Genomic DNA, 57,671 nt, shown 5'->3' with positions numbered 1-57,671 from the left:
TTTTGCAATTGTTCATAAATTGCATCAACCGACAAAGTGCTCATATCAGGATGCGTATACGAATGATTTCCCACTTCCTGATTTGCATCTGCAATCATTTTTGCAAAACGTAAATTTTCTTTTACCCATCTTCCTTCTAGAAAAAAAGTTGCTGTAACCTGATGTTTTTGCAGTACTTCTAACATCCGAGAAAGATATTCGTTCCCCCAGGCAACATTAATAGTAAGCGCAACCATTTTTTTACTTGGATTCCCTCTATAAATAGGAGCGGGAGATAAATCTTCTAAATGCACTTGAGGCGATACCTCTCGATATACCAACTGTTTCTCATCAAAACTACCCTTCCTCTTCATGTTATCATAGGAAGCTCTTATATCTACTGCTTTTCCATTGTAACCTGGCGTTGCTTTCCATACTTTATCAATGCATGCATTTTGTGCTGGAATCGTATATACTTTCGCTTTTTCTTCAATCTCTTCGTACAAATGGTCTTTTGCATATGATATATGCGAATAATGCTGAGCTGAGAACAATAATATAACTATAAGTAAAATGATGCGAGTTTTCATAAAAGTACCCTCCAGTAAAATGAAACTTCTATCATTAGGCGTGACTTACATCTACCACTGCTGTTTAGTCCAATCTTACTTCTTCTCTTTCCCTAAATGTTAAAACTGGATTTACAGCTCGTTAAAGCAGAATAATAAAAATCTCCTTTTCTTATCATTGTTAATTTAAACGTTCTCGTTAAAACTATACTCTGTTATATACAAAAAAACCTCGAGATATATCCCAAGGTTTTATACATAATAAAAAAGCCAAGGAGTTCCTTGGCTTTTAGCTTATTCTTGTTCTTGTTCTTGTTCTTGTTTTGCTGCTTCTTTTTCTTGCTCTTCTTTAAGCAGTACTTTTCTAGACAAGTTTACACGACCTTGTTTGTCAATCTCGATAACTTTTACTGAAATCTCATCACCGATTTTCACAACATCTTCTACTTTGCCTACACGCTCAAGTGCTAGTTCAGAGATATGAACAAGACCGTCTTTCCCACTGAATAATTCAACGAAAGCACCGAATTTTTCAATTCGTTTTACTTTTCCTAAGTAAATTTCACCCACTTGTACTTCACGAACGATATCTTCGATAATTTTCTTCGCTTTTTCATTCATTTCTTGATCAATAGATGAAATAAAGACTGTACCATCTTGTTCAATATCAATTTTCACGCCTGTTTCTTCAATAATCTTGTTAATTTGCTTTCCGCTTGGTCCAATAACGTCACGGATTTTATCTGGATTGATTGTCATTGTAACAATCTTAGGAGCATATTGAGATAACTCTGTACGAGGCTCAGCAATAACAGATAACATATGATCTAGAATGTGCATGCGTCCAACTTTCGCTTGTTGCAATGCTTCTTCTAAAATTTCACGAGATAAACCCTCAATTTTAATATCCATTTGAAGTGCTGTTACACCTTTAGCTGTACCTGCTACTTTAAAGTCCATATCACCTAAGTGATCTTCCATACCTTGGATATCTGTTAAAATTGTGTAGTGTTCACCAGACTTCACAAGTCCCATTGCAATACCAGCAACTGGTGCTTTCAGTGGAACACCTGCATCCATCATCGCTAATGTACTTCCGCAAATACTTGCTTGTGAAGTAGAACCATTTGATTCTAATACTTCTGATACGAGACGAACTGTATATGGGAAGTCTTTTTCGGATGGAATAACTGGCTCAAGAGCACGCTCACCTAATGCACCATGACCGATTTCACGACGACCTGGACCACGCATTGGTCTTGTTTCTCCGACACTAAAGGACGGGAAGTTATAATGATGCATAAAGCGTTTTGATTCTTCTACACCAAGACCATCTAAAATTTGTACATCGCCTAATGCACCTAACGTACAAATACTTAGTGCTTGCGTTTGTCCACGTGTAAATAAACCAGAACCATGCGTACGAGATAAAATTCCTACCTCTGATGCTAAAGGACGAATTTCATCAGCTTTACGACCATCCGGACGTACTTTTTCAACTGTAATAAGACGACGTACTTCTTCTTTTACAATTTTATATAAAATCTCACTTACTTGTCCTAATGTTTCTGCATCAGCTTCATTCGCTTCATAATGCTCAATTACACGTTTTTTCACTTCATTAATTGCATCTTCACGTGCATGTTTCTCATGAACTTGGATAGCAGCAAGCATATCTTTTTCTGCCATTTCACGTACATCTTGGTTGATTGTAGCGTCAACTTCATACAGTTTAACTTCTGTTTTCTCTTTACCAACTGCTTGTACAATCTCTTCTTGGAAAGCGATTAAGCGTTTAATCTCATCATGACCGAACATAATTGCTTCTAACATTGTTTCTTCAGGTACTTGATCTGCACCTGCTTCTACCATGTTAATAGCATCTTTTGTTCCAGCAACAACAAGGTGAATATCACTTTTCTCTTGTTGTTCAACTGTTGGATTAATAATAAACTCTCCATCAATACGACCAACTGTCGCACCAGCGATTGGACCTTCAAACGGAACATCTGAAATCGATAACGCTAATGAAGAACCAAGCATAGCTGCCATTTCTGAAGAGCAATCTTGATCCACACTCATAACGATGCTGACAACTTGTACTTCATTACGGAAGCCATCAGCAAAAAGAGGACGAATTGGACGATCGATTAAACGGCTCGCTAAGATTGCTTTTTCACTTGGACGACCTTCACGTTTAATAAAACCGCCTGGAATTTTCCCTACTGCATATAAACGCTCTTCATAGTTTACTGTTAATGGGAAAAAATCTACATTTTTTGCCTCTTTTGATGCAGTTGCTGTAGATAGAACCGCTGTGTCGCCATATCTTACTAATACTGCTCCATTTGCTTGCTTTGCAAGCTGACCTGTTTCAATTGTTAGCTGACGACCAGCCAAATCTATCGAGAAGACTTGCTTTTCGTGACTCATTTAAGTACCCCTCTCAATTTAAAGTATTCAGTTCTTCTATGTAAATGAATAATATATCACAATATTCTTCCTCTAGTATTACCGAAAATTCAGTAAGCTATCAAGAGTCGAAGATATATTTTTACCTAACAAAAAAGCGGGAATATTCCCGCTTTTTCGACTATCGACGTAATCCAAGCTTTGTGATTAGTTCACGGTAGCGAGTAATGTCATTGTTACGAAGGTAAGTAAGTAAGTTACGACGTTTACCAACCATCTTTAAAAGACCGCGACGTGAATGATGATCTTTCTTGTGAGTACGTAAGTGCTCATTTAGAGTGTTAATTTGCTCCGTTAGGACAGCAACTTGAACTTCTGGAGAACCAGTATCAGTCTCATGAGTTCTAAATTGTGCAATGATTTCGTTTTTACGCTCTTGTGTTAAAGCCATCCTATTTCACCTCCTAAGTAATAAATCCCCAGTTACCTAGCAAACGTCGGTGAGTCGTAATGCCAAGCAATGGTTATTGTAAAGTACATAAGATAGAATACTACTTTTCATTAGAAAAAGCAAGTATATTATTTGCACGGCTAAAATAATCTTCTGCTATTCTTTTATCTTTTGCAATTTGTGCAACTAACTCATCAATACCATTGAACTTTTTTTCTTCGCGAATTCGCATATACCACTCTACAACAACAGACTCATCATATATATCACGCTGAAATTCAAAAAGATGCACTTCAATAGAAAGCTGCTTTTCATTTTCCTTAAAAGTCGGTTTATATCCGATATTACATACACCTTCATGCCACTCATCATTTACTTTCATTCGAACAGCGTATACACCAACAGGTGGCAAAAGATATGCATCATTTAAAGCGACATTTGCTGTCGGAAAACCAATTTGGCGTCCTCGCTTATCTCCATGAACAACTATCCCTTCAACAGTATACAGTCTGCCTAAAATAGATGGAATTTGTTCCATTTCTCCGCTACGAATATGTTTTCGCAATAATGTGGAACTTACTTTTTCTTCTTGAAATTCTACTTTTTCAATCACGGTTTGTGTAAACTCCCCTCTTGCATGAAATGGCAAAGTTTCCATCGTCCCTTTTCCTAAACGTCCGTATGAATAATCAAAACCAGCTACAACATGCCTTGCATTCAGCCCAATGATATAATCATCTACAAATTGTTGTGGCAATAGATTTGCAAATGCTTCGTCAAATTTCACAACATATAAAATATCAATTCCTAAACTTGCAATCACTTTTTCTTTGCTTCGTAAAGGCGTAATATACTCCACATGCGCTTCCTTTTTCCCTAATACAACAGACGGATGCGGATGAAAAGTCATAACAGCACTTTTAAACCCTCGTTCTTCCGCCACCTTTTTTGCAGTGCGAATGACACGTTGATGACCTAAGTGAATACCATCAAAATACCCTAATGCCATCACAGTAGGCTCTATTTCCACTTTGTTTAATGCATGAGGATGAGTTAAATGAATGAGTTTCACGCTTGAATTCACCTTTTTCTATAATAATCCTTCTAATTATTCATTATAGCTGTAATTCTTGATTATTCACAAGTACTTTCATTGGTTTCAACATACCTGGAAGTTTTGGATGATGTTCATAAATCGCTAAGCAGCGTTCATTTTCATCAAAGACCGTAATAAATGGCGCTATCAATTGCTCTTTATTCGGTAAGAACATGCCATTCTTCACTTTTTCTGCTTGTTCTTCATCGACAACCACTTTCGGAAACTTATGTAAAGCTTCATCAATGGAAATGAAGATAGACTCTACTGTTCCATTTTGCACGTTTTGCTCAATTTCTTCAAATGATATGCAATCTTCTAAGTTAAACTCTCCTGATGCTGTTCGTACAAGATCTGACATATGCGCTGGAAATCCAAGCTTTTCCCCAATCATCACAGCTAATGTTCTCACGTATGTCCCTTTGCTACAAGTCACTCGAAAACGGAAGGAAACTGTTGCACCCTCAAACACCTCACGGTCATCAAGTAAAGTAAAGTCATGAATTGTAATTGTACGAACTGGACGCTCTACTTCTATTCCCGCCCTTGCATATTCATATAATTTCTTTCCATTCACTTTTACAGCTGAGTACATCGGTGGTACTTGTTCAAGTGTTCCCGTTAACTCTGCTAATACAGATTCTACTTCTTTACGTGTAATAATACGACTTACGTCCTGTTTTTCAACAATTTCACCTGAAGCATCTTCTGTAGTTGTCGAAAAGCCTAGCGTGACTTCACCTTCATATGTTTTTGTTTCACTCGTTAAAAACTGTGCAATTTTTGTAGCACGTCCTACACAAATCGGTAATACACCTGTCACATCCGGGTCTAAAGTTCCTGTATGCCCTATGCGTTTCTCTCTTAATATTTTTCTTAACTTAAATACGCAATCATGCGATGTCATCCCTTTTGGTTTATGTAATAGCAATACACCTTCCATATGTTCACCTCATCATTATACTTTTTTATGTAAAACTTATTTGACATTGAAAAAATGGATAGACAAGTGTCTATCCATTATTCTTCACGTTTACCGTCTTTATTAATTTCGTGTAAAAGCGTATCAATTCGATGACCATATCCAATCGATTCATCAAATTCAAAGGAGATTTCAGGTGTTTTCCGAAGACGAATACGTTGTCCAATTTCAGAACGAATAAAGCCTTTTGCCTTCGCTAAGCCCTTTAACGTATTTTCTTTCTGCTCTTCGTCTCCTAAAACAGAAATATATACTTTGGCAATCTGTAAATCCCCACTTACTTGCACATCTGTTACCGTCACAAAACCGATACGTGGATCTTTAATTTTGCGACTGATAATTTCGCCTAATTCTTTCTTCATTTGCTCGCCCACGCGATTTGCACGTAGCTTCATAACTAATCACCTCATTCAATACCATTCCAATTGTGTTATCGTACGTTCAATCTCAGGAAATGAGTCAATATACGCAAGTACACGATTCATTTCTTTTTCGCAGACAACACGATTTGAGGATACGGAAACGATTGCAATTTCTGTACGTTGCCATACATCCTGGTGTCCAACTTCTGAAACAGATACATTGTACCTTTGTTTCACACGAGTTAAAATACGCTGTAAAATTGCTCGTTTCTCTTTTAAAGAATGCACATCATAAATCATACACTCAAATGAGAGTGAAGCGATAATCATCGCTTCACTTCTTCCATAATGTACGCCTCAATGATGTCCCCTTCTTTAAGATCATTATATCTTTCAATTGTGATACCACACTCATAGTTTTGTGCAACTTCTTTTACGTCATCTTTGAAACGTTTTAACGTATCAAGCTGTCCTTCGAAAATAACTACGCCATCACGAATGATACGTACGCCGCTATCACGTGTGATTTTACCATCAGTTACGTAACAGCCTGCAATTGTTCCAACTTTCGTTACTTTAAACGTTTGACGAACTTCTGCTTGACCAATTACTTTTTCTACGAATTCAGGATCTAGCATACCTTGCATTGCTGCTTCGATTTCTTCGATTACTTTATAAATAATACGGTGCAAACGAATATCAACGTTTTCTAATTCAGCTGTACGTTTCGCATTGACATCAGGACGTACGTTAAATCCGATTACGATTGCATTAGATGCAGAAGCTAAAATAATATCAGATTCTGTAATTGCACCTACGCCAGTATGGATGATTTTCACTTTTACGCCTTCAACATCAATTTTACGAAGTGATGCTGCCATTGCTTCTACAGAACCTTGTACATCTGCTTTCACAATCAAGTTAATTTCTTTTACATCGCCTTCTTGAATTTGTTGGAATAAATCTTCAAGGCTTAATTTAGATTTTTCACCGCGCTGTGCAACCAATGCTTGTTGTGCACGTGATTCACCGATTTGACGCGCTTTCTTCTCATCAGCAAATGCCATAAAGCGATCGCCTGCTTGTGGTACTTCGTTTAAGCCTGTAATTTCAACAGGAGTAGACGGACCAGCAACTTTTACACGACGACCAATATCATTTACCATCGCACGAACACGGCCGAATGATGTACCAACAACGATTGGGTCTCCTACTCGAAGTGTACCGTTTTGAACAAGTAATGTCGCGATTGTTCCTTTACCTTTATCAAGCTGTGCTTCGATTACTGTACCAGTTGCATAGCGATTTGGATTTGCCTTATATTCTTCTACTTCACTTACAAGAAGAATCATTTCTAACAAGTTGTCAATTCCTTCACCTTTAATGGCAGAGATTGGTACGAAGATTGTATCGCCGCCCCAAGCTTCTGGAACTAACTCATATTCAGTTAACTCTTGCATTACACGGTCTGGATTTGCTGATGGTTTATCCATTTTATTCACAGCAACAATAATTGGTACTCCAGCTGCTTTCGCGTGGTTAATCGCTTCAACTGTTTGTGGCATAACACCGTCATCAGCTGCTACAACTAGAATTGTAATATCCGTAACTTGCGCACCGCGTGCACGCATTGTTGTAAATGCTGCGTGACCTGGTGTATCTAGGAACGTAATTTTTTTGTCGTTTACTTCAACTTGGTATGCACCGATATGCTGAGTAATTCCGCCCGCTTCACCAGCAGTTACTTTTGAATTACGAATAGAGTCAAGTAATGTTGTTTTACCATGGTCAACGTGTCCCATAATTGTAACAACAGCCGGACGTTCTTTTAAGTTTTCTTCATCGTCTTGCTCGTCCATAAACGTTTCAAATTCTGTTTCACTAACAATCACTTCTTCTTCTACTTCAATACCGTAATCACTAGCAATTAGCTCAATTGTTTCTTTATCTAAATCTTGGTTAATTGTTGCCATGATTCCAAGCATAAAGAGCTTTTTAATAATTTCGGATGGCTCTTTACTTAATTTTTTTGCCAATTCGCCTACAGCAAGTGTACCAGCGAAAGTGATTTTATCTGGTGTTTCTACCGTTTGCGTTTGTTGTCTTCCAGCAAAGTTTTCTTGACGTTTGTCTTGATTCCCTTTACCTTTTTTCTTATTCTTATTGCTATTCTTTTTACTACGAACAACTTTTTCTTCTACTTCAAACTCATCTGCAACAGAAGTTTTTTCTGCTCCATCATTATATTGATTATCTAACTTGTTTACTACTTCATCATCTAACATCGCCATATGATTCGAAACCTCAATATTCATTTCTTTTAGTTTTGTAATAATATCTTTACTTGAGATATTGTGCTTTTTTGCATATTCATATACTCGAATTTTGCTCATACCTTCACCCCCGGTAAGTTGTATCGAGCATGCTAAGCAGCTTCTTAGCAAAGCCGTCATCTAACACCGCTACAACGACTCGTTCTTCTCTCCCAATCGCATGCCCTAACTCTTGTCGATTTTCGACTTTTCTCATTGGTACGTTGTAGAACGTTGTTTTGTCCGTAATGCGCTTTGTTGTATTCGCTGACGCATCTTCAGAAAGCAATACGAGCCTCGCTTTACCGCCTCGAACTTCTTTTAAAACAAGCTCTTCACCCGATATAATCTTTCGGGCTCGATTAGCTAGCCCTAAAAATGATTTCCAATTGGACACTTACTTCGACTCCTTCTCAACAAGCTCGATTAGCTCTTCATAAAGAGAGTCATTAATTTTCGCTTTTAAGTGATGTTCCAAAATATTCTTCTTTTTCGCCTGGGAAATGCATTCTTTATCTTTTGACAAGTATGCACCGCGTCCTGATTGTTTGCCTGTCAAATCAATAGAAACGTCACCCTCTTTGGAACGAACAATGCGAATGAGCTCGCGTTTTGATTTCATCTCTTGTGTTACAACACATTTTCGTAACGGAACTTTTCGATTGCTCACGTTCATCACCTCTATTCGATTTCGTCTTCAGCAGAATCGAATGCGATCATCATATCTTCTTCTGTTAAAAGTCCTAGTTGTTTCGCATCAGACTCACTTTTAATATCAATTTTCCAGCCAGTTAACTTCGCTGCAAGTCGCGCATTTTGACCACGCTTACCAATCGCTAAAGAAAGCTGATGATCTGGAACAATTACAGTGGTTGCTTTTTCTTCTTCGTTTACAAGCACTTTTACAACTTGTGATGGACTCAATGAATTTGCTACATATTCAACTGGATCATTTGACCAGCGAACAATATCAATTTTTTCACCTTTTAGCTCATCTACAATGCGTTGTACACGTTGTCCTTTCGGCCCTACACAAGAACCTACTGGATCTACATCGATGTTTTCAGAGTACACAGAGATTTTAGAACGATCTCCAGCTTCACGTGCTACAGAACGAATTTCTACAGTTCCATCATAAATCTCTGGCACTTCAATTTCAAACAGACGCTTTAAAAGACCTGGATGTGTACGAGATACATAAATTTGTGGCCCTTTTGTTGTTTTCTCTACTTTTGTAATGAAAACACGAATGCGATCATGCGGTTTATATTGTTCGTTAGGCATTTGCTCACTTACAGGTAAAAGCGCTTCTACTTTTCCTAAACTTACATAAATAAAGCGAGCATCTTGACGTTGTACAATACCAACCATAATGTCTTCTTCACGATCGCTAAACTCAGAATAAATAACGCCACGCTCTGCCTCGCGTACACGTTGCGTCACAACTTGTTTTGCTGTTTGTGCTGCAATACGTCCGAAATCTTTGGGCGTAACTTCAAGTTCTAATACATCGCCCTCTTGATAGTTTGGATTAATTTGTCTCGCTTTTTCAACAGAAATTTCAAGACGTGGATCAAATACATTTTCCACTACATCTTTACGCGCTAATACTTGAATAGTTCCAACTTCAGGGTTGAAGCTAACGCGAACATTTTGCGCTTGGTTAAAATTTCGTTTATAAGCAGAGATTAAAGCTGCTTCAATAGCATCAATAATAATATCTTTGCTTATACCTTTTTCTTGTTCTAATACGAGCAAAGCATCTAACAACTCAGTGCTCATGAGGATCCCCCTTCTTACTAAAACGTAACTGCAAGTCGCGCATTGGCAACTTTATCCATTGGAATTTGGATTTCTTTTTTACGTGTTTTAATTGTTAATAGTAATGTGATTGTTGTTCCATCGTACGCGAGTAGTTTTCCTTCAAACATTTTCTCACCATCGATTGGCTCATATGTTTTAATCGCAACTTGTTTTTCTACTGCTTGATGGAAATCTTTTTCTTTCTTTAATGGACGCTCCGCTCCTGGAGAGGATACATCTAAAAAGTAAAGATGAGGAATCGGATCCTCTTTATCTAAAGCTTCACTTAATCGCTCACTTACCGCACCACATTCCTCAATATCTACTCCTGTATCAGAGTCAATGGATACGCGTAAAAACCAATCTTTTCCTTCTTTCACATACTCTACATCTACAAGCTCAAGACCAAGCTCTTCGACAATTGGCTGCGCAAGTGCTTCAACAACTTCTGTAACTTTCTTATCCATAAACAGCCTCCTTTCTGCCGCCATGTACCGTTTGAAAGATTTCACTCTGCGTACAGTTAACCAACGCAGCTTGTATATTCTTTCTCGTTAGCTAACAAAAGCCCCTGCCAATAAGCAGGGAATATCTGTCTTAGTATTACCAAATTTAAGAAGTAAAACTTGTAACAAAATATGTATATACGACAGAAGCGCCTCATCTATCGTCTTGGCGCAGAAACATAGATAGTAACACGAAAGAGTGGGTTTCCCCACTCTTTTTTTAAAAAAATATACATGACATGGTTATCTCGCTTACTAGTATAGCATAGCAACCATGGTTTTGCAAAGACTTTTCCTACCTATTAGAACAGAGATAGCTGGTTTTGATCCGGTAGTTCTCCTAAACAACCTTGACTGTCTAAATACTCAATAATTGTTTTTGAAATCTTACTGCGCTGCTGTAAATCCTCTTTCGATAAGAACTCGCCATTTTCACGTGCTGCTACGATATTCAACGCAGCATTTGTACCAAGACCAGGTATTGCATTAAATGGTGGAATCAATGTATCCCCATCAATAATAAAATCACTTGCACTAGAGCGATATAAATCAACCTTTTGAAATGAGTAACCACGTTCACACATCTCTAGCGTCATCTCTAATACTGTTAGTAAACTTTTCTCTTTCGGCGATGCATCTAATCCTTTTTGCGTAATTTCATCAATTTTAGCACGGATAGATGCTGAACCTTTTACCATTGCATCTAAATCAAAATCATCTGCACGAACTGTGAAATATGCCGCATAAAACAAGAGCGCAAAATGCACTTTGAAATATGCGATGCGCACAGCCATTAGGACATATGCTGCCGCATGGGCCTTCGGGAACATGTACTTAATCTTTTTACATGAATCAATATACCATCCTGGCACATTATTATTACGCATTTCCTCTTCCCACTCTGGAGGCACACCTTTCCCCTTACGTACAGATTCCATAATTTTAAATGCCAAGGACGGTTCTAAACCTTGGTAAATTAAATACACCATAATATCATCACGACAACCAATTACTTCACTCAGTGTACATGTACCGTCATAGATTAACTCATTTGCGTTTCCGAGCCATACATCTGTGCCGTGTGATAATCCAGAAATTTGAACAAGCTCAGAGAATGTCGTTGGCTTTGTTTCCTCTAACATTTGACGAACGAATTTTGTACCAAATTCCGGGATACCAAGTGTACCTGTTTTACAGTTAATTTGTTCTTCTGTTACGCCGAGCGATTCTGTACCTGAGAAAATTTTCATTACTTCTGGATCATCAGTCGGAATTGTTTTTGGATCCACTCCACTTAAATCTTGAAGCATACGAATAACTGTCGGATCATCGTGTCCAAGTATATCAAGTTTTAATAAATTATCATGAATAGAATGGAAATCAAAATGTGTTGTTCTCCACTCCGCATCTAAAGAATCTGCTGGATATTGAATAGGTGTAAAATCGAAGACATCCATGTAATCTGGGACTACGATAATACCACCTGGATGCTGTCCCGTCGTTCTCTTAACACCTGTACAACCCGCTACAAGGCGATCCACTTCTGCTCCTCGTATCGTTAAATTATGATCTGATGCATAGCCTTTCACATAACCATACGCCGTTTTTTCAGCAACTGTACCAATTGTTCCGGCACGATATACATTATCTTCACCAAACAGCACTTTCGTATAGTTATGAGCGCGAGGTTGATATTCTCCCGAGAAGTTCAAATCAATATCCGGAACCTTATCTCCTTTAAAGCCTAGGAAGGTTTCGAACGGAATATCATGGCCATCTTTTTTATATGCAGTTCCGCAGTTTGGACAATCTTTATCAGGTAAATCAAATCCAGAACCGACTGAACCATCATTAAAAAACTGTGAATGTTTACAATTTGGACAAACATAATGTGGTGGCAAAGGATTTACCTCTGTAATCTCCATCATTGTCGCAACAAATGACGAACCAACCGAACCACGTGAGCCAACAAGATAGCCATCAACAAGAGATTTCTTTACTAACTTATGTGAAATCAAATAAATAACAGCAAATCCATGTCCAATAATACTTTTCAATTCTTTTTCCAAACGGGCTTCTACAATTTCTGGAAGTTCATCCCCGTAAATACTCCGCGCCATTTCGTAACTCATATCCCGCGTTTCATCGTCTGCACCTTCAATTTTTGGAGTGTAAAGGTCATCTTTTACAGGCTTTACTTCACCGATCATCGATGCGATTTTTTTCGTATTGGTTACAACAAGTTCTTTTGCTTTCTCTTCTCCTAAGAAGGAGAAGCAATCTAGCATTTCATCTGTTGTTCTGAAATATACAGGCGGCAATGAATGACGATTTAATGGGTTTGCTCCACCTTGCGAACTTACTAAAATTTTACGATACATTGCATCTTCAGGATTTAGATAATGAACATTCCCGGTTGCAACAACAGGCTTATCTAACGTTTCACCTAACTTTACTAAGTTAGAAATAATTGTTTTCAATTGACCCTCATCACGAACGAACTCAAGCTCCACCAAATGTCGTAACACCTCTGGAGGCATAACCTCGATGTAGTCATAAAACTGTGCAATTTCCTCTACTTCTTCTGGTGCCTTTTGCATCATCGCTTCAAATACTTCGCCTTTATCACAAGCTGTACCAACTAATATACCTTCGCGATACTTCTTTAATAAAGAACGCGGAATACGCGGTACACGGTAGAAGTATTGAAGATGAGCGTAAGAAACAAGTTTATATAAGTTCTTCAGCCCTTCATCCGATGTTGCAAGCAGCGTCACATGACTTGGACGTCCACGTTTATATGCATCACCTTGTCCCATACTGTCATTTAACTGATCGTGATATTCAAATCCTTTTTCGATTACACTTTTTAGCATTTTCACAAGCAAATAACCAGTTGCTTCTGTATCATAAATGGCACGGTGATGTTGTGTTAATTCAATATCAAGCTTTTTACATAACGTATTTAAACGATGATTTTTCATCTCTGGAAATAAGAAACGCGCCAACTCTAACGTATCGATAACTGGGTTTTTCGTTTTTTCTAGACCACTTTTCTTAAATCCAACATTTAAGAACCCCATATCAAAGCTTGCATTATGAGCGACAAGTGTGTGATTACCCATCCACTGTTCAAACTTTTTAAACACTTCTTCTACTTCTGGTGCATCCGTTAACATATCGTCTGTAATACCTGTTAATTCGATGATTGTTGCTGATAAAGGTTGATGTGGATTTGCAAAGGATTCAAAACGATCGATAATTTCTCCACCTTTTACTTTCACAGCAGCAAGCTCAATAACCGTATCATATACAGCTGATAACCCTGTCGTCTCAACGTCGAATACAACATATGTCTCATCAGCAAGTAGTCGATGTTCTTCATTATACGCAATTGGTACACCATCATTAACAAGGTTCGCTTCTACACCAAAAATCACTTTAATTCCTGCTTTTTTCCCAGCAGAATACGCCTCAGGAAAAGCTTGTGCAACAGCATGATCTGTCACCGCTATTGCTTCATGTCCCCATTTTGCCGCTTGACTTACAAGTGTCGATACAGATGTTACAGCATCCATTTGACTCATCGGAGTATGCATATGAAGCTCTACCCTTTTTTCTCCCTCAGGTGCTTTATCTTTCCGAGACGGCCCTGTTATTTCATTAATATCGTTTGCAATCATGACCAAGTCTCGAACAAACGTATCGTTTTGAACGGATCCACGCGCTTTTACCCACATTCCTTTTTTCAATGATTGCAAAAGCGGAATATCTTCTTTATCGCGTGAGAACATTTTAATCATAATGGAATCGGTATAATCAGTTATCTTTAATGTCAATAACGTACGCCCGCTTCGCAGTTCTTTCGTTTCAACATCAAATACATAACCTTGTACTGTTTTTCTTCTTTCCTCATCTTGAATTTCACGAAGTGGTGTAATTTCTTCATCAGGCTTAATCAAGTAGCCAAGAACAATAGGTCCCTCATGCACCATTTCATTTTGTTCTTCCGCTTGTCGTTTTGCCATTTCTTCCATCGCTTGCATTACACGCTGACGATCTTCTTGCTTTGTTTGCTCACGAAATTTTTGAACTTCCTCATCATTTTGCTTTACATTTGTTTCAAGCTGAAAACGCGGAAACCCAAACACCTCATATTGATCTCCAATTGGTTTCGCAAGATTTTTCTTAACCGTCTGTGCTTCTAAATCGTTATTTACATCTAATAATAATTTCACACCATTCGTTTGAGGCGGCTTCTCTTTTAAATAAGCAAACATTGGAGAAAATGTAATTTTATTTGTACAAATTGGCCAATATGCTTGGACATCTGCTTCTGTATAGTTCTTATTTTCTGTTTCTAACATAAACGATGTTTTCGCAATATGTGAAAATGACCTTTGCAATTGCGCTTCTAATAATTCATATACTTGCGCTGGTAAAATACGTGAAACTTGCAAATAAAAACACCAGCTCTTATTCACTTTATCAACAAGTAATTTTTGAATACCGCCACCTTGCAAATATTCATTTACAAGATTTTCAGGAATTTGTAATTGCTCAAGCAAAATTTGAAAACGCTCTTGTTGTTCGTTTGTTAACGACATATGCAGCCTCCTTTCATCATATCAAGAAACTTCCATTGCTCTTCTCATAGCAAGAGAAGGTACCTCATAGCGAGGTACCTCTTCTTATTTTAAAATATTAGCAATGTATGTGTGAAGTTCTTCTACTTTCACTTCTGCAGATTCATTTGTTGCACGTACTTTTACTTCGACAATGCCTTCATCGGCTTTTTTACCAACTGTTACTCGAACTGGAAGACCAAATAAGTCTGCATCAGCAAATTTTACGCCTGCACGTTCTGCACGGTCATCTAATAATACTTCATACCCTTGCTCTTGTAATGAATTGTAGATATTTTCACCGACTTCACGCTGTGCATCAGATTTCATATTTACTGGAATCACATGTACATGGAATGGCGCAACTGCCTTTGGCCAAACTAAGCCGTTCTCATCATTAAATTGCTCAGCGATCGCTGCAACTGTACGAGATACACCAATTCCGTAGCAACCCATAATAATCGGTTGTGTTTTACCATTTTCATCCAAGAATGTCGCATTCATAGATTCACTATAGCGTGTACCAAGTTTAAATACATGTCCCACTTCAATACCGCGAGCAAAGCGAATTGTTCCCTTGCCGTCTGGAGAAAGGTCTCCTTCTTGGATGAAACGTAAATCTGTGTATTGGCTTACTTTAAAGTCACGTTCTGGGTTTACATTCACGTAATGGAAACCTTCTTCATTTGCTCCGCAACATCCATTTACGATAGTTTGTATAGCATGATCAGCAATTACTTCTACTCCTGTTACACCAATTGGACCTAAAGAGCCGACTTCACAGTTTAATAAATCTTTTACTTCTTCATGAGATGCAAGTTCAACAACAGAAGCACCGAATAGGTTTTTCACCTTAACATCGTTTACTTCATGGTCTCCGCGAACAAGAGCAACAATAAATTTCTCGTCTACTTTAAAGACCATAGACTTAATACAATTTGATGCCTCAATATTTAAGAACGCAGATACTTCTTCAATTGATTTTTGATCTGGCGTTGCTACTTTTTCAAGCTCTTTTTCTACTTCATCGCTCTTTTCATAAGAAGCAATAACAGGTGCCATCTCAATATTTGCAGCATAATCAGATGTATCAGAATATGCAATTGTATCTTCTCCTACATCTGATAACACCATAAATTCATGTGTATCTTTTCCGCCCATTGCTCCAGAGTCAGCGATAACAGCACGGAAGTTTAAACCACAACGTGTGAAAATGTTAGAGTACGCTTGGAAAAGACGATTATACACTTCATCTAAACTCTCTTGCGTCGCGTGGAAGGAATATGCATCCTTCATTAAAAACTCTCTTCCGCGTAGCAAACCAAAACGAGGTCGCTGTTCATCACGGAATTTTGTTTGAATTTGATAAAGTGTTAAAGGTAATTTTTTATATGACTTAATTTCATCACGTACAAGATCCGTAATAACTTCTTCATGTGTTGCTCCTAACGCAAACTCACGATTATTCCGATCATTCATACGCATTAATTCTGAACCATATGAATACCAGCGTCCAGATTCTTGCCATAATTCAGCTGCTTGAAGAGCTGGCATTAACAATTCTATTGCACCAGCCTTCTCCATTTCTTCGCGAACAATATGCTCTACTTTATGCAATACTTTCAGACCAAGCGGTAAAAAACTATATATACCCGAAGCATTTTGACGCATAAATCCTGCGCGTAGTAGAAGCTGATGGCTTTTAATTTCCGCATCAGCTGGTACTTCACGCAATGTAGGACTAAATATCATACTTTGTTTCATTTCATAGCACCTCTTTTATAAGAAAAACTTCCGTATATCATTCCATGTCACAACTAACATAAGTAACATTAATAAAGCAAAACCAATAAAGTGAACCATTCCTTCTTTTTGACGATCAATCGGTTTTCCGCGGAGCGCTTCAATTAAGAAGAAGAAAAGGCGTCCCCCGTCTAGTGCAGGAATAGGTAATAAATTAAACAAACCAAGATTTATACTTAAAACAGCTGTTAAACTAAGAACACGAATAGTACCATACTCTACAACTTGACCTGTTAAATTATAAATCCCCACTGGGCCAGATAAATCATTAATAGAGAAATGTCCTGTAATTAGCTGCATAAGGGAACCAAAAATGAGTTTTGTCCATTTATATGTTTCATCAAATCCTGCTTTAATTGAACCAAATAGAGACTTTTCAACAGGCGATTGTACTCCAATTCTACCAACTGTAACGTCCCCTTCTTTTTCAGCAGCAGGAGTAACTTGTATCGTTACTTTTTGACTATCACGTGTTACATTCATCGTAATTTCTTTTCCTGGATTTTCACGAACGATATTCACTACATCTTTCCAACTATTTGTTGATTCATTATTAATGGACGTAACGATGTCATCTTCATGTAATCCAGCTTTCTGCGCCACGCTACCAGATACCACTTTTCCAATCATTGGTTTATCTACAGGAATTCCTTGTACAAAACCAATGATAATAAATATAACGAAAGCAAGAACAAAGTTCATTGCTGGACCAGCAACAATAGCAAGCGCTCGTTGTCCTAACGTTTTTGAGCCAAATTGCCGATTAAACGGCGCAATCTGCGTCTCCTCTCCTGCTGAAACGTAACGAGCTTTCTCGTGAACCCGAAATGTTTGTAAATCTTCTTCATACTCTTCATATCCAGATATGATTAGCTTATGTTCCAAGTCAGCTTGTTCCACTTCAACAACACGAACATTTGGATATTTTTCACGATTATCCAAAACAATTTTCGTAACCTCTTCTTTTTCGTTTAACACAAGTCCAACTTTTGTACCCGGTTTTAGTTCAATTGTTTCTGGATCCTCTCCAGCCATTCGTACATAACCACCAAGTGGAAGTAAACGAACTGTATAAACTGTTTCATTTTTTTCAAACGAGAACAATTTTGGACCAAAACCAATGGCAAATTCACGACACAAAATGCCAGCACGTTTGGCAAAGTACAAATGTCCAAGTTCATGGAAAAACACGAGTGCACCGAAAATTAAAATAAAGGTAATCGCTGTATTCAAGTTCCATAACCACCTTTGCTAAATTTGTTCCATCACAAATCGTCTTGTGGCAGCATCGATTTCCTGAATTTCTTCTAAGCTTGGACGCGCAATGACATTGTGATGGTGCATTGCTTTTTCAATGAGGTCTTCTACTGTTAAGAAACTGATTTTCTTTTGCAGAAAAGCTTCTACAGCGGCTTCATTAGCTGCATTCATCACAGTTGGCATACTTCCTCCCGTTTTCCCAGCTTCATATGCAAATCGAAGGCAACGGAAACGTTCCATATCCATTGTTTGAAAATGTAATGTTCCAATTTCCCATAAATTCAGCTGTTTAGCGTTTGGAAGTGAAAAACGATCAGGGTAAGTAAGTGCATATTGAATTGGAACACGCATATCTGGTGTACCAAGCTGCGCCATTACACTGCGATCTTCAAACTCAACCATTGAGTGAATGATACTTTCTTTATGTAATACAACATCGATTTGCTCATAAGGGATATTAAAAAGCCAATGCGCTTCGATAACCTCTAATCCCTTATTCATCATTGTAGCAGAATCAATTGTAATTTTCGAACCCATAGACCAGTTTGGATGACGAAGTGCATCTTCTACTGTCACATGTTGAAGTTCATTCCTCGTTTTATCTCGGAAACTTCCACCTGATGCTGTCAAAATTAATCGAGAAATACGCTTCTCATTTTCTCCGTTTAAGCATTGGAAAATAGCAGAGTGCTCACTATCTACAGGAAGTAAAGGTACGTTATGCTTTTTTGCAGCTTCCATAACTAAATGTCCTGCTGTTACTAATGTTTCTTTATTTGCAATTGCAATCGTTTTTTTCGCCTCAATTGCTCGTAATGTCGGTAGTAATCCGACACTACCAACAACAGCGTTTACAAGTATTTCTGCATCTGGATGAAGTGCAACTTCAAGCAGCCCTTCATCTCCATATACAATTTTCGTATTTCCACAAACTGTTTGTAATCGCCAAGCATCTTCCTTTTGTTGTACAGACACAATCTCAGGAGAAAACTCTTGAATCATTTGCTGAGCAAACTCAATGTTTCTCCCAACAGAAAAAGCAACGAGACGGAATTGGTCTTGGTGCGAGCGCAATACATCTAATGTTTGCGTTCCAATTGATCCACTTGCACCTAATAAACTAATGGTTTTCATTACTCCAACTCCTCGTTCGTTCATTAAATGAAATGTAAGAAATGTAATAACGGTAATACAAATAACCAGCTGTCAGTTCGATCGAGAATACCACCGTGTCCTGGTAAAATTGTACCTGAATCTTTCACACCATAATGACGTTTAAATGCCGATTCTACTAAGTCTCCAATTTGGCCAAATACCGATATTGCAGTTGTAACTGCAATAAGGACACTTATATTTGAATGAACCGGTAAAAATACATTATACACAAGAGCAACAACAATTCCACATAAAATACCGCCGATAGAACCTTCTATCGTTTTATTTGGACTAATTTCTGGCCAAAGTTTGCGTTTCCCGATTGCTTTTCCAATAAAGTAAGCACCAGAATCCGTTGCCCAAATCACAAACAATGCATAAAATACATATTGAATTCCTGCAATACGAGTTTCATTCAAATAAAAGAACCCCATTGCAACATAAGTTGTTGCCATCAATAAAAATGCAGCATTGTCAAAAGTAAATGTATTCTTAGAAAGGACAGTATATGATAAAAGCAATAAGACAATTACAAATGTAATGTCCACTTTCGTTAAACCAATTGTTTCAAATACGCCCGTTACATTACTTGGAACTAAAATAGTCCACAGCAATAATGCTGCTAAAACTGTTGGCACAGAAATAATCGTTAGCTTATTCATTCGAATTAATTCATATAATCCAACAGAAGCTAATGCATACACTAAAATTGTAAAAGGCACGCCACCGTAAAATACGATGGGAATGAATAGCGCGGCAGCAATCACTCCAGTAATCATTCTCTGTTTCACTACCAAACCCTCTCTTTCTACACGCCTCCAAATCTGCGACCTCTATTTTGGAAGTCAGTAATAGACTGTAATAAATGTTCTTCTGTAAAATCCGGCCAATTTACATCGGTAAACCAAAGTTCTGTATAAGCAATTTGCCACAGCATAAAATTACTAATACGGATTTCACCGCTTGTTCGAATTAGTAAATCAGGATCAGGCAATGTTCTTGTCATTAAATACGAAGAAATAGTATCTTCTGTTATTTCTGCAGAACGAAGTTTTCCTTCTTCACTATCCCTAACCATATTTTGCACAGCAGACACAATTTCATCACGACTTCCATAGTTTAACGCAAAATTTAAGATTAAACCCGTGTTATCTTTCGTATCTTCAATCGCTTTTTCCATCGCCCTGCGCGTATGAGTTGGAAGACGATCCTTTTGTCCTATCACACGTACTTGTACATTTTGTTCATTGAGCTCTGGCAAAAATGTACCTAAAAATTCTTCAGGAAGTTTCATTAAATAATCCACTTCTAATTTCGGTCTTTTCCAGTTCTCTGTAGAAAAGGCGTAAAGGGTCAGTACTTTGACACCGAGCTTACTAGCAAATTTCGTAATTTTCTTTACGACTTGCATTCCTTCATGATGACCTGCAATGCGAGGCATCGCCCTTCTTTTCGCCCATCTTCCATTACCATCCATAATGATTGCAATATGCGCTGGAATTTCTCCTTTTTTTGCTTCTTCTACGAGATGATCAAACGACGCGATCTTATTGCCTTTAAAAAAAGGAAGTTTTTTAAACATCATTCAAACCCTCCAACGAGCAGACATATGCCTAAAAGTGTAAAAAGACCCCCTTAAGAAGAGGGTCATATTTGCGAAAGCTTCGCGATTACACTTCCATAATTTCTTTTTCTTTGTTTTTTGTAATATCGTCAACTTTTGCGATATATTTATCCGTTTCTTTTTGGATATCTTCTGTGTACCCTCTTAAATCATCTTCTGTAATTTCACCGTTTTTCTCAAGTTTTTTCAACTCATCATTTGCATCACGGCGAACGTTACGAACAGCTACTTTTGCATCTTCAGAATATTTTTTCACAACTTTCACAAGTTCACGACGACGTTCTTCTGTTAATGCAGGGAACGCAATACGAATGACAGAACCATCATTAGAAGGATTTAATCCTAAGTCAGCTTTTAAAATTGCTTTTTCAATATCGCCGATAGATGTCTTATCGTATGGCTGAATAACTAGTAAACGTGCTTCTGGCACTGTAATATTTGCTAATTGTACAACAGGTGTTGGTGCACCGTAGTAATCTACTTGTACTTTATCTAATACAGAAGCACTTGCGCGTCCTGCACGAACTGTTGAAAGTTCACGAGAATATGCAGCAGTTGCTTTTTCCATTTTCTCTTTTGCATTGCTTAAAACTTGTTGTCCCATTATTATTTCCCCCTCACAATTGTTCCAATATTTTCGCCGAGAACGGCGCGCTTAATATTTCCTTCTTCCATAATAGAGAATACAATTAATGGAATGTCATTATCCATACATAAAGAAGAAGCTGTAGAATCCATTACACCTAAACCTTCTTTTAAGACATCTAAATATGTAAGTGACTCATATTTTGTTGCTGTTTCATCAACAGTTGGATCTGCACTATATACGCCATCTACATTATTTTTCGCCATTAAAATAACATCTGCCTCAATCTCAGCTGCACGTAGTGCTGCTGTTGTATCAGTAGAGAAGTAAGGGTTTCCTGTACCTGCTGCAAAAATAACAACACGTTTTTTCTCTAAATGACGATTTGCTTTACGGCGAATATATGGTTCCGCCACTTGACGCATTTCAATAGAAGTTTGTACACGTGTTTGAACTCCTAAATTCTCTAAGCTGTCTTGAAGAGCTAAAGAGTTCATTACCGTTGCTAACATTCCCATATAGTCAGCCGTTGCACGATCCATTCCCATTTCGCTACCAATCTTACCGCGCCAAATGTTACCACCGCCAACAACAACTGCTACTTCTACGTCTAACTCAGCAATTTCTTTCACTTGCTCAGCAACCGACTTAATAACAGACGGATTAATTCCAAATCCTTTATCTCCAGCTAAAGCTTCCCCGCTTAGCTTTAATACTACACGATTATATTTTGGCTTACTCATAATGAACCTCCATCGCCTACATCTTTATTTTAAAAAAGGGAACACAATGTGTCCCCCAATCTTTATTAATTGCTGCCTTTTACTTGGTTCATTACTTCTTCAGCAAAGTTGTCTTGACGCTTTTCAATACCTTCACCAACAGCATAGCGAACAAATCCTTTTATTGTGCCGCCTTTAGACTCAACGAACTGACGAACTTTCATATCAGGATTTTTAACGAATGCTTGATCAAGTAAGCAAATCTCTTCGAAGAATTTACCTAGGCGACCTTCAACCATCTTAGCAACGATTTTTTCAGGCTTGCCTTCGTTTAAAGCTTGCTGCGTTAATACTTCACGCTCATGCTCAACTTCTTCAGCTGTTACAGCGTCACGGTCAATGTATTTTGGGTTAACCGCAGCTACGTGCATTGATACATCTTTTGCAGCGTCTTCATCAGTTGTACCTTCAAGAACTGTTAATACGCCGATACGTCCACCCATGTGTAAGTAAGCGCCGAAAGCATCTGCATCAGTTTTTGTTACGATTTCAAAACGACGAAGTGTAAGCTTTTCACCAATTTTAGCGATTGCTTCGTTGATGTACTCTTCTACAGTTTTTCCATTTGCAATTGTTTGAGCCATTGCTTCTTCAATGCTTGCAGGTTTATTAGCTAATAAATGAGCAGCTAATTCTTTTATTAACGTTTGGAATCCTTCGTTTTTCGCTACGAAGTCAGTTTCAGAGTTTAACTCTAAAATAAGTGCATCGTTACCGTTTGTTTCGATATAAGTTAATCCTTCAGCGGCAATGCGATCTGCTTTTTTCGCAGCTTTTGCAATACCTTTCTCACGTAGGAAGTCAACTGCTTTCTCCATGTCACCGTTAGTTTCTGTTAACGCCTTTTTGCAGTCCATCATACCTGCGCCAGTTTTTTCGCGAAGTTCTTTTACCATTTGTGCAGTAATTGCCATACTTTTCATCCTCCTAAAATATGTATATACCTTAAAAAAGGTGATAAAAGGCTTATCCCCTTATCACCTTTCTAAATTTGTTACGCAGTAACAGTTTCTTCACCTTGTTTTGCTTCAAGGATCGCGTCTGCCATTTTAGATGTAAGAAGTTTTACAGCACGAATTGCATCATCGTTTGCTGGGATTACATGATCAATTTCATCTGGATCACAGTTTGTATCAACAATACCGATGATTGGAATGTTTAATTTGCGTGCTTCAGCAACTGCGATACGCTCTTTACGAGGGTCTACTATGAATAATGCATCTGGAAGACCTTTCATATCTTTAATGCCGCCTAAGAATTTTTCAAGACGCTCTAATTCTTTCTTAAGTTGTACAACTTCTTTCTTAGGAAGTACTTCGAAAGTGCCATCTTCTTGCATTCTTTCGATGTCTTTAAGGCGTTTAATACGCTTTTGAATTGTTTGGAAGTTTGTTAACGTACCACCTAACCAACGTTGGTTAACGAAGTACATACCAGCGCGAGTTGCTTCTTCTTTGATAGCATCTTGTGCTTGTTTTTTTGTACCTACGAATAATACGTTACCGCCGTTAGCAGCGATGTCTCTCATTACGTTGAATGCTTCTTCAACTTTTTTCACAGTTTTTTGTAAGTCGATGATATAGATACCGTTACGCTCTGTGAAAATGTAACGTTTCATTTTTGGGTTCCAACGACGAGTTTGATGTCCGAAGTGAACACCAGCTTCAAGCAATTGCTTCATAGAAATTACTGACATAATTTAGTTCCTCCTAAATGGTTTTTGATATCCTCCGTTCACTTCATCTTTAAGCGAAACTACAAGCGTAGCACCAACACTTAAATCAATGAACGTGTGTACTTTGTACTGACACCACTGACAACTATATCACAACAAAATATCACAATCAAGTCGAAAATACATACATTGTGAAACTTTCTTTCTCATCTACTTATTCTTACTGTCGAATCATATTACAGTATTGCCATTCTCCCTTATTTCTAAGCTATTTTAATGATAAAGCGTCTCCCTTATTAGAAATTTTTTCTGCTGAGCACACTAAAAAAGAGCTCTTCTGTACTATACAGAAGAGCTCTTAGTCTTTTGAAATTAGTTTGTTTTTAATTTCGCAAGTTCATGTAAAAATTTATCATTTAATACTTTAATGTATGTTCCTTTCATACCTAAAGAACGAGATTCGATTACACCAGCACTTTCTAACTTACGAAGTGCGTTTACGATTACAGAACGCGTAATACCTACACGATCAGCAATTTTACTTGCAACAAGTAAGCCTTCTGTTCCATTTAATTCTTCGAAAATATGCTCAATTGCTTCTAGTTCACTGTATGATAATGAGCTAATCGCCATTTGTACAACCGCTTTACTACGTGCTTCTTCTTCAATTTCTTCTGCTTTTTCACGTAGAATTTCCATACCTACTACAGTAGAACTGTATTCAGCAAGAATTAAATCATCATCTAAAAATTCTTGACCAAGACGCGCTAATACTAATGTACCTAGACGCTCACCACCGCCAACGATTGGTACGATAGTTGTTAAACCTTGACCAAATAACTCTCTGTTTTCTACAGGGAACGCTGTATACTCACTGTTTACTTCTAGGTTTGGAGATGTTTCAGTTACATTGAATAAGTTCTTTGTATACTCTTCTGGGAATTGACGCTCAGCAAGCATTTGTTTCATGCGCTCATTTTCGATTTGTTGGTGAATTGCATATCCTAATAATTTTCCACGACGACTTACAACAAATACGTTCGCTTCAATTACTTCACACATTGTGTCAGCCATTTCTCTAAAGTTTACTGGTTTTCCTGCTGCGCTCTGTAATAACGCATTCAGCTTTCTTGTTTTTGCTAATAATTCCATTTCAAAATTTCCTCCTACATATTATTCACATACTTTTAATCTCTTGGATACTAGGGCGAGTCACCTGATGATACTATTACAAAATAAACTGGCTCACATCTTTATTTTTAGCAATCGTCGCTAACTTTTCCTCTACATACTGAGGTGTTATCGTTACCTTTTCTAACGTAATTTCAGATGCTTCAAACGATAAATCTTCAAGAAGTTTTTCCATAATGGTATGAAGCCTTCTTGCTCCAATATTATCTGTATCTTGATTGACTTGATAGGCAATCTCGGCAATCTTACGAATAGCTTCGTCAGAAAATTCAATTTCTATACCTTCCGTTTCCAATAATGCTATATATTGTTTTACTAAAGCATTATCTGGCTCTACAAGGATTTTCACAAAATCATCTGCTGACAATTTCGTTAATTCTACTCGAATCGGGAATCTTCCTTGTAGTTCTGGAATTAAATCTGACGGCTTTGACATATGGAAAGCGCCCGCTGCAATAAATAAAACGTAATCCGTTCTTATCGGTCCATACTTTGTCACAACAGTCGATCCTTCCACAATCGGTAAGATATCCCGCTGTACGCCTTCACGTGATACATCAACGCTATTCGATTGTTTACCAGCAATTTTGTCAATCTCATCAATAAAAATAATTCCAAGCTGTTCAGCACGATAAACAGCCTCTTGCGTAACTTCATCCATATCAATTAAGCGCTGTGCCTCTTCATTTGTCAAGACTTTTCTCGCTTCTTTTACAGAAAGTTTACGTTTCTTCGTTTTTTTCGGCATAAAACTTCCAAGCGCATCTTGAAAATTCATGCCCATTTGTTCCATTCCTGTACCTTGAAGCATATCGAACATAGATGATTGTTGTTCTGTCACTTCAATTGTAATCGCTTCATCTTCTAGTAAACCTGCAGCAAGCTGCTTTTCTACTTCTTTTCGTTTCTGCTCAACTTCCCGCTCATCCTGCTGCTCCGATGCTGGAGTTGTGCTTTGATTTTGATATCCGCCAAATAACATTTCTAACGGATTTTTAAACCCCGACTCTTTTTGTTTATGCGGTACTAAGATTTCAACAATCCGCTGGTTCGCTTGCTCTTCCGCTTTATCTTTAACATGAACCATTTTTTCTTCTTTCACAATTCGAACAGAAGTTTCCACAAGATCACGAACCATAGATTCAACATCACGGCCAACATAGCCTACTTCTGTAAATTTTGTCGCCTCTACTTTAATAAAGGGAGCACTGACAAGCTTTGCGATTCGTCTCGCCACTTCTGTTTTCCCGACCCCAGTCGGCCCAATCATTAAGATATTTTTGGGTGCAATTTCATCGCGAAGTCCTTCCGCTAACTTACTGCGGCGATAACGATTTCGGAGCGCCACTGCAACCGCTTTTTTCGCATCTCTTTGACCAATAATATATTGATCTAGCTTCTCTACAATTTGTCGCGGAGTAAAATGTAAATGCATATAAAACGCCTCCCTTACAGTTCTACAATTCTTCCACAATAATATTTTCGTTCGTATATACACAAATATTGCTAGCGATTTCTAAACTTGCTTTCGCAATTTCTCTTGCTGTAAAATGATCACCTGCATGCTGTTTTAAAGCACGCCCTGCTGCAAGTGCATAATGCCCACCAGATCCAATCGCTAAAATACCATCATCAGGTTCAATCACTTCACCTGTCCCTGAAACAAGTAACAACGTATTTTTATCCATAACGATTAACATTGCCTCTAATTGGCGAAGCATTTTATCTCCTCGCCACTGTTTTGCCATTTCTACAGCAGCTCGCTGCAAATTACCGTTGTACTCTTCAAGCTTCCCTTCGAACATCTCAAATAACGTAAAAGCATCTGCGACAGAACCCGCAAAACCAGCTAACACTTTACCGTGAAATAACTTTCGAACTTTACGAGCTGTATGCTTCATAACAACAGCATTTCCAAGCGTAACTTGCCCGTCTCCAGCCATTGCACATGCTCCATTATGGTGAATTGCAAATATCGTTGTAGCATGGAAATTTCCCATAGAAAAAACTCCTTTATTTGTTTTTATAGCTTTTAAAAGCAATTTATGCGCGGGGATGATGCATCATGTAAACAGAACGCAATCTTTCTTTTGAAACATGCGTATAAATTTGTGTTGCCGATAAATTTTCATGCCCTAATAGCTCTTGTACAGTTCGTAAGTCTGCCCCTTCATTTAACATATGAGTCGCAAATGTATGTCTTAACATATGAGGGCTTATATGCATTGTAAGGGAAGTTTTTTTTATTAGTTCATTTAAAATATATCGAACGCCCCGATCTGTTAACGGTGTCCCTTTCGCATTTAAAAACACCATTTGGGAGTGTTTCTCCGATTTTTTCTCCAATCGTTTTCTCCCATTTTCTATGTAAGTTAGTAAAGCATCTTGTGCATAACTCCCAAAGGGAACATAGCGCTGTTTCTTTCCTTTCCCCATCACCAAAATCGTCCCAATTGAAAAATCAATATCGGTAAGTTGAAGCTTCACACATTCACTGACACGAATACCCGTCGCATACATGAGCTCCAATAAAGCCTGATCTCGCTGTCCTAATGGCTTGTCAGTATCAGAAGCTTCAAATAACTGCTCTAATTCTTCAACATACAAAAACTTTGGGATTGACCACTCTTTTTTAGGGAGTGACGCAAGTGCAAATGGATTATCTTCCCGATATCCTTCACGCATCAAAAAACGGTACAAACTTCGTAAACTCGAGATTTTGCGCGCTACTGATTTCCTTGCTAACTTTTCATTATGCAAAGTTGTTAAATATAAACGAACATCAACATACGTAATATCCGCAAAAGAGGAAATATCTTCTCGCTTCATAAATTGTACAAAATGTTCTAAATCATTTTGATAACTTTCAATTGTATATTTTGAATAATTTCTTTCAATTTGTAAATATCCGACGAATAATTGTAACATTTTATTCACATGTTCATCCATACTCTTCACCTCAATAAAGGCTACTAAATCGTATCACAATTTAGTAGCCTTTGCAAGAAATTTGACTAAATATTTACAAAATTTTGAATTGTTTCTAAAGCGCGATTTGCATACGCTTCGTTACGTTCTTGCTTCTTCTTGATTTTCTTTTCTAGCGGTGCAAACAATCCGAAATTCGCGTTCATCGGTTGGAAGTTTTTCACATTTGTCGTTGTGATGTAATTCGCCATACTGCCCATTGCTGTTACTGGCGGTAAAACAACCGGCTCTTCACCTTTCACAAGGCGAGCTGCATTTATACCTGCCCATAAGCCCGAAGCGGCTGATTCTACATATCCCTCTACTCCAGTCATTTGTCCAGCAAAGAATAAATCATTCCGATTTTTATATTGGTATGTCGGACGAAGTAATTTCGGCGAATTAATAAATGTATTACGGTGCATCACACCATAACGTACAATCTCTGCATTTTCTAGTCCAGGAATTAATTGTAACACTTCTTTTTGTGGCCCCCACTTTAAGTGTGTTTGGAAACCAACAATATTGTATAATGTTCCTGCCGCATCATCTTGACGTAATTGAACAACCGCATACGGTGTTTTCCCTGTTTTCGGATCTTCTAATCCAACTGGTTTCATCGGTCCAAATAGTAATGTTTGTCGACCGCGGTTTGCCATTACTTCTACAGGCATACACCCTTCAAAGAAAACTTCCTTCTCGAATTCTTTTAATGGCACTGTTTCCGCAGCAATTAACGCATCATAAAAACGGTTAAATTCTTCTTCTGTCATAGGACAGTTTAAATATGCTGCTTCACCTTTATCATAACGAGATTTTAAATATACTTTCTCCATATCAATGCTTTCTTTTTCCACAATCGGCGCTGCTGCATCATAGAAGTAAAAATAATCCTCACCCGTTAGCTCTTTTAGTTGTGCTGATAGCGCTGGTGAAGTAAGCGGTCCTGTTGCAATTACAGTAGGTCCTTCTGGAATTTCTGTAATTTCCTCATTCATTACCGTTACGTTCGGATGATTTTTCACATATTCCGTTACCTTCGCCGCAAATTCATGACGGTCTACAGCTAAAGCACCGCCCGCTGGTACAGAACACTCATCTGCTGCACGAATAATAACAGAATCCATACGGCGCATCTCTTCTTTAATTACACCAACCGCATTTGTTAATGTATTTGCACGAAGCGAGTTACTACATACAAGCTCAGCAAATTTATCTGTATGATGAGCTGGTGTTTGTTTTACTGGTCTCATTTCATATAATTTTACTTGAACGCCACGTTTTGCGATTTGATAAGCCGCTTCGCTTCCTGCAAGACCTGCACCAATTACGTTTACTACTTGTGTTGTCATTTGTCTCACCTTTCTTTTTTCATTTCCCGAAAAAAATGTGAGCTTGTAGGCTCACATTTGTTGTTCTTCTTCATAATCACAAGAAATACACTGTACTTGAACGCCTTTTTTCAACTTCTTCTCAACAAGCATCCCTTCACACTTAGGACATTTCCGACCAATCGGCTTATCCCAAGAAACGAAGTCGCACTCTGGATATGTACCACAGCCGTAAAAAAGACGTTTCTTTTTATTACTTCGTCGTTCAATAATTTGTCCTTCGTTACACTTCGGACATGTAACACCGATTTCTTTAACAATCGGTTTTGTATTTCGGCAATCTGGGAAATTAGAACAAGCCATAAACTTTCCGAATTTACCCATTTTAAAGACCATTGGGTTACCGCACAGCTCACAATCTTCCCCGGCAGGCTCATCTTTAATTTCTACTTCGCGCATTTCTTTCTCCGCTTTCTCTAAACGCGGTTCAAACTCTTTGTAGAAATCATCAACAATTTGTACCCAATTTGCTTTTCCCTCTTCTACTTCATCAAGATTTTGCTCCATATTAGCTGTAAACTCGATATTAATAATTTCTGGGAAAAACTCTAAAATAAGCTCAATTACAATTTCGCCAAGCTCAGTCGGAATAAATCTCTTATTGTCTAACCCTACATATCCACGTTTTTGAATCGTTTCTAGCGTCGGTACATATGTAGACGGTCTACCAATTCCAAGTTCCTCTAACGTTTTTACTAAACGTGCCTCTGTATAACGTGGTGGCGGCTGAGTGAAATGTTGTTTCGGTTCGACATCTTTAGAAAAGACCGTTTCTCCTATGTCTAACTTAGGTAACATTCTATCCTTCTCTTCTGCTCCATCATCTTTTGTTTCCACATATACTTTCATAAATCCCGGGAATTTCACAACAGATCCATTCGCACGAAATTGAACAGAATTGTTTATCAATGTAGCTGTAACGGTATCCATTATAGCAGATGCCATCTGACTTGCAACAAATCGCTCCCAAATCAGTTTATATAAACGATATTGGTCACGGCTCAAATAGCTTTTTAATTCATCTGGTTTACGCAAGACAGATGAAGGTCGAATCGCTTCATGCGCATCTTGTGCATTTGCCTTTTTCGACTCTTTCTTCTTTTGTGTCCCTATGTAGTCTGCCCCAAACGCTTCTTCAATATAAGAACGTGCTTCTTGTTGCGCTGTTTCTGAAATTCTCGTTGAATCTGTTCTCATATATGTAATTAATCCGACCGTTCCTTGCTTTCCAATATCAATACCTTCATAAAGCTGCTGTGCAAGCATCATCGTTTTCTTTGCTCGCATATTTAATTTTCTCGCAGCTTCTTGTTGCAGAGAAGATGTCGTAAATGGTAATGCAGGATTACGTTTTCGTTCTTTTCTCGTTACACTTTCAACTGAAAATGCATTTTCTTGCATTTTTTCAATGATTTCATTTACTTGTTGTTCATTTGTTAATTCTACTTTTTCCCCATTTATTCCATAGAAGGATGCTTCAAACGTCTCTTTTCCTTTTACAAATTCAGTTTTAATCGTCCAGAATTCTTCTGGTATAAACGCTTGAATTTCTTTTTCGCGATCTATAATTAAGCGTACTGCAACAGACTGCACACGCCCTGCACTTAATCCTTTTTTTACTTTCTTCCATAGTAAAGGACTAATATTATAACCAACAAGTCGGTCAAGCACGCGTCTTGCTTGCTGTGCATCCACTAAATCCATATTAATCGCACGAGGATGTTTAAAGGATTCTTTAATGGCATCTTTTGTAATTTCATTGAATACAACACGGCAATCTGACTCTATATCTACATTCAGCGTATTTGCTAAATGCCAAGCAATCGCTTCTCCCTCACGATCTGGATCGGCTGCGAGATAGACTTTTTTTGCTTTTTTTGCTGCTGTCTTCAAATCTTTTAAAACAGGACCTTTACCACGAATGGTAATATATTTTGGGGTGAAATTGTTTTTAACTTCTATTCCCATTTGGCTTTTAGGTAAATCGCGAACATGGCCCATAGACGCGATTACTTTGTATTTTTTCCCTAAATATTTTTCAATGGTTTTCGCCTTAGAAGGCGACTCCACGATTACAAGGTAATCTGACATGCTAGTGCCTCCTTAAGAGGTGGATTCAAGTCTTCATCTTTTTTCACACAAATGCTCCTTCCTCAAAGCTCTTAAAACTTTTTTGGATGGATTATTGACTAATATTATTGATTTTTCTCGTTTTTGTCAATCAACAATGAATATAACATACAGTGACAATCTACTATTTGTCAATAATTGTTTAATAAAAATATAAAATATACTAGCAATTTGAAAGTTCTTCTATCACATCTTTGGCACATTGAACTAATTTCGCTCCTTGTTGGATGAGCTGATTCGTTCCCGCAGCACTCTCAATATAGCTAGGACCTGGTAAGGCAAATACTTCTCTATTTTGTTCTAAAGCAAAGTCCGCTGTAATAAGAGAACCACTCCGAGCATTCGCCTCTACCACGAGAACACCTTGACAAAGTCCACTTATAATACGGTTTCGCCTCGGAAAATACCATTTTTGCGGCGCATAATGCGGGGGATACTCCGTTACAAGTACGATTTGTTCTTTCCATTTTTCATAAAAAGATTGATTCTTTTTTGGATACATATATTGTAAGCCGTGTCCTAATACTGCAATTGTCGCAAAGCGCTGCTCTACTGCAATTTCATGCGCAATTGAATCGATACCACTTGCAAGCCCACTCACAATTAACCATTCATTTTTCATAAGCGGTTGTAAAATAGATTGTATGCTTCCTTTTCCGTATAAAGACGGATTTCTCGTTCCCACAACGGCTATTTTTTTTGTCCATTGTAGCAATTCTTTTCTTCCCTTTCCATATAAAACAAACGGAGGATCAGGAATTTCGCGCAATAAACTCGGATAGTCATCATCCCATATCGTTATATAAAAAATGTGTTCATCTTGTAATTTTTGAATACAGAAAGAAGGAAGTGTTTTTTGAAGATACGAAACAAGTGCAGAAGCTTTTTGCATAGGCAGCCCAAGATGTTTTTCAATTTGAGGAGCTTGAAAGGAATAAATATCGGTTAACTGAGGGTCGATAGATAGTAAACGCCGGAGTACTTTCCACTGATCCGCCAAATAGTAATGAAGATGTAACAATCTTTCACGTTTCATATTCATTCTCCTTACCCATAATTAATATTATGTAAACAATCGAAGGTATAAAAGACACCCTCTTTGACAGAAGGTGTCTTTCTAAGCTATTAATAATTTTTACAAGTTTCAAATAAACCTTTTTCTTTTAAAACAGAAATTAAAGTTTCACCCATAACAGCTGGTGTTTCAGCAACTTTAATACCACAAGCTTCCATTGTTTTAATTTTTTCAGCAGCTGTACCTTTACCACCAGAAATAATCGCACCAGCATGGCCCATGCGTTTTCCTGGAGGTGCTGTTTGACCGCCAATAAAGCCAACAACAGGTTTCGTCATGTTCGCTTTTACCCACTCAGCAGCTTCTTCTTCAGCTGTTCCACCAATTTCACCAATCATAATAACCGCATGTGTCTCTTCATCTTCATTGAATGCTTTTAATGCATCGATGAAGTTTGTACCATTTACAGGGTCACCACCAATACCAACTGCAGTTGACTGGCCGATTCCTTCTTGTGTTAATTGATGTACAGCTTCATATGTTAACGTACCTGAACGAGATACGATACCAACATGACCTTTTTTATGAATGTATCCTGGCATAATACCAATCTTACACTCATCTGGCGTAATAACACCTGGGCAGTTTGGTCCAAGAAGACGTGTCTTTTTGCCTTGCATATATTTCTTAACATTTACCATATCCAATACAGGGATACCTTCTGTGATACATACTACTAAATCAAGCTCTGCATCAACAGCTTCCATAATTGCATCCGCAGCAAAAGCTGGTGGAACGTATACAACAGAAGCGTTTGCACCTGTTGCTTTTACAGCGTCTTCTACTGTATTAAATACTGGTACACCTTCGATTTCAGTACCACCTTTACCAGGAGTTACACCACCGACGATTTTTGTACCATATTCAATCATTTGCTTTGTGTGGAATAAACCTTGAGAACCTGTAATACCTTGTACAATAACTTTTGTATCTTTATTAACTAATACGCTCATTTTTTCTCCCCCGCTTTCTATTAGCCTACTAGTGAAACAATTTTTTGTGCACCGTCTGCCATAGATTCTGCTGCAACAATATTTAAACCAGATTCATTTAAAATTTTCTTTCCTAACTCTACATTAGTACCTTCAAGACGAACAACAAGTGGTAATTCAAGGCCCACTTGTTTTGTTGCCTCGATAACACCTTCCGCAATTACATCACATTTCATAATTCCACCGAAAATGTTAACAAAAATACCTTTTACATTTTTGTCAGAAAGAATAATTTTGAAAGCTTCTGTAACTTTTTCAGCTGTAGCACCGCCACCAACATCTAAGAAGTTAGCCGGATCGCCGTTATAATGTTTAATAATATCCATCGTTGCCATCGCAAGTCCTGCACCATTTACCATACAACCAATATTTCCATCTAATGAAATATAGTTTAGGTCATATTTAGAAGCTTCCACTTCTTTTGGATCTTCCTCATCAAGATCACGAAGTTCTAAAATATCTTTATGACGATATAAAGCATTAGAATCGAAGTTTAATTTTGCATCTAACGCCATAACTTTTCCGTCACCTGTTGTAACAAGCGGGTTAATTTCTGCAATAGAGCAGTCTTTTTCAATAAACGCACGGTATAAGCCCATCATAAACTTAACAGCTTGTCCAACAAGCTGATTTGGAATATTGATATTAAATGCAATACGACGTGCTTGGAAGCCTTGCAAGCCTACCGCAGGATCAATATATTCTTTAAAGATTTTTTCTGGTGTTTTCTCTGCTACTTCTTCAATTTCTGTGCCGCCTTCTTCAGACGCCATTAACACAACTTGAGAAGTTGCACGATCTAATACAAGACCAATATAATATTCTTTTTTAATGTCGCATCCTTCTTCGATAAGTAAGCGCTTTACTTCTTTACCTTCAGGACCTGTTTGATGAGTTACAAGCGTTTTCCCTAAAATTTCCTCTGCATATGTACGAACTTCATCTAAGTTCTTTGCTACTTTTACACCACCGGCTTTGCCGCGTCCGCCAGCATGAATTTGTGCTTTTACTACACATACACTCGTTCCTAATTCTTTCGCTGCTTCTACAGCTTCTTCTACTGTAAAGGCAACCTTCCCGTTCGGAACGCTTACCCCATAGTTTCTAAGGACTTCTTTCCCCTGATACTCGTGGATATTCATGGTCCCATCCTCCCCTATTTTCCTATTTTACTCGAAAAGTTTTTTAATGTTTTTAAACACTACATTGTCATTGTATAAAATGATTGCCACGCTGTCTACAATAAAGTGTCAGAAAACTGAAATCGCTTTATTCTTTTTTGAAAATAGTAATGTTAATATACAAAAATAAAGAATAAGCTGTAGATTACAGCTTATTCTTTAATCATATCTTTAATTGGAGCAAACGTTTTTCGATGCTCATCTAACACACCATAAGTTTCAATCGCTTGTAAATGCTGTTTCGTTCCATAACCCATATGTTGCTCGAATCCATACTGCGGATATCGTTTTCCAAGCTCCTTCATCATGCGATCACGCGTTACTTTCGCAATTACAGATGCAGCCGAAATAGAAATGCTTTTCGCATCTCCTTTAATAATAGACGTTTGAAGGATTGAAGTCGGAAGTTCCATCGCATCAATTAGCAAATGCTCTGGTGTACAAGATAAATTTGCAACAGCATCCAGCATCGCTTGTTTCGTCGCTTGGTAAATATTTATTTCATCGATTACATTAGGTGGTATAATCCCAATCCCGATTGCTAATGCCTTCTCTTGAATTTCACCATAAAACCGCTCACGCTTCGCCTCACTCAGCTTTTTTGAATCATTTAAACCTGGTATATAGAAATCTTCTGGAAGCACAACAGCAGCAGCAACAACAGGCCCCGCTAACGGTCCTCTTCCCACTTCATCAATACCAGCAATAGATACAATCCCTCTTTGCCGGAGCGCATCTTCATAAATTGACATCTCAATAAATTTTTGTTTTTCTTTTTCTTTATCCCCTTGTTGTTTTTTCCATTTTGTAATGAGTCTTTGCACACCTTTTCGTTCGTCTGCTAATAACATAGCAAAACGTTCGTCGTCTTCTTGTACAATTTCTTGCAATAGCTCTTCTATTTCTTGAATTGTTTGTTTTTTAGACATACACAGTTCCTCCTCCAAATAAGAAAAGGCGTGCAAAAGCGCGCCTTTTTCTTTCCCGTTTAATATTATCTCTGTATTCAGAAGAACGAAAGACACCGGGCTTAAAATAACTACCAGTAAAAATTAAATGAATGAAACGAACCAACTAGAAATCTAGCTTTATCCCGCTATTCGCGGGCAGTAATATCCCCCCGCAAGATTCAGAGAGTGGCGAAGAAGATAAGCTGGAGATATAAGCCCGATTGGTGAGAGCTTTTCATCAGGGGGGAGATAAAGAAAATCCCCCCTGATGAAAATTTCACTTTATGCTTCTTCTATTATTTCTTCTGGTGTTTCAAATGTCATTTTTCCAAGTTTACCACCACGAAGCTCACGAAGAACAAGTTCTGATGTCTTGTCATAATCAACAAGTCCTCCACCCATTAAACAGCCTCTATTCTTTCCAATTGCATCAAATAGTTCCACAATATCTTCTGGGATGTCATTTAACTTATAACGCTCTTTCAAACGTTCTGGATACTGTTTCTCCATAAACCGAAGTGCATATACAGCCACATCTTGTAAATTTAAAATAGAATCTTTAATCGCACCAGTCGTCGCAAGACGAAGCCCAACCATTTCATCTTCAAATTTCGGCCACAAAATACCTGGCGTATCTAGTAATTCCATTTCTTTCCCTACTTTAATCCACTGCTGGGCCGTTGTTACACCTGGACGATCGCCTGTTTTCGCAATATTTTTCTTTGCTAATTTATTAATTAATGTTGATTTTCCAACGTTCGGAATACCAACAATTAAAGCGCGAATTGCTCGCGGTTTAATACCTTTTGCAATCATCTTATCAAACTTTTCTTTCACCAGTTCCTTACATGCTGCTGTAATTTCTTTCATACCTTGTCCAGCTTGCGCGTTAATAGAAATTGCTTTATGACCTTTTCCCTCAAAATACGCAATCCATTCCTTTGTTACACGATCATCTGCCATATCCGCTTTATTTAAAACGACAAGCCTTGGCTTATGCGTAATAATTTCATCAATCATCGGATTTCGTGATGATAATGGCAATCTTGCATCAACAAGTTCAATTACAACATCGATTAATTTTAACTTTTCTGTTACTTGCCGCCTTGCTTTGGCCATATGACCTGGAAACCATTGAATTACCATATTTCCACCTTCTTTTCTACGTTCATTTTACAATACGAGCATCTTTTAATGGCCAATATAACATATTAGCTTTCCCAATCACTTGGTCTATTGAAATTGTTCCAATTGTACGACTATCTTTACTAAAACGGCGATTGTCTCCTAATACAAATAATTCTCCTTCAGGAACCGTTGTCTTCCCTGTAATTTCTTCAAGCTTAAAATCATATGTTAGCGGACCTTCAGAAAGCTGCTTTTTTTCCTCATCTAAATACGGCTCTTCATACGGCTTTCCGTTAATATAGAGTGTGTCGTTTCGATATTCTACCTGATCACCCGGCAAACCAATGACACGTTTAATGTAATCTTTATCTTCCGTTGCTTGAAACACAATAATATCAAAGCGTTTTGGTTCGCTAATGTGGTACCCAATTTTGTTGACAATCATTCGATCACGATCATGAAGAGTTGGTGACATAGATACACCATCTACAAGAATCGGAGCAAAGAAAAACTGTCTAATAATCCAAGCTAAGACAACAGCGATTAAAATGGCTTTTATCCATTCCCAAAGCGTACTTTTTTGTTTCGTCATGCGGTTCCCCTCCACAATTATGTAAGCTGTTTGTATACGAGCAAAAATAAAGCTAGATTGGAAAAAGGGAGCTTGCAAATACAAGCTCCCATACATGTCTTATCGAATTTCTTTAATACGTGCTTTTTTACCGCGAAGGTTGCGTAAGTAGTATAACTTAGCACGACGTACTTTACCACGGCGAAGTACTTCGATTTTCGCGATTCTTGGCGTGTGAACTGGGAATGTACGTTCAACACCTACACCGTAAGAAATCTTACGAACTGTGAATGTTTCGCTAATTCCGCCACCACGACGTTTAATTACAACACCTTCAAAAATCTGAATTCTCTCACGAGTACCCTCTACTACTTTTACGTGTACGCGTAAAGTGTCACCAGGACGGAATGAAGGTAAATCAGTTTTTAATTGATTTTTTGTAATGTCTGCGATTAATTGTTGCATATTCAATTCTCTCCTTCCAAACAGATGCTCTTGCAAAGTCATTTCATAAATTACAGCGGAACACCGTTGTTAACGGCTACTCTCTATAAGTAGCACAAGTGTTATAATAGCATATTGCTCGTTCTGTTGCAATAGCATTTTTTTACTTCTCTTCTTTCAATTCCGCCAACCATTTTTCTTCTTGTTTTGATAAACTACGTTCCTCTAATAAATCAGGGCGGCGCATATACGTACGACGAAGTGATTCTTTATGGCGCCATTCTTCAATATATTTATGATTACCAGACGTAAGTACATCTGGTACTTTCATTCCACGAAAATCCGCTGGTCTTGTATAATGCGGGTGTTCGAGTAAGCCTGTACTAAATGAATCTTCTATTTGTGATTGTTGATTTCCTAGGACATTAGGCAATAGACGGACAACACTATCTGTAATAACCATAGATGCCAGTTCTCCGCCTGTTAATACATAATCTCCTATTGAAATTTCATCTGTTACAAGGTGCTCGCGAACACGCTCATCATACCCTTCATAATGACCACAAACAAAAATTATATGTTCTTCTTGCGCTAACTCTTCAGCTTTCTTTTGCGTAAAACGCTCTCCTTGCGGACACATTAACACAATACGCGGTTTACTCTCTGTTTCTTTCGTTAACTGTTCTACCGCATCAAAAATCGGCTGTGGTGTTAACACCATCCCTGCTCCCCCGCCATACGGGTAGTCATCGACACTATTATGTTTATTGGTTGAATAATCACGGAAGTTGACAACTCTTAGTTGCACAGCTTCCTTTTCTTGTGCTTTTTTTAATATAGAAGAACCAAAAACACCCGTAAACATTTCTGGAAACAATGTTAAAATATCAATTTTCATTACAGTAATCCTTCCATTACTTGAATTGTTACAAGCTTTTCATCAATGTTTACTTGTAAAACAACTTCCTCAATATATGGAATTAAAACATCTTGGCCTTTTGGTTGTTTGATGACCCAAACGTCGTTTGCGCCAGGAGAAAGAATTTCTTTAATCGTACCGATTGTTTCTCCGTCTTCTGTTACAACAGTACAACCAATAATTTCGTGATAATAATACTCTCCTTCAGCCAAGTCTCCAAGCTGCTCCTCTGGGACTTTTAATAAAGAGCCTTTCAATTGCTCTACTTCATTTACATTGTTATAACCTTCAAAAGTCAGTAAATCAAAAGATTTATGCTGACGATGAGAAGTTACCTTTACAGCTAGTGGCTCAGCCTCTTTCTCTTGCCATATGTATAATGTGTTTCCTATTTTATAGCGTTCTTCCGGAAAATCCGTCCGAGAGATTACACGTACCTCTCCTTTAACTCCGTGAGTATTTACAATTTTCCCTACATTAAACCATTTTGTCATAAACAGCACGTCACCCCTGTTTGTTATATGTCGTTAGCATCTCCATTCTCTATGCCGAAGATGCGATTTTATCTTAAAATGTTAAAAAAGGGTGAGGAACAGATCCTCGCCCTTTTTATACTTATTGAATTTCCAGCGTTACTTTCTCATTTTGATGATGTCCCGCTGCATATAAGATCGTTCGAATTGCTTTTGCAACTCGCCCTTGTTTCCCAATGACTTTACCCACATCCTCAGGATGTACGGTTAATCGATACTTCATCTCTCCGTTGTACAGTTCCTGTGTAACCTTTACATCTTCAGGATGATCCACAAGGGGTTTAACAATTGTTTCGATTAACCCTGCCATAGCCATTGTTCGAATTACTTACCTTGTTTAGATAAATGGAATTTCTCCATGATACCTTGTTTAGAGAACAGGTTACGAACTGTATCAGATGGTTTCGCACCGTTTCCTAACCATTTTAATGCTGCTTCTTCGTTGATTTTAACTTCAGCTGGTTGAGCAACTGGATTGTAAGTTCCGATTTCCTCGATGAAACGTCCGTCACGAGGAGAACGAGAATCTGCAACAACTACACGATAGAAAGGAGATTTTTTAGCTCCCATACGTTTTAAACGAATTTTAACTGCCATTTATAAAGCACCTCCGAATATATTTCACACAGATAATAATATTAGCAAAAAGAGTGACCCTTTGTAAAGTATAATTTCTTAACAGAGCCATCTTTTTTTCCTTACATAAATGGAAACTTCAAGCCACCTAGTCCTTTTTTCTTACCTTTTTGCATACCAGACATCGTTTTCATCATCTTTTTCATATCTTCAAATTGTTTCAAAAGACGATTGATCTCTTGTACAGTTGTACCGCTACCTTTAGCGATACGTTTCTTACGACTGGCGTTAATCATTTCCGGTTGTTCACGCTCTAATTTCGTCATTGAGCGGATAATCGCTTCAATGTGTCCAATTTGCTTTTCATCAACTTGAACATTTTTTAATCCTTTAATTTTCCCAGCACCAGGAAGCATATTAAGAAGTTCATCAAGTGGTCCCAATTGACGCACTTGTCCTAATTGCTCTAGAAAATCATCCAACGTAAAGGAAAGTGTACGCATTTTTTGCTCAAGTTCTCTTGCTTTTTCTTCATCTACTGTCGCCTGCGCCTTTTCAATTAACGTCAGAACATCACCCATACCTAAAATACGAGATGCCATACGTTCTGGATGAAATACCTCTAATGCATCTAATTTCTCACCCATACCAGCAAATTTAATCGGTGTGTTTGTAACAGCCTTAATAGATAGTGCTGCACCTCCGCGCGTATCACCATCTAATTTTGTTAACACGACACCTGTTAAACCAAGCTGTTCATGGAAACTTTGAGCCACATTTACCGCATCTTGTCCTGTCATTGCATCAACAACAAGGAAAATTTCATCCGGATTAGCTACTTCTTTAACTTGTGCTAATTCATCCATGAGCTCCTCATCAATATGCAGACGGCCTGCTGTATCAATAAGAACATAATCATGGTGATCTTCTTTAGCTTTCGCAATCGCTTGCTTTGCAATTTCAACAGGACTGACCTTGTCTCCTAAAGAGAAAACCGGCATATCCAATTGCTTACCGAGTGTTTCAAGCTGTTTAATTGCTGCTGGGCGATAAATATCAGCCGCGACCAACATCGGTTTACGATTATGCTTTTTACGAAGCAAATTCGCAAGCTTACCTGTTGTCGTCGTTTTACCTGCACCCTGCAAACCAACCATCATAATAACAGTTGGCGGACGGTTAGAGACAGCAATTTTACTCTGCTCCCCACCCATTAATTCTGTAAGTTCTTCCTGTACTACTTTAATAACTTGCTGTCCAGGTGTTAAACTTTGCATTACATCTTGTCCGACAGCACGTTCAGACACACGCTTAACAAAATCTTTTACTACTTTAAAGTTAACGTCTGCCTCTAAAAGAGCAAGACGAACTTCTCTCATCATTTCTTTTACGTCGGCTTCAGTTACTTTCCCTTTGCCGCGGATTTTTTGCATTGTCTGTTGAAGTCGGTCGGCTAATCCTTCAAATGCCATATTGCCGCCCTCCTAATCTAATTTTTCGATAGCTTCAACAACTTGTTTCACTTGTTCATCTACATGCTCTTCTTCGCTGATTAGCTGCTTTAACTTTGCAACAAGTTGCTGCCTTTCTTGAAACTTTTGAAGTAACAATAACTTTTCTTCATATTCTTCAAGCATCGCTTCTGTCCGTTTAATGTTATCATACACTGCTTGGCGGCTCACTTCAAATTCCTCTGCAATTTCACCAAGCGATAGATCATCAAGATAGTAAAGTGACATATAACTTCTTTGTTTTGGCGTTAACAACGAATGATAAAAATCTAATAAATAATTCATTCTCGTTGTTTTTTCGAGCATGTTGAATCACCCTTTGTTAAGTGAATTACCTTTACATGAATTAGTTTACATGGAGAGTAAAACTGTGTCAAGTTTTTTTCTTAACATCTTATTTAAATTTAAAAAGAAGAAGCGGCACGTACCGCCTCTTCTTTTTTTACCAGAAACATTTTCTACTTATAGTAGCAAATAAAGTCTATCACTAATGAAACCCTTGCTTTATTCTGCTTCTGTTTCTGTTTCTCTTTCTACAAAGTCTGCAAATAATCCATATACATATTGTTCTGGATTGAATTCTTGCAAGTCATCCATTTTTTCTCCAAGGCCGACAAACTTCACCGGTACATCCATCTCATTACGAATTGCTAATACGATTCCACCTTTAGCAGTTCCATCTAATTTCGTTAGTACAATACCTGTTACATTTGTCGCCTCGCGGAATGTCTTCGCTTGACTTAAACCATTTTGTCCTGTTGTTGCATCAATAACAAGTAGTACTTCATGAGGAGCGCCCGGAATTTCACGCTCAATTACTCGTTTTACTTTCTCTAACTCTTTCATTAAATTAACTTTGTTTTGCAAACGGCCTGCTGTATCGCATAACAATACATCAACTTTTCGTGATTTTGCAGCCTGAATTGCATCGTACATAACAGCTGCTGGATCCGAGCCTGATCCTTGTTTAATTACATCTACACCAACACGTTCTCCCCATACTTCTAGTTGTTCAATCGCACCAGCACGGAATGTATCGCCAGCTGCCAATAATACAGACTTGCCGTCTGCTTTAAATTTATGTGCCATTTTTCCAATCGTCGTTGTTTTCCCAACACCGTTTACCCCAACAAATAAAATAACTGTCAATGCGTTATCTTGTACATTTAACTCATTATTAAAGTTACCGTCTCCTTTGTAAATCTCAATTAGTTTTTCAGAGATAACAGCTTGTACTTCTCTTGGGTCCTGGATATTACGACGTTTCACTTCATCTCTTAATTGGTCAATTAATTCCATTACTGTGGACACACCCACATCCGCACCAATTAAAATTTCTTCTAACTCTTCGAAGAAATCTTCGTCAACTTTACGATAACGATATACTAAGTCATTTACCTTTTCAGCAAAAGAATTTCTCGTTTTCTCTAAACCTTGTTTAAACTTCTCAGTTACCGTATCTGTTTGTTTTGAAATTTTTTCTTTTAAATTTTTAAAAAAGCTCATTCTTTCCCATCCTCTCTATTCATTTGTCACAACTTCTGCTCCGTCATCTAAACGAACAGATACAAGTTTGGAAACGCCAGATTCCTGCATCGTTACACCATATAGTACATCTGATTCTTCCATTGTTCCTTTTCGGTGTGTAATGACTATAAATTGTGTTTCATCACTAAACTTTCTCAAGTACTGCGCAAAACGAGCAACGTTCGCTTCATCCAGCGCTGCTTCAACCTCATCAAGTACACAAAACGGTACAGGACGAACTTTTAAAATACTAAACAGCAATGCAATTGCTGTTAATGCTCGTTCTCCTCCAGAAAGAAGACCTAAGTTTTGCAATTTCTTTCCTGGTGGCTGTGCAACAATATCAATTCCTGTATTTAATAAATCTTGCGGGTTTGTCATAACTAAATCCGCGCGCCCTCCGCCAAATAATTCACTAAACACAAACTGGAATTCTGTACGAATTGCTTGGAATGTATAAGAAAAGCGTTTTTTCATTTCCTCATCCATCTCGTCAATTACTTGATGCAGTGTTGTTTTCGCCTCTTCCAAATCATCACGCTGCTCTAATAAGAACGTATGACGCTCAGATACGCGCTCGTATTCATCAATTGAACCTAAGTTAACTGTCCCAAGTTCTTCAATGGATAATTTAATTAATTTCACCTTTTTACGAGCTTCATCACCAGACATTGTCATCGTATACTTTTGTTTCGCTGCTTCAAAAGAAATGGTATACGTTTCTTGTAAGTGCTGCAAGCGGTTTTCTAGCTCCACGTCTAAACGATTTATTTTTACTTCTTCATCTTTTAATACATCAAGCAAGTATTTATGCTGACGTTTCGCTTCTTTTACTTCTAAATCTAAATGTTCTAGTCGCCCTTGTAAATCAAGACGTTGTTCACGGCGAGAGCTAATTAATTCAACAGTTTGATTTCGATCGTGGGTTTTCTTTTGAATCATACTTGTAATTTGCTCTTCACCACTGGAATTCGATGTCATTTCTTGTTTCAAGAATGCTAAATCTTCTTTTGTCTTTATAAGATTCTTTTTCGTCTCATTTTGTTCTTTCGTGAGGCGGTCTACTGTCTCTTGTTGATTTGATAATCGTTGTTGCTTTTCGGCTGCTTGCACTTTTAACTCCGTAATTTCTATCTGCACTTTTTCTTTCGAAGAATGTTGCTCACTCTTTTGCTTTGTTAATTCTTTAATTGTTGTATCAAGCTGCATAATTTTTTCTTGCAGCTCTGTAAGCGTTTCTTCTAGCTCTGTTTTCCGCCCTTGTATTTTCACTTGATCTTGCAAAAATCCTTCTAGCTCTAAATCATAAATAGATAAGCGTTCATTAATGCGATGCTCTTCTAGTTCTAACTGATTAATCTCTTCTTTACATGTTTGTTCATCTACACGCTTTTCATCGACGCTTTGTCGAAGTTCTTTCATCTGCACTTCTTTTTCTTGTATTTCTTGTTTCAGCTCTTTGACATAGTTTTCTAGCTTCGCCGTCTTTTCTTCCATATCTGTCAACTTTTCGTTCCACTCTTCTAACTCACGTTGACGTCCTAATAAAGATGAATTCGTTTGCTTCACAGCACCACCCGTCATTGAACCCCCTGGATTTACAAGATCGCCTTCTAATGTAACAATACGATAACGATATTGTAGCTGCTTTGCTAATTCATTCGCTCCTTTTAAATCATGTGCAACAATTACCGTACCTAATAAATTTGTAATAACATTTTCATATTTATTATTGTACTGCACAAGCTCTGAAGCTACTCCTATAAATGATGAGTGCTGGTTTACAATCCGAAGCTGCTCTGTCCTAAGTGTTCTCCCTTTAATTACACTTTGCGGTAAAAAGGTCGCACGTCCATGGCGATTTTGCTTTAAAAATGCAATTGCTCGGCGCGCATGTTCTTCTGTTTGTACAACAACATGCTGCATTGCTGCCCCAAGCGCAATTTCCATCGCCACTTCATATTTTTTCGGTACAGTAAGAAGTTCTGCAACTGCACCTTCAATACCATGCAACTGGCTATCACGTGCCTTTAATACTTCACGGACGCCTTGATAAAATCCTGAATAATCTTCTTGCATTTCTTCAAGCATTTCTTTACGAGAACGCGCTTGCTGAAGGTATTGATATGCTTGATACAATTTGCTCTCATTTTCACTATATTGTTCTTTACATTTTCCAAGTGCAATGTCCGTTTGCTTCATATTTGACAGCAGATTTGTAATTTTCTCTTTTATATGTTCATATTTTTCAACGAATGTTGATTTTTTCTGTGCAATTTCTATGCGCATCTGCACATATTTTTCATTTTCTTCGTCAAGACGCTGGTTTTTGAAATCTCTTTGTTTAAATTGTTCCTCTAACATAGAAAGTTCATTTCGATAACTTGCCTGTTGATTTAAAAGTTCAATATAATCACCTTTTAAATACTCAATTTGCTCATCTAAATTTTGTACATATGTAGACAATAATCTTTCATTATCATGCAGTTTCTGTTCTAACTCTTTCACATGATTTGCTAATTTCATTAATTCGTCTGTTCCTTGCGCAACACTTCCCTCATATGAAGAAACTTTGTCTGTTAATTCATGAATGAGTGCTTCTAACTGTGCACAATGTGTTGTTGCATTGTGCTTTCTTTCTTTCAGCAGCTCGCGTTGTCCTTCTAATTTTTCAAGTTCTTTACTAGAAAGAAGAAGAACCTCTTGCAAAGATTGAACAGATTCGTCAATGGCTTGTACATTTCCACGCACTTCTTCTAAATCCGCTTCATTTTTTTGAAGATGTGCTGATAATTTCACTTCTTCATCTTTGTTATGTTTAAATTGTTCGCGAAGCGCTTCCCATTTTTCATGTAACTCTTCAATTTCATACACAATTAATGCCGCTTCAACTTTTTCTAATTCTTCTTTTTTCTCAAGATAGTCTTTTGCAATAGAAGCTTGTCTTTCGAGAGGTTCAACTTGAGCACTCAATTCATGAATAATATCTTCTACACGATTTAAATTTTCTTGCGTCTCCGCTAATTTTCCTTCCGCTTTCTTTTTACGGATTTTATATTTCAGCACACCAGCTGCTTCTTCAAAAATACTACGGCGATCTTCCGCTTTACTACTTAAAATCTCTTCTACTTTCCCCTGACTGATAATAGAAAATGCTTCACGTCCCATACCTGAGTCCATGAATAAATCTACAATATCTTTTAAACGACAAGGTTGTTTATTAATAAGAAAATCACTATCTCCTGAACGATATACTCGTCTCGTTACACTTATTTCGTTATATTCAATCGGCAGACGCTGATCCTCATTATTTAATGTTAATGTTACCTCAGCAACATTCAACGCCTTACGTGTATCACTACCCGAAAAAATAATATCTTCCATTTTCGCACCGCGCAGCGACTTTACGGATTGCTCACCAAGTACCCAACGAATGGCATCTGTAATGTTACTTTTTCCGCTTCCATTTGGACCTACTACAGACGTTACACCTGGTACAAAGTCAATCGATACACGTTCTGCAAAAGATTTAAATCCTGCTATCTCTAACCGTTTTAAAAACACGAAAGGCCTTCCCCCTTTATGCACAAGGAATCCCCCTAAGTATAAGGGGGATTCTCTATGAATGCTCTTTTAATTTTTCTAACGCTTCTTGGGCAGCATGCTGCTCTGCCTCTTTCTTAGACTTTCCACTTCCAAGCCCTAATGCTTCGCCGTTTAATGTAACACGCGATACAAACTCTCGATTATGGGCTGGTCCTTTTTCTTGCAAAATTTGATATTCTATATTACCGCTACCATCACGCTGAATTAATTCTTGTAGTTGACTCTTAAAATCCATCACATGAGAAAAAGCACCTTCATTAATTTTCGGATAAACAACTGTTTTTAAAAATCCCCATACCTTGTCTAAACCTTGGTCCAAGTAAAGTGCACCAATAAACGCTTCAAAGACATCCGCTAATAACGCTGGACGTTCGCGACCTCCTGTCATTTCTTCCCCTTTTCCTAAAAGGACAAGATTACCAAATTCCAGCTCATTCGCAAAACGAACGAGAGCAGGTTCACATACAATAGCCGCGCGAAGTTTTGTTAATTCTCCCTCGCTCATTGTCGGATATTTTTGAAACAAATATTGCGAAACCGTCAGTTCTAGTACCGCATCACCAAGAAATTCAAGACGCTCATTATCTTCATGTGGCTTTTTCCGATGCTCATTCACATACGATGAATGCGTAAATGCTTGTATCAACAATTTTTCATTTGTAAATGTAATACCTATTTTCGCTTGAAACTTTTTAAAAGCCTCGCGATATTTCGCTTCATACTTCTTATCTCTATACTTTCTGTACGGCATAGGTCCCTCCAGATATATATGCTGAGAAAGCCCCGTATATAAACGGGACTTCATCAAGCATTATAGATGACTCTCTATGTAAGTCACAGCATCGCCAACAGTAGCAATTTTTTCTGCGTCCTCATCAGAAATTTCCATTTCAAACTCATCTTCTAGTTGCATTACAAGTTCTACTACATCTAGAGAATCAGCACCTAAATCTTCTTTAAAGTTTGCAGCTGTTGTTACCTCTGTTTCGTCTACTCCTAGACGATCTACGATAATTTTCGTTACACGCTCTAAAACGTCTGCCATATTCATTCACCTCCTTTAAAAGTATTGACAAACAATTACTTTTTTAAATTTATCTATAAATTAGATCACTATTTTTCCGATCTTCTCAAGCCATTATATTTAATATTGTACAGAAAAGCTAGATGAAATCAACCCATTTCTGTAGTTTTTCCTTTTACATCACCATGCCGCCGTCAACATGAAGTGTTTGCCCAGTGATATAACGGCTCGCATCTGATGCTAAAAATGCAACCGCATTTGAAATATCTTCTGCTTCTCCAAATTTTGCAATTGGGATTAGTTTTAACATTTCATTCTTCACATCTTCCGCCAATACATCTGTCATATCTGTTACGATAAATCCAGGAGCAATTGCATTTACTGTAATATTACGACTTGCTAGCTCTTTTGCTGAAGTTTTTGTTAATCCAATTACACCTGCTTTTGCTGCAACGTAGTTTGCTTGTCCTGGATTTCCAGTAACACCGACAACAGAAGCGATATTAATAATACGACCGTGGCGTTGACGCATCATATAGCGAGATACAGCTTTTGTACATAAAAAGACACCTTTTAAGTTTGTATTAATAACAGCATCCCATTCTTCTTCTTTCATGCGCATTAATAAATTGTCTTTTGTAATACCAGCGTTATTTACAAGAATATCAATTTGACCAAATGTATCCACAGTTTGTTTTACCATATCAGTCACTTCTTCAGCACTTGAAACATTTGCTTTAACTGCAATTGCTTCTGAACCTAATTTTTTAATCTCATCTACAACTTCATTTGCTTTTAATTCGTTTCCTGCGTAGTTTACAACTACTTTCGCACCTTGTTTTGCTAAATCTAATGCAATTGCACGGCCGATTCCGCGAGATGCTCCCGTTACTAATGCAACTTTATCTTTTAATAACATTAGCCTTCTCCTCTCAGTTTTGAAATGGTATCCTTCATCGTCTCCTCATCATATATCGCATATACTTTCGCAGACGGAGCGATTGATTTCATAAGACCAGCTAAAACTTTCCCAGGCCCAATTTCAATAAATGTATCCACACCAAGCTCTACCATTCGTTCAATAGATGGGTACCATAATACAGGGGAATAAAGTTGTTCAATTAACTTTTCTTGAATGTCCTCTTTACGAGTAATGCAATCTGCTGTTACATTTGCAACAACGGGAATCTTCACATCGTGAATTGAAATTTCATTTAATACACCGCGAAACTTCTCAGCCGCTGGTTTCATAAGCGATGAATGAAACGGACCGCTAACGCGCAGTGGAATTGCACGTTTTGCACCATTTTCTTTCGCTCTTTCTGAAGCCAATTCCACACCTTGCTTTGTACCAGAAATGACAATTTGCTTCGTGCTGTTCATATTCGCAACTTGAACAGCATATCCTTCCTGCGTCACCTCTTCAGTCACCTGCTTTAACATATCCGGATCCGCTCCCAGAATAGCTGCCATTGCACCTTCGCCATTCGGCACAGCTTCTTCCATGTACTCACCGCGTTTTCTTACAGCGTATACACCATCTTCAAATGACATGGCACCCGCTGCTACTAGTGCACTATACTCACCTAAACTATGTCCTGCAACATAGTCAGGTTTAATCTCATATTGCTCCAATGCCTTTAAAATTGCAATACTTGTCGTTAACAATGCTGGTTGTGCATTTGTTGTTAACGTCAACGTTTCTTGAGGTCCCTCAAAAATAAGTGATGAAAGAGAATCTTTTAAAATTTCATCAGCCTGATGAAATACTTGCGCAACCTCTTCATGACTTTCTGCTAATTGTTTTCCCATTCCAACTGCCTGTGAACCTTGTCCTGGAAAAAGAAATGCTAGTTTTCCCATTTCAAATCCTCCTCATTATTGAAGCGGCTCCTCCTCTATTACACTCGTAATAGTAGGAATAACTTCCTTCGCTACCATTTCTCTAGTTTGACGAATCGCGCTAAAAATCGATTGGTCATTGGAAGAACCATGCGCTTTGATGACAGGAGCTTTCAATCCAAATAAAGCAGCTCCTCCATACTCTGAATAATCCATTTTATCTTTTAACACCATAAGCTTTGGTTTTAATACCGCCGCCGCTAGTTTACTTGTAAACGAACTCATTAATTGCTCTTTTAGCATCGAGAATAATGCAAGTGCAGTACCCTCTAACGTTTTAAGGGCAACATTTCCGGTAAATCCATCACAAACAACCACATCAGCTACACCTTGTAATAAGTCTCGTGATTCTACATTTCCAACAAAGTTAATCGGTGCATCTTTTAGCATTGCAAAAACTTGCTTAGAAAGCTCGTTTCCTTTTCCATCCTCAGTTCCAACATTTAAAAGACCTACGCGAGGACTTGCAATTCCTCTCACTTTCTCTGCATATACAGATCCCATTACAGCATATTGGTATAAATGAATTGCTTTTGCATCGACGTTTGCTCCAACATCTAACATAACAAAGCCTTTACAGTCTACTGTTGGCATAGTAGGCGAAAGAGCTGGACGCTCAATCCCGTCTATACGTCCAATTACAAATAATCCAGCTGCCATAAGAGCCCCCGTATTCCCTGCGGAAATACAAGCATCAGCTGCACCTTCTTTTACTTGCTGCGCAGCAAGTACCATCGAAGCTTGTTTTTTGCGACGTACCGCTCGTACCGGCTCATCCGTTCCTTCAATTACTTCATCTGTATGCAGTACAGTAATACGTTCTTCACTTGTTAAATACTTGCGAATTTCGTCTTCTTTTCCTACTAATGTAATATGTAAATCTGAATATTGTTTAATTGCTTTCATTGCTCCGAGTACGACAGATTTTGGCGCATGATCGCCACCCATTGCATCTATTGCGATTCTCATAAGTTGTTACCTTCCTCACCATAATTACTAGATCGATACATTTCAAAAGTGCCTTTAAAAACAAGTTCATCTCCAACAAAACTTTGCACTTTGACAACCGTCCGTCCTTTATCATTCTCCACATCTTCAACACGCGCTTTTGCAACAACACGCTCTCCTAATTTTACAGGACGAATATATCGAATGGTAGACTTCGCAGTTAAAGCTAGTTCTTCATCAATAACAGCAACAGCTAATGAGTTCGCTTGCGCAAATAAATGATGCCCACGAGCAATTTGATTACGTTTAAAGACATGTTCTTCTTTCACTTCAAAAATTGAAATGGCATGTCTATCTAATTCTATATCAATAATTTCTCCTACCACTTCATCAAGGGGCAAGGATTTTACATCTTCTTCATGTTGTTTCGTTGCCACATGTTTAATTCGTTCTCGCAATTCCGGAATTGAAAGTTCCATACGATCGAGACGAATCGTTTGAATACTCACTTGAAATTGTTCAGCTAATTCTTCATCCGTAATAAACGGATTTGCTTCTATTGTTTGTTGTAACAATTCTTGTCTTTCTTTTTTGTTTCTTCTTTTTTTCATTCCGCACCATCCATTTTTATGACTAGGTACTAACAGTAGTATATAAGCATTGAAAACAGAATGCAACATTTTTTTGTTTCTTCCACTTTAATCAAGCTTTTCCCCTTGGAAAACTCCTGATTTTTCCAAAAAAATTCGTAGCATTTCATACTGTTCACTTTTCCAAAATGCAGTCGAATCAACAAGTAAAGCAGCATCCTGCCTAGCAGTTTCTAATGCTCGATAATCATGCACCATATCAGCTACTTTAAATTCAGGCAAACCACTTTGCTTACTTCCAAAGAAATCCCCAGGACCACGCAATTCTAAATCTTTTTCCGATAACACAAAACCATCATTCGTCTCTGTCATGATGCGCATACGTTCTTTTCCTGTTTCTGATTTCGGATCAGCAATTAAAATACAGTACGATTGTTCACTTCCACGCCCCACACGACCACGAAGTTGGTGAAGTTGCGATAATCCAAAACGTTCTGCATCATAGATAACCATCATTGTTGCATTCGGCACGTTCACACCAACTTCTACAACTGTTGTCGAAATGAGAATTTGCACTTTATTTTCGCTAAATTGATGCATTACTTCGTCTTTCTCCTGAGAAGAAAGGCGCCCATGCATCAATCCAACTTGAAATTTCCCTTGATAATGATGGGTCAGCATACTATGCAAATCAATTGCATTTTGTACGTCTAGTTTCTCTGATTCTTCAATTAGCGGACAAATGACATATGCTTGTCGTCCTTTGTTCACTTCTTTCTCGACAAATCCAAGAACACGTTCAAACATATCGTGTTTCGCCCAGTACGTTTCAATCACTTTACGACCTGCTGGCATCTCATCAATGATTGATACATCCATTTCACCAAACGCAGTAATTGCTAATGTACGAGGAATTGGTGTCGCTGTCATAAATAAAACATCTGGACTTTCACCTTTTTCTCTTAAAACGCGACGCTGCGCTACACCAAAACGATGTTGTTCATCCGTAATAACAAGCCCAAGTCTGTGAAATATAACTTCATCTTGAATTAGAGCATGCGTTCCAACGAGAATATCAATTTCTCCTTGTTCTAGCCTAGCTAATACTTCACGGCGACGCGCTCCCTTTACAGAGCTTGTTAATAATTCAATGTTCATATTAAAATAAGAAAATGTAGATACGAGTGATTGATAATGCTGCTCCGCTAAAATTTCTGTCGGTACCATTAATGCCCCTTGATATCCAGCTAATTTCGCAGCATATAAAGCAATTGCGGCAACTATCGTTTTCCCAGAACCTACATCCCCTTGTAATAAGCGATTCATTCGATACGGCGACTGCAAATCTTTCATAATTTCCGAAACAACACGATACTGCGCATTTGTTAACGGAAAGGGCAGCGCTTTTATAAACTCTTCTAGCTGCTCAAGAGAGACATTTTTTGTTACACCCTTTGAACTTTCTCTTTCCATTTTGCGAAGTGCCTGCATCTTTAATTGAAACAAGAAAAATTCTTCATATACAAAACGACGGCGCGCCTGTTTCATATCTTCTTGTCCGCTAGGAAAATGTAGGGCATACAGCGCCTCGTAACGAGATAATAATTTGTAGCGGGACAACAGCCCATCTGGCAGTACTTCTTTCACAAAAGAACCATATTCTTTAAAAGCTTGTGCAATAAAACGACGCATCTGTTTTACCGTCAATTTTCCTTTAACTGAATATACCGGTTCTACTTCTTGCTGACGAACAACTGGTCCAAAGTGAAGTTCAGACACTGAAATCGTTTGACGATGTTGATCCCACTTTCCAGTTATTGTGACTGTTTCATCAATATTTAATTTTTGCTTATAGTACGGTCTGTTAAAGCATACCGCTGTAATTAAATAACGCCCAACGAGAACACGAACAGTGAGACGTGATTTCTTTTTTCCATAATATTGCAAAAGAGGGGCACTATGTACTTTCCCTTCCACCGTTACACGTTCTTCATGCTTAACTTCAGCTAAATCTTTCATTGCATAGTCTTCGTAACGATACGGAAAATGTTCTAACAAATCAGAAACCGTAAAAATCCCCATCTCATTTAATAATACAGCTGTTTCTTCTCCAATCCCTTTCACATCCGTAATAGGAACTTGCACAACTTCACTCAAGATCTTCACGCCCCGTCAAATCTTATTCCTAACCATTCACATACACCAACACATATCTTCTTTCTTCACACATTATATCATAATAATTATATATATTCATTTTCATTTCGAATATGCAATCGCTACCTCTCCTATTCTACCATAGCATTAGTAGAGCGTAGTAGTCGTTTCACCTTTATCTACCCATATATACCAATTCACATTTCATCTAAATAGCTGTTTCTATTTTCCTACCATTTTCTTAATAACAACACTTATTATAAAGTGAAACTTCCACAAGTAGGGGTTTTCATCTCCCTGCTTGTGGCAAACTCTCACCAATCGAGCTTTTTCGGACAGTTATCCCCTACCTATCTTCTTTGCTTCTCTCTCAATCTTGAGGTGGGGGTCTTACTGCCCGCGAATAGCGGGATAAATAAGAAAGAGAGCCTCACTGTATTAGCTAGTAAGGCCCTCTCATCATTTATATTGTCTCACCCTAATACAGAGAGTAATCCCATTTTTCAATAAAGATACGCTACCTGCAAATCTAGAGTGGTGGAACTAACCATCAACAGGGATGAAGTTTCACCTTATTCTACAGAAAAAATGAAAGAATATATAGGTTGATTTCCATTATGAACTTCTACCTCTACATCTTCAAAGTTTTCTGCTACAAATGCTACTAATGCAGCTACTTCTTCTTCCGATGCATCCTCACCTTGTAAAATCGTTAAGATTTCTGCATCTTCATCAAGCATATTTTCTAACAGCTTTTTCGCAGCGTTCAATTTTTCTGTATCTGTTGATACAATTTTCCCGTCTGCAATGCACATAAAATCATCTTTGTGAATTGTCACGCCATCAATCTCTGTATCACGAACCGCATACGTAATTTGACCTGTCTTCACATGAGCAAGCGCTTCGTTCATATTCGCTTCATTTTCTTCAAGCGTTCCTTCTGGATTGAAAGCAAGCATCGCTGCCATACCTTGCGGAACTGTTTTCGAACGAACAACGATTACTTCTTGGTTCACTATAGAAGCAGCTTGTTCTGCAGCCATTACAATATTACCGTTGTTCGGTAATATAATAATTTTTTCTGCATTAGCTTCTTCAATCGCTTTTACAATATCCTCTGTACTTGGGTTCATCGTTTGACCGCCTTCAATAACTACCGTCGCACCGATACTTTCAAACAATTCTTTAATACCAGACCCCATTGCCACCGTTACAATTCCATAAGTCTGCTTTTCTGCAGGTTGTTTCGCTTCTTCATGCATCATTGCAGGCTCATCTAACAAAGCTGTATGTTGTTCACGCATATTTTCTACTTTAATATTAATTAAGCTACCATAACGCTGTCCGTAGTTCATTGCATCTCCAGGATGCTCTGCATGAATGTGAATTTTCACGATTTCATCATCAGCTACAACCAGCAATGAATCACCATATGCACTAATATCTTCACGGAATTTTTGCTCAGAGAAGTTATGTTCTTTCATCTTCTCTTCATCTAGCTTGACCATAAATTCTGTACAGTAGCCATATGTGATATCTTCTGTACTCAATTGGCTTTGTACACTACGGTGATGTTCTGCACGTACCATTTCATTCATAGATGGTTGCACTGGCTCATCAGAAGTAATTGTTTCACCTTTTAAATCAGCTAAAAATCCTTCATACACAACAACAAGGCCTTTACCACCGCTATCTACAACACCAACTTGCTTTAATACAGGTAATAAATCCGGCGTACGATTTAAAGATGCGTTCGCCTCTTTCACAACTTCTTCCATAAACAAAACAAAGTCGCGTTGTTTTTTCGCAACTGTGACTGCATATTCACTCGTTTCTCTTGCAACAGTTAAAATCGTTCCTTCAATCGGTTTCATAACTGCTTTATATGCAGTTCCTACACCAGCTTCTAAAGCATCAGCAAAGTCAACTGTTGTTAACATTTCTTTTTGCTCAATAGATTTTGAGAAACCACGGAAAAGCTGAGATAAAATTACGCCAGAATTCCCACGTGCTCCCATTAATAATCCTTTTGCTAAACTCACTCCGACTTTCCCAGCATGCTCAGAAGGATTTTTCTTTACTTCTCGCGCTCCTGAAGTCATCGATAAATTCATGTTTGTACCGGTATCGCCATCTGGAACTGGAAAAACGTTTAAAGCATCAACTAGCTTGACGTTATTTGTTAAATTATTTGCCCCTTGCAGAATCATTTGGGCTAAACGCTTCCCATCAATTTTTTGAATTGACACAGATTTTCCTCCTTAATGCACATTACAAGTTTGTTACTTTAACTCCTTGTACGTAGATGTTTACAGAATCTACAGCTAGTCCTACTGTTTGATCTAATGTATACTTCACTTTCGTTTGAACATTGTGTGCTACCTCTGAAATTTTTGTACCATAGCTCACGATAATATACATGTCAATATGTACTTCATCGTTCTCTTTACGAACAATAACGCCTCTTGTGAAATTTTCTTTTCGTAAGATTTCTGTTAATCCATCTTTTAATTGATTTTTTGACGCCATACCAACGATGCCGTAGCAATCTACTGCAGCGCCCCCAGCAATTGTTGCAATTACTTCTGTACTAATATCAATTTGACCGTACTTTGTTTTGATTTCAATTGACATCTCTTTTCCCCCTTTAGAAATGGTGAAAGTGAGCTAGACTACTTTAATTACTATCATATAATCTTTTCAAAAAAAATTCCAACGTTCTTTACTTTCGCTCTCGTACTTATAGAATAATATAGCACTTCTTTTTATGATGAGCAAAATAGTCCATTGTTATTATACAACACATACCCCTATGATATGTCAAGTGATTTTTCTTGATTTCGTTTTTCTTACATATAGTGTCAAGTAATTTTTCTTGATTTCTTTCTTATACACTGTTGCATTCTCTTTTTAGTTGTGTTAAATTATAGTAGTGTTTTTAGCATCGCATAAAAGACTAACATTGAAAATTACGTAAGTTACGGTAGTTAAGGGAGGGAAATATAGATGGCTCGTGTTTGTGCTATTACTGGAAGAAAAGCTCGTTCTGGTAACTCTCGTTCTCACGCAATGAACGCTACAAAACGTAAATGGGGCGCTAACCTTCAAAAAGTTCGCGTACGCATTGACGGTAAAGTTCAACGTGTTTACGTTTCTGCTAGAGCATTAAAATCTGGCAAAATCGAACGTGTTTAATAATAAAAAAGAGCCTATTGGCTCTTTTTTTATTATCCTCATGAAAAAAGCACCGGTAACAGGTGCTTTTTTTATTCCTTTTTAAAGGTATTTAACACCGCGCGAACAATTCCACCAAGAAATTTCGGCAACTTAATTGTATAAAATCTCATGGTTTCCCTCCTAATCCCCATTACTCCACTTGTTTACTATATGACGTAGCAACAAAAGTAGTTCTTCAATCAGTGCTTCTTATCACCATTAATATGCCAGAAGTAAATGAAAAAGTACCTTTTTCCGCAACGAGTTCATTACTAATACAAAGTGTCGATCCCCATTTTATCGTTTTATCTGTAAGAGGATATTTAAAACCGCGAAGTGTAATTCCGGTTACTATTTCTGTAACAGGAACAAAAGATATGTAAGGGAATAATGAATTTTCTTCCACTGTATATGTACCCGATTCTTTAACAGAAATTTCATTTTTATAATCTACAATGCTCATGTTTACATTTGCTTGTAAACCTTTTAGTAACATTTGAATGTTGGCTAAACTATGATCTAACCTTCCACCTGTTGCACCAAAAATTCGAATTTGTTCAGACTCTTGCTCTAAAGCCCAGTTAATTGCAATCTCCAAATCCGTTTGATCCTTTTCTTTCGGCACAATATGCAAGTCTCGTTTCTGTTTTTGCATCCATACTAACTCTTCTTCTGTAACAGAATCATAATCACCAAAAGCTACTTGTGGTATTATTCCAAGCTGCATCAAATGATATACTCCTCGATCAACAGCTGCCCATACAACCTCTTCACTCTCATATTTTGAAAAATCTGCACAACACTCTACTGGACCTCCAGCTAAAATATGAATAATCATGTTCTCTCTCCTTCTATAGAAAAAAGGCAATCTACCAATAGCTAGATTACCTTTTTTCTTTAACCAATTTACCTACAAATTCATTTTTATTCCGCATTAACAGGCAGTAAGACCCCCACCTCAAGATTCAGAGAAAAGCAAAGAAGATAGGTGGGGGATGAAGAAAGCCCCCACTGCTGGAAGTTTCACTTTATCCGCGAATAGCTGCAATTGCTGCCCCGCGATCTTTTTGATTGTATACAGCAGATCCTGCAACGAGAACATTCGCTCCTGCTTCTACACATAATTTCGCTGTTTCTACATTAACGCCGCCATCAACTTC

The 57,671-nt window shown here is 37.9% G+C and carries 56 protein-coding genes (2 of these 56 only partly in view); 1 reads left to right on the top strand and 55 read right to left on the bottom strand.

What is annotated here, in order from left to right:
- The 52 genes from LRP84_RS01820 to LRP84_RS01565 all read right to left on the bottom strand — a co-directional run.
- Positions 1–569, bottom strand: partial view of a polysaccharide deacetylase family protein gene (locus LRP84_RS01820; protein WP_230573501.1) — the 5' portion only. Its footprint begins 331 nt before the window's first position; 569 of the gene's 900 nt are visible here — the first part of the coding sequence; its start codon is at positions 567–569; its stop codon lies off the left edge, out of view.
- A gap of 273 nt (positions 570–842) precedes the next feature.
- Positions 843–2,981 carry a polyribonucleotide nucleotidyltransferase gene (pnp, locus tag LRP84_RS01815; RefSeq protein ID WP_230573500.1) on the bottom strand — a complete coding sequence of 713 codons (2,139 nt, stop codon included), beginning with the start codon at positions 2,979–2,981 and terminating at the stop codon, positions 843–845.
- A 160-nt stretch (positions 2,982–3,141) separates the two neighbouring features.
- Positions 3,142–3,411, bottom strand: coding sequence for a 30S ribosomal protein S15 (gene rpsO, locus LRP84_RS01810; RefSeq protein WP_020059143.1), 270 nt, complete (start codon positions 3,409–3,411; stop codon positions 3,142–3,144).
- A 100-nt stretch (positions 3,412–3,511) separates the two neighbouring features.
- Entirely contained in the window at positions 3,512–4,483 is a 972-nt protein-coding gene (gene ribF, locus LRP84_RS01805; protein ID WP_230573499.1) for a bifunctional riboflavin kinase/FAD synthetase, read from the bottom strand.
- A 43-nt stretch (positions 4,484–4,526) separates the two neighbouring features.
- Positions 4,527–5,450, bottom strand: a complete 924-nt coding sequence (gene truB / locus LRP84_RS01800; RefSeq protein ID WP_230573498.1) for a tRNA pseudouridine(55) synthase TruB — start codon at positions 5,448–5,450, stop codon at positions 4,527–4,529.
- Positions 5,451–5,527: 77 nt separating this feature from the next.
- Positions 5,528–5,884: a 30S ribosome-binding factor RbfA gene (gene rbfA / locus LRP84_RS01795; RefSeq protein WP_035428960.1), complete on the bottom strand. Its 357-nt coding sequence runs from the start codon at positions 5,882–5,884 to the stop codon at positions 5,528–5,530.
- A 15-nt stretch (positions 5,885–5,899) separates the two neighbouring features.
- Positions 5,900–6,181 carry a DUF503 domain-containing protein gene (locus LRP84_RS01790; protein WP_154711815.1) on the bottom strand — a complete coding sequence of 94 codons (282 nt, stop codon included), beginning with the start codon at positions 6,179–6,181 and terminating at the stop codon, positions 5,900–5,902.
- The gene (gene infB, locus LRP84_RS01785) at positions 6,178–8,244 is read right to left on the bottom strand and encodes a translation initiation factor IF-2 (protein ID WP_230573497.1); all 2,067 of its coding nucleotides are present in this window, start codon (positions 8,242–8,244) and stop codon (positions 6,178–6,180) included. Before infB ends, LRP84_RS01790 begins: the two co-directional genes overlap by 4 nt.
- Before the next feature lie 4 nt (positions 8,245–8,248).
- Entirely contained in the window at positions 8,249–8,560 is a 312-nt protein-coding gene (locus LRP84_RS01780; RefSeq protein ID WP_230573496.1) for a YlxQ family RNA-binding protein, read from the bottom strand.
- Positions 8,561–8,833 carry an RNase P modulator RnpM gene (rnpM, locus tag LRP84_RS01775; RefSeq protein ID WP_302850558.1) on the bottom strand — a complete coding sequence of 91 codons (273 nt, stop codon included), beginning with the start codon at positions 8,831–8,833 and terminating at the stop codon, positions 8,561–8,563.
- Positions 8,834–8,844: 11 nt separating this feature from the next.
- The gene (gene nusA / locus LRP84_RS01770; RefSeq protein ID WP_230573494.1) at positions 8,845–9,945 is read right to left on the bottom strand and encodes a transcription termination factor NusA; all 1,101 of its coding nucleotides are present in this window, start codon (positions 9,943–9,945) and stop codon (positions 8,845–8,847) included.
- A gap of 17 nt (positions 9,946–9,962) precedes the next feature.
- The gene (gene rimP, locus LRP84_RS01765) at positions 9,963–10,433 is read right to left on the bottom strand and encodes a ribosome maturation factor RimP (protein WP_230573493.1); all 471 of its coding nucleotides are present in this window, start codon (positions 10,431–10,433) and stop codon (positions 9,963–9,965) included.
- A 341-nt stretch (positions 10,434–10,774) separates the two neighbouring features.
- Positions 10,775–15,079, bottom strand: a complete 4,305-nt coding sequence (locus tag LRP84_RS01760; protein ID WP_230573492.1) for a PolC-type DNA polymerase III — start codon at positions 15,077–15,079, stop codon at positions 10,775–10,777.
- 84 nt (positions 15,080–15,163) lie between these two features.
- Complete coding sequence (locus LRP84_RS01755; protein ID WP_230573491.1) at positions 15,164–16,861, bottom strand: proline--tRNA ligase; 1,698 nt, start codon at positions 16,859–16,861, stop codon at positions 15,164–15,166.
- Positions 16,862–16,876: 15 nt separating this feature from the next.
- Positions 16,877–18,133, bottom strand: a complete 1,257-nt coding sequence (gene rseP / locus LRP84_RS01750; protein ID WP_230573490.1) for an RIP metalloprotease RseP — start codon at positions 18,131–18,133, stop codon at positions 16,877–16,879.
- A gap of 18 nt (positions 18,134–18,151) precedes the next feature.
- Positions 18,152–19,294 (bottom strand): 1-deoxy-D-xylulose-5-phosphate reductoisomerase, encoded by a 1,143-nt coding sequence (gene dxr / locus LRP84_RS01745; RefSeq protein WP_230573489.1) that lies wholly within the window; start codon positions 19,292–19,294, stop codon positions 18,152–18,154.
- Positions 19,295–19,317: 23 nt separating this feature from the next.
- Entirely contained in the window at positions 19,318–20,106 is a 789-nt protein-coding gene (locus LRP84_RS01740) for a phosphatidate cytidylyltransferase (RefSeq protein WP_230573488.1), read from the bottom strand.
- Positions 20,107–20,123: 17 nt separating this feature from the next.
- Positions 20,124–20,900, bottom strand: a complete 777-nt coding sequence (gene uppS, locus LRP84_RS01735; protein WP_230573487.1) for an undecaprenyl pyrophosphate synthase — start codon at positions 20,898–20,900, stop codon at positions 20,124–20,126.
- A gap of 85 nt (positions 20,901–20,985) precedes the next feature.
- Entirely contained in the window at positions 20,986–21,543 is a 558-nt protein-coding gene (gene frr, locus LRP84_RS01730; protein ID WP_230573486.1) for a ribosome recycling factor, read from the bottom strand.
- A 2-nt stretch (positions 21,544–21,545) separates the two neighbouring features.
- Positions 21,546–22,268, bottom strand: coding sequence for a UMP kinase (pyrH, locus tag LRP84_RS01725; RefSeq protein WP_098309689.1), 723 nt, complete (start codon positions 22,266–22,268; stop codon positions 21,546–21,548).
- A 65-nt stretch (positions 22,269–22,333) separates the two neighbouring features.
- Positions 22,334–23,221 carry a translation elongation factor Ts gene (tsf, locus tag LRP84_RS01720; protein WP_230573485.1) on the bottom strand — a complete coding sequence of 296 codons (888 nt, stop codon included), beginning with the start codon at positions 23,219–23,221 and terminating at the stop codon, positions 22,334–22,336.
- An 80-nt stretch (positions 23,222–23,301) separates the two neighbouring features.
- Positions 23,302–24,003 carry a 30S ribosomal protein S2 gene (rpsB, locus tag LRP84_RS01715; protein ID WP_035428981.1) on the bottom strand — a complete coding sequence of 234 codons (702 nt, stop codon included), beginning with the start codon at positions 24,001–24,003 and terminating at the stop codon, positions 23,302–23,304.
- Positions 24,004–24,354: 351 nt separating this feature from the next.
- On the bottom strand, positions 24,355–25,134 hold the full coding sequence (codY, locus tag LRP84_RS01710; RefSeq protein ID WP_090912755.1) for a GTP-sensing pleiotropic transcriptional regulator CodY: 780 nt from the start codon (positions 25,132–25,134) through the stop codon (positions 24,355–24,357).
- Positions 25,135–25,210: 76 nt separating this feature from the next.
- Positions 25,211–26,608, bottom strand: coding sequence for an ATP-dependent protease ATPase subunit HslU (gene hslU / locus LRP84_RS01705; protein WP_230573484.1), 1,398 nt, complete (start codon positions 26,606–26,608; stop codon positions 25,211–25,213).
- 22 nt (positions 26,609–26,630) lie between these two features.
- Entirely contained in the window at positions 26,631–27,173 is a 543-nt protein-coding gene (gene hslV / locus LRP84_RS01700) for an ATP-dependent protease subunit HslV (RefSeq protein WP_230573483.1), read from the bottom strand.
- Between the two features lie 43 nt (positions 27,174–27,216).
- Positions 27,217–28,122 carry a tyrosine recombinase XerC gene (gene xerC / locus LRP84_RS01695; protein WP_230573482.1) on the bottom strand — a complete coding sequence of 302 codons (906 nt, stop codon included), beginning with the start codon at positions 28,120–28,122 and terminating at the stop codon, positions 27,217–27,219.
- Positions 28,123–28,187: 65 nt separating this feature from the next.
- Complete coding sequence (trmFO, locus tag LRP84_RS01690; protein ID WP_230573481.1) at positions 28,188–29,492, bottom strand: FADH(2)-oxidizing methylenetetrahydrofolate--tRNA-(uracil(54)-C(5))-methyltransferase TrmFO; 1,305 nt, start codon at positions 29,490–29,492, stop codon at positions 28,188–28,190.
- 51 nt (positions 29,493–29,543) lie between these two features.
- Entirely contained in the window at positions 29,544–31,622 is a 2,079-nt protein-coding gene (gene topA / locus LRP84_RS01685; protein ID WP_230573480.1) for a type I DNA topoisomerase, read from the bottom strand.
- A 202-nt stretch (positions 31,623–31,824) separates the two neighbouring features.
- Positions 31,825–32,697 carry a DNA-processing protein DprA gene (dprA, locus tag LRP84_RS01680; protein WP_230573479.1) on the bottom strand — a complete coding sequence of 291 codons (873 nt, stop codon included), beginning with the start codon at positions 32,695–32,697 and terminating at the stop codon, positions 31,825–31,827.
- 89 nt (positions 32,698–32,786) lie between these two features.
- Entirely contained in the window at positions 32,787–33,689 is a 903-nt protein-coding gene (sucD, locus tag LRP84_RS01675) for a succinate--CoA ligase subunit alpha (protein WP_098309681.1), read from the bottom strand.
- Between the two features lie 20 nt (positions 33,690–33,709).
- Complete coding sequence (sucC, locus tag LRP84_RS01670) at positions 33,710–34,870, bottom strand: ADP-forming succinate--CoA ligase subunit beta (protein ID WP_230573478.1); 1,161 nt, start codon at positions 34,868–34,870, stop codon at positions 33,710–33,712.
- 191 nt (positions 34,871–35,061) lie between these two features.
- Positions 35,062–35,838, bottom strand: coding sequence for a ribonuclease HII (gene rnhB, locus LRP84_RS01665; protein WP_230573477.1), 777 nt, complete (start codon positions 35,836–35,838; stop codon positions 35,062–35,064).
- Positions 35,839–36,141: 303 nt separating this feature from the next.
- A complete protein-coding gene (gene ylqF / locus LRP84_RS01660) occupies positions 36,142–37,005 on the bottom strand; it encodes a ribosome biogenesis GTPase YlqF (protein WP_154711794.1) in 864 nt (287 codons plus the stop codon).
- A gap of 22 nt (positions 37,006–37,027) precedes the next feature.
- A complete protein-coding gene (gene lepB, locus LRP84_RS01655) occupies positions 37,028–37,579 on the bottom strand; it encodes a signal peptidase I (RefSeq protein WP_230573476.1) in 552 nt (183 codons plus the stop codon).
- Positions 37,580–37,678: 99 nt separating this feature from the next.
- Positions 37,679–38,023: a 50S ribosomal protein L19 gene (rplS, locus tag LRP84_RS01650; protein ID WP_098309676.1), complete on the bottom strand. Its 345-nt coding sequence runs from the start codon at positions 38,021–38,023 to the stop codon at positions 37,679–37,681.
- A 142-nt stretch (positions 38,024–38,165) separates the two neighbouring features.
- Complete coding sequence (gene trmD, locus LRP84_RS01645; protein ID WP_230573475.1) at positions 38,166–38,900, bottom strand: tRNA (guanosine(37)-N1)-methyltransferase TrmD; 735 nt, start codon at positions 38,898–38,900, stop codon at positions 38,166–38,168.
- Complete coding sequence (rimM, locus tag LRP84_RS01640; RefSeq protein WP_230573474.1) at positions 38,900–39,415, bottom strand: ribosome maturation factor RimM; 516 nt, start codon at positions 39,413–39,415, stop codon at positions 38,900–38,902. The genes trmD and rimM overlap by 1 nt, the downstream gene beginning before the upstream one ends.
- Positions 39,416–39,536: 121 nt before the next feature.
- Complete coding sequence (locus tag LRP84_RS01635; RefSeq protein ID WP_098309773.1) at positions 39,537–39,764, bottom strand: KH domain-containing protein; 228 nt, start codon at positions 39,762–39,764, stop codon at positions 39,537–39,539.
- Between the two features lie 14 nt (positions 39,765–39,778).
- Positions 39,779–40,051 (bottom strand): 30S ribosomal protein S16, encoded by a 273-nt coding sequence (rpsP, locus tag LRP84_RS01630; RefSeq protein ID WP_090912726.1) that lies wholly within the window; start codon positions 40,049–40,051, stop codon positions 39,779–39,781.
- A gap of 101 nt (positions 40,052–40,152) precedes the next feature.
- A complete protein-coding gene (gene ffh / locus LRP84_RS01625) occupies positions 40,153–41,502 on the bottom strand; it encodes a signal recognition particle protein (protein WP_154711790.1) in 1,350 nt (449 codons plus the stop codon).
- A 12-nt stretch (positions 41,503–41,514) separates the two neighbouring features.
- On the bottom strand, positions 41,515–41,847 hold the full coding sequence (locus LRP84_RS01620; RefSeq protein WP_230573473.1) for a putative DNA-binding protein: 333 nt from the start codon (positions 41,845–41,847) through the stop codon (positions 41,515–41,517).
- Positions 41,848–42,045: 198 nt separating this feature from the next.
- Entirely contained in the window at positions 42,046–43,047 is a 1,002-nt protein-coding gene (gene ftsY, locus LRP84_RS01615; RefSeq protein WP_230573472.1) for a signal recognition particle-docking protein FtsY, read from the bottom strand.
- 15 nt (positions 43,048–43,062) lie between these two features.
- A complete protein-coding gene (smc, locus tag LRP84_RS01610; RefSeq protein ID WP_230573471.1) occupies positions 43,063–46,632 on the bottom strand; it encodes a chromosome segregation protein SMC in 3,570 nt (1,189 codons plus the stop codon).
- A gap of 55 nt (positions 46,633–46,687) precedes the next feature.
- Positions 46,688–47,425, bottom strand: coding sequence for a ribonuclease III (rnc, locus tag LRP84_RS01605; RefSeq protein WP_230573470.1), 738 nt, complete (start codon positions 47,423–47,425; stop codon positions 46,688–46,690).
- 60 nt (positions 47,426–47,485) lie between these two features.
- Positions 47,486–47,719: an acyl carrier protein gene (gene acpP / locus LRP84_RS01600; RefSeq protein WP_230573469.1), complete on the bottom strand. Its 234-nt coding sequence runs from the start codon at positions 47,717–47,719 to the stop codon at positions 47,486–47,488.
- 154 nt (positions 47,720–47,873) lie between these two features.
- Entirely contained in the window at positions 47,874–48,617 is a 744-nt protein-coding gene (gene fabG, locus LRP84_RS01595) for a 3-oxoacyl-[acyl-carrier-protein] reductase (RefSeq protein WP_230573468.1), read from the bottom strand.
- Positions 48,617–49,561 carry an ACP S-malonyltransferase gene (gene fabD, locus LRP84_RS01590; RefSeq protein ID WP_230573467.1) on the bottom strand — a complete coding sequence of 315 codons (945 nt, stop codon included), beginning with the start codon at positions 49,559–49,561 and terminating at the stop codon, positions 48,617–48,619. Before fabD ends, fabG begins: the two co-directional genes overlap by 1 nt.
- Positions 49,562–49,576: 15 nt before the next feature.
- The gene (plsX, locus tag LRP84_RS01585) at positions 49,577–50,569 is read right to left on the bottom strand and encodes a phosphate acyltransferase PlsX (protein ID WP_230573466.1); all 993 of its coding nucleotides are present in this window, start codon (positions 50,567–50,569) and stop codon (positions 49,577–49,579) included.
- Positions 50,566–51,159 (bottom strand): transcription factor FapR, encoded by a 594-nt coding sequence (gene fapR / locus LRP84_RS01580; RefSeq protein WP_230573465.1) that lies wholly within the window; start codon positions 51,157–51,159, stop codon positions 50,566–50,568. The genes plsX and fapR overlap by 4 nt, the downstream gene beginning before the upstream one ends.
- Positions 51,160–51,246: 87 nt before the next feature.
- Entirely contained in the window at positions 51,247–53,295 is a 2,049-nt protein-coding gene (gene recG / locus LRP84_RS01575) for an ATP-dependent DNA helicase RecG (RefSeq protein ID WP_230573464.1), read from the bottom strand.
- 572 nt (positions 53,296–53,867) lie between these two features.
- Positions 53,868–55,544 (bottom strand): DAK2 domain-containing protein, encoded by a 1,677-nt coding sequence (locus LRP84_RS01570; protein ID WP_230573463.1) that lies wholly within the window; start codon positions 55,542–55,544, stop codon positions 53,868–53,870.
- A gap of 22 nt (positions 55,545–55,566) precedes the next feature.
- Positions 55,567–55,929 (bottom strand): Asp23/Gls24 family envelope stress response protein, encoded by a 363-nt coding sequence (locus LRP84_RS01565; protein ID WP_098309663.1) that lies wholly within the window; start codon positions 55,927–55,929, stop codon positions 55,567–55,569.
- A 372-nt stretch (positions 55,930–56,301) separates the two neighbouring features.
- Here LRP84_RS01565 and rpmB point away from each other — a divergent pair, with 372 nt between their 5' ends.
- Positions 56,302–56,490 (top strand): 50S ribosomal protein L28, encoded by a 189-nt coding sequence (gene rpmB, locus LRP84_RS01560; protein WP_000124776.1) that lies wholly within the window; start codon positions 56,302–56,304, stop codon positions 56,488–56,490.
- Positions 56,491–56,561: 71 nt separating this feature from the next.
- On the opposite strand, the gene spoVM is transcribed toward rpmB, so the two are convergent.
- The 3 genes from spoVM to rpe all read right to left on the bottom strand — a co-directional run.
- The gene (gene spoVM, locus LRP84_RS01555) at positions 56,562–56,642 is read right to left on the bottom strand and encodes a stage V sporulation protein SpoVM (RefSeq protein ID WP_098309662.1); all 81 of its coding nucleotides are present in this window, start codon (positions 56,640–56,642) and stop codon (positions 56,562–56,564) included.
- A gap of 65 nt (positions 56,643–56,707) precedes the next feature.
- Positions 56,708–57,349, bottom strand: a complete 642-nt coding sequence (locus LRP84_RS01550; RefSeq protein ID WP_230573462.1) for a thiamine diphosphokinase — start codon at positions 57,347–57,349, stop codon at positions 56,708–56,710.
- Between the two features lie 190 nt (positions 57,350–57,539).
- A protein-coding gene (gene rpe / locus LRP84_RS01545; RefSeq protein WP_230573461.1) for a ribulose-phosphate 3-epimerase crosses the window boundary here: on the bottom strand, positions 57,540–57,671 show its end. 513 nt of this gene lie beyond the right edge of the window; the window shows 132 of its 645 coding nt (coding positions 514–645); its start codon lies off the right edge, out of view; the stop codon is at positions 57,540–57,542.

This window comes from Bacillus rhizoplanae, assembly GCF_917563915.1.
In the GTDB taxonomy this organism is placed as follows: domain Bacteria; phylum Bacillota; class Bacilli; order Bacillales; family Bacillaceae_G; genus Bacillus_A; species Bacillus_A rhizoplanae.
This window is presented reverse-complemented; position numbering and strand designations above follow the sequence as displayed.

Coding starts and splice junctions, on each gene's coding strand:
- topA (WP_230573480.1), bottom strand. CDS start 31,622: ATGTCAGATTACCTTGTAATCGTGGAGTCGCCTTCTAAGGCGAAAACC.
- sucC (WP_230573478.1), bottom strand. CDS start 34,870: ATGAATATCCACGAGTATCAGGGGAAAGAAGTCCTTAGAAACTATGGG.
- rplS (WP_098309676.1), bottom strand. CDS start 38,023: ATGCAACAATTAATCGCAGACATTACAAAAAATCAATTAAAAACTGAT.
- xerC (WP_230573482.1), bottom strand. CDS start 28,122: ATGGATGAACATGTGAATAAAATGTTACAATTATTCGTCGGATATTTA.
- rimP (WP_230573493.1), bottom strand. CDS start 10,433: ATGGATAAGAAAGTTACAGAAGTTGTTGAAGCACTTGCGCAGCCAATT.
- lepB (WP_230573476.1), bottom strand. CDS start 37,579: ATGACGAAACAAAAAAGTACGCTTTGGGAATGGATAAAAGCCATTTTA.
- nusA (WP_230573494.1), bottom strand. CDS start 9,945: ATGAGCACTGAGTTGTTAGATGCTTTGCTCGTATTAGAACAAGAAAAA.
- acpP (WP_230573469.1), bottom strand. CDS start 47,719: ATGGCAGACGTTTTAGAGCGTGTAACGAAAATTATCGTAGATCGTCTA.
- plsX (WP_230573466.1), bottom strand. CDS start 50,569: ATGAGAATCGCAATAGATGCAATGGGTGGCGATCATGCGCCAAAATCT.
- LRP84_RS01635 (WP_098309773.1), bottom strand. CDS start 39,764: ATGGCAGGGTTAATCGAAACAATTGTTAAACCCCTTGTGGATCATCCT.
- infB (WP_230573497.1), bottom strand. CDS start 8,244: ATGAGCAAAATTCGAGTATATGAATATGCAAAAAAGCACAATATCTCA.
- rimM (WP_230573474.1), bottom strand. CDS start 39,415: ATGACAAAATGGTTTAATGTAGGGAAAATTGTAAATACTCACGGAGTT.
- LRP84_RS01620 (WP_230573473.1), bottom strand. CDS start 41,847: ATGCTCGAAAAAACAACGAGAATGAATTATTTATTAGATTTTTATCAT.
- hslU (WP_230573484.1), bottom strand. CDS start 26,608: ATGCATTTACATTTTACTCCGCGACAAATTGTAGAGAAGCTAGATCAA.
- truB (WP_230573498.1), bottom strand. CDS start 5,450: ATGGAAGGTGTATTGCTATTACATAAACCAAAAGGGATGACATCGCAT.
- rnhB (WP_230573477.1), bottom strand. CDS start 35,838: ATGTCTAAAAAACAAACAATTCAAGAAATAGAAGAGCTATTGCAAGAA.
- pyrH (WP_098309689.1), bottom strand. CDS start 22,268: ATGAGTAAGCCAAAATATAATCGTGTAGTATTAAAGCTAAGCGGGGAA.
- rpsP (WP_090912726.1), bottom strand. CDS start 40,051: ATGGCAGTTAAAATTCGTTTAAAACGTATGGGAGCTAAAAAATCTCCT.
- rnc (WP_230573470.1), bottom strand. CDS start 47,425: ATGCCGTACAGAAAGTATAGAGATAAGAAGTATGAAGCGAAATATCGC.
- LRP84_RS01760 (WP_230573492.1), bottom strand. CDS start 15,079: ATGTCGTTAACAAACGAACAACAAGAGCGTTTTCAAATTTTGCTTGAG.
- LRP84_RS01790 (WP_154711815.1), bottom strand. CDS start 6,181: ATGATTATCGCTTCACTCTCATTTGAGTGTATGATTTATGATGTGCAT.
- fapR (WP_230573465.1), bottom strand. CDS start 51,159: ATGAAAAAAAGAAGAAACAAAAAAGAAAGACAAGAATTGTTACAACAA.
- trmD (WP_230573475.1), bottom strand. CDS start 38,900: ATGAAAATTGATATTTTAACATTGTTTCCAGAAATGTTTACGGGTGTT.
- fabG (WP_230573468.1), bottom strand. CDS start 48,617: ATGTTATTAAAAGATAAAGTTGCATTAGTAACGGGAGCATCTCGCGGA.
- ftsY (WP_230573472.1), bottom strand. CDS start 43,047: ATGAGCTTTTTTAAAAATTTAAAAGAAAAAATTTCAAAACAAACAGAT.
- dprA (WP_230573479.1), bottom strand. CDS start 32,697: ATGAAACGTGAAAGATTGTTACATCTTCATTACTATTTGGCGGATCAG.
- trmFO (WP_230573481.1), bottom strand. CDS start 29,492: ATGACAACACAAGTAGTAAACGTAATTGGTGCAGGTCTTGCAGGAAGC.
- tsf (WP_230573485.1), bottom strand. CDS start 23,221: ATGGCAATTACTGCACAAATGGTAAAAGAACTTCGCGAAAAAACTGGC.
- ylqF (WP_154711794.1), bottom strand. CDS start 37,005: ATGGTAATTCAATGGTTTCCAGGTCATATGGCCAAAGCAAGGCGGCAA.
- spoVM (WP_098309662.1), bottom strand. CDS start 56,642: ATGAGATTTTATACAATTAAGTTGCCGAAATTTCTTGGTGGAATTGTT.
- rbfA (WP_035428960.1), bottom strand. CDS start 5,884: ATGAAGCTACGTGCAAATCGCGTGGGCGAGCAAATGAAGAAAGAATTA.
- LRP84_RS01550 (WP_230573462.1), bottom strand. CDS start 57,349: ATGATTATTCATATTTTAGCTGGAGGTCCAGTAGAGTGTTGTGCAGAT.
- frr (WP_230573486.1), bottom strand. CDS start 21,543: ATGGGACAACAAGTTTTAAGCAATGCAAAAGAGAAAATGGAAAAAGCA.
- rpsO (WP_020059143.1), bottom strand. CDS start 3,411: ATGGCTTTAACACAAGAGCGTAAAAACGAAATCATTGCACAATTTAGA.
- LRP84_RS01755 (WP_230573491.1), bottom strand. CDS start 16,861: ATGAAACAAAGTATGATATTTAGTCCTACATTGCGTGAAGTACCAGCT.
- codY (WP_090912755.1), bottom strand. CDS start 25,134: ATGGAATTATTAGCAAAAACAAGAAAGCTGAATGCGTTATTACAGAGC.
- fabD (WP_230573467.1), bottom strand. CDS start 49,561: ATGGGAAAACTAGCATTTCTTTTTCCAGGACAAGGTTCACAGGCAGTT.
- hslV (WP_230573483.1), bottom strand. CDS start 27,173: ATGGGAAATTTCCATGCTACAACGATATTTGCAATTCACCATAATGGA.
- pnp (WP_230573500.1), bottom strand. CDS start 2,981: ATGAGTCACGAAAAGCAAGTCTTCTCGATAGATTTGGCTGGTCGTCAG.
- ffh (WP_154711790.1), bottom strand. CDS start 41,502: ATGGCATTTGAAGGATTAGCCGACCGACTTCAACAGACAATGCAAAAA.
- dxr (WP_230573489.1), bottom strand. CDS start 19,294: ATGAAAACCATTAGTTTATTAGGTGCAAGTGGATCAATTGGAACGCAA.
- LRP84_RS01565 (WP_098309663.1), bottom strand. CDS start 55,929: ATGTCAATTGAAATCAAAACAAAGTACGGTCAAATTGATATTAGTACA.
- uppS (WP_230573487.1), bottom strand. CDS start 20,900: ATGATGTTTAAAAAACTTCCTTTTTTTAAAGGCAATAAGATCGCGTCG.
- rpmB (WP_000124776.1), top strand. CDS start 56,302: ATGGCTCGTGTTTGTGCTATTACTGGAAGAAAAGCTCGTTCTGGTAAC.
- sucD (WP_098309681.1), bottom strand. CDS start 33,689: ATGAGCGTATTAGTTAATAAAGATACAAAAGTTATTGTACAAGGTATT.
- rpsB (WP_035428981.1), bottom strand. CDS start 24,003: ATGTCAGTAATTTCTATGAAGCAATTGCTTGAAGCTGGTGTTCACTTC.